Raw genomic sequence first — 56,717 nt, forward strand, 5'->3', positions numbered from 1 at the left:
CCGACGCCGAAACCATCATCACCGACCGCCTCGCCGGAATGTTGACAGCTGGAGCAGTCGCCCGGGTGTGATGCCCTTTCGGCAGGTGTTCTGCCGTGCCGCGAATACTCTGCAAAGGAGCAGATGTGACCCAGGACCTCGATGTGACTCCCACGTGGAGCGACCCCTTCGTCGTGACGCACAGCGGAGACGGTGGCCCCTTCAGCACGATGATCGGTGCAATGCGCGGAGCACAGGAAGCGGTCACCCGCAGTCGACCGAGTCCGGAGGCGGCCCAACGCGTCACCGCTCTGCTGGCAGAAGTGCAGTCGGTGCTCGGCGATGGCGTCGAGGAGGACGAGCAGCTCGCCGGCCGCCTGTGGGAGGAAGCCGGTCGGGCACAGGCGCTGGCTCCGGCCCTGCATCTGGACGAGATCTCCGCGGACAGCGCGCGCGGGCGGGTGACCTTCGGTCGATTCCATGCCGGTCACGCAGCCGCCCACGGCGGCGTCATCCCGCTCGTCTTCGACGAAATCATGGGACGGCTGGCTCGGTCCCATCAGCGGCCTGTCGCCCGCACCGCGTACCTGTACACGGACTATCGGGCGAAAGTCCCGCTGGAGACCGAGATTGAAGTCCGGGCCCGGCTCGATTCCGTGAAGGGCAGGAAGGTGTTCCTGCGTTCCGAATTGGTGCTCGAAGGAACCGTGCTCACCGAATGCAGAGGACTCTGGGTGCAGCTGCGGCCGGGTGACTACTGAGAGAGCGGCGGGCGTCCGGCATCCTGGCGCACCGCCTCGACCGGGCAGACCGACTCAACGGCAGAACCGAGTGAACGGCAGACCGACCCAACGGCTCTGCGAAGGAGACCCGATGCACGACACCCAGGAGAGCGCACTGCTCGCGGAGGTCCGCGAGCGCGGCGAGCGGCACCTGCGGTCCGTGGCCGCCAGCGATCAGCAGGCGCTGATGTCCGATCTTGCACCTGATCGCTGGAAGCAGATCGTGACCTCCCTGAGGCTGCCCGCTCCGGTGACGGCCACCGAGGTCGTCGACGTCAGGATCGGCGACAGCGGTCTGCCGGAGACCGTGCTGCGCTATACCGGCGAGGACGGCGAAGTGCGGGACGTGCGGTCCCGCTGGAAACGTCACGAGGACGGTTCCCTGCGCATCATCGCTGCGCGGAACCTTCCGGTGCAGAGGCCGCTGCCGGTCGAATTCGCCGCGGCGGACTCGCTCGCCGCCGAGCACTTCGCCGGAATGAACCGCGGGCAGCTCATGATCCAGCGGTGTGCGTCCTGTCGCCGCTGGATCTGGGGACCGCGTCGGCTGTGCCCGTCGTGCCGGAGCTTCGACCTCCACTACGAGCAGGTGCCCGCCGAGGGGCGGATCTACAGCTGGACGAGGACTACTCAGCCGTTCCACCCCGGCGTGGCGGGCAACGTCCCCAACGTGATCGTGCTCGCCGAACTGCCGCACGCCGGCAACGTGCGGGTGCTGGGCCTGCTGATCGACGACGAGAGCCGGGACCCGGTGATCGGCGAGCAGGTCATCGCGCGCTATGAGGAAGTGGCACCCGGGCATCAGATGCTGCGCTGGCAGCTGACAGGACAGTCCACGAAGGCAGAACACCCGACGAAGGCAGAGCGGACAGAGCAGGCTGAGCAGATTCAGGAGACTCAGCAGGCAGGATTGTCGCGGGTCGAAGGTGGTGCAGAATGACGACAGCGCGTGAAGCACGCTTCCGAGGTGCCGCGGCCGTGGTCGGCGTCGGGGAGACCCAGCTCTACAGACGAGGCGACAGTCCGCGCTCATCCATGCAGCTGGCCGCGGAGGCCGTCATCAACGCCTGCCGTGACGCGGGGGTCGACCCGCGGCAGGTGGACGGGTTCGCCTCCTACGGCCACGACTCGAACGAGGGGCTCCTGCTCGGCGCGCACCTCGGCGTCGACGAGGTCCGCTGGTCCTCGATGGTGTGGGGCGGCGGCGGGGGAGGAGTCGGAGCTGCCATCAATGCAGCGGCAGCCGCCGTCGCGAGCGGACAGGCCGACTGCGTTGTGGTCTTCCGGAGCATCACTCAGCAGGATGACGGGCGCGGCTCGTACTATCGGGATCACATGGGCCCGCTGCTCACCTCGAACGCGGTCTTCTCGCCGGCGCAGATCTGCGGGCTGCGCTCGCAGCGCATGTTCGAGGTCGATCAGGTGCCGGTCGAGGCGATGGAGGCGATCACCCTCGCGAGCTACCATCACGCGCAGCGGAATCCCAAGGCGGTGGCCTTCGGCAAGCCGCTCGGTGCCGAGGAGTACAGGGGCTCCCGCGAGGTTTCCTCGCCGTTCCGGATCTTCGATTGCTCCCGCGAGAACGACGGTGCTGCGGCGCTGCTCGTGGTGCCGAGCGAGCACGTCGACCGGTACCGGGGAGCACCGGCCTACGTCCTCGGTGGGGTTCAGGGCAGCGGCCCGGACTGGTCGGAGTCGATCGAGAACGAGGCTGCGTACTCCAGCGCAGGCTTCCATCCCGCTCTCGTCGAACGGCTCTGGCTGTCCGCCGGCGTGACGCCGGCCGACGTCGATGTGGTTCAGGTGTACGAGAACTTCACCGGACCGTCGGTCGCATCGATGATCGACTTCGGACTGTGCCGAGCCGGACCGAATGCCACTGACGTCCTCAACTTCGAGAACCTCATCGTCGAGGGCGGGAGCCTGCCGATCAACACGGCAGGCGGCAACATCGCCGAGGGCTTCGTCCACGGCATCAACCTGGCCGTCGAGGCGGTGCGCCAGATCCGCGGGGGCTCGCCGAATCCGGTTGCCGAGGCGTCGGCCTCGCTGCTCATCGGTGGACCGATGGCCCCGTTGGTGAGTGCGACCGTCTTCGGCTCCTCACCCGACGGCGCCGCGAACCGCGGGTGATCACAGGTCGACAACCTGCAGGACGAGGAGGACGCGGGCAGCGAACCCCGAGCGGCCTCCCAGCAGAAAGAGAGAGAAGCCATGGATCTGCAGTACTCGCCGGCCGACGAGGAGTTCCGGGACGAGGTGAGGACCTTCCTCGAGGAGAACCTCACCCCCGAGCTCCGGCGTGCCGGCCGCTTGGCGACGAGCGTCTACCACGACCACGAGGCCAGCATGAAATGGCAGGAGATCCTCCGCCGGCGCGGTTGGGCCGCTCCAGGCTGGCCGGTCGAACACGGCGGATGCGGATGGACGGCCTCCCAGCACTACATCTTCAGCCGGGAATCGACCATCGCCGGGGCACCCGCCCTGTCGCCGATGGGAATCAAGATGGTCGCCCACGCGATCATCAAGTTCGGGACCGAGGAGCAGAAGGAGTACTTCCTGCCGCGGATCCTCACCGGTGAAGTGTTTTTCTGCCAGGGCTATTCCGAGCCGGAGTCGGGCTCCGACCTCGCATCGCTGGCCATGCAGGCCGTTGACGACGGCGATGATCTGGTGTGCACCGGCAGCAAGATCTGGACCACGCATGCCGGTGAGGCCAACTGGATGTTCGCGCTCGTGCGGACGACCAGGGGCCCGAAGAAGCAGCAGGGGATCACCTTCGTCCTCGTCGACATGAAGTCTCCCGGCATCGAGGTGCAGCCGCTCGTCATGACCTCCGGCGAGCAGATCCAGAACCAGGTCTTCTTCGACCAGGTCCGCATCCCCAAGAAGAACGTCATCGGCCAGATCGACGATGGCTGGACGGTGGCGAAGTACCTGCTCGAGTTCGAACGGGGAGGCAGCCCCGCCTCGGCGAAGCTGCAGGTGCAGCTCGATGAGATCGCGCAGGCGGCCGCGAACCGCCCGGGACCGAACGGACCGCTGCTCGACGATCCCCTGTTCGCGGTGAAGCTGGCGGATCTTCGCATCCGGTGCGATGTGCTCGAGGTGCTCGAGTATCGCAACCTCGCCCGGCTGTCGGAGGGCAAGAACCCGGGGACGGCATCTTCTCTGCTCAAGATCATCAACACCGAGCTGAGCCAGGACATCACCGTGCTCGCGCTGGAAGCCGCAGGACCGCAGGGCCTTGCCTACCAGCCGCACGCGACGATGCCCGGCGGGCCGGTGCACGACCACTCACCGCCTCAGGACGGTTACGTCAGCGGTGAAGCCTGGCAGGCCGTCGCACCGCTGCACTACTTCAACGATCGCGCCGGCACGATCTACGCGGGCAGCAATGAGATTCAACGGAACATCCTGGCGAAGGCAGAATTGGGGCTGTAGATGGACTTCACACTCTCTGCGGAGCAGAGCGAACTGCGCTCGACCGTGTCGAGCTTTCTCCGCAAACGCTATGAACTCGAACCCAGCCGCAGCGCGGCGCGCTCGTCCATCGGATGGCAGCCGGAGATCTGGCAGGCCTTCGCCGAGGAGATCGGCATCCTCGCCGCCACGCTGCCGGAGGAGGTCGGCGGCGACGGCGGCGGCGCTGTGGAGACGATGGTGATCGCCGAGGAGCTCGGCCGCGCGCTCGTCGTCGAACCATTCGTCAGCACTGTTGTGCTGGGGGCGGGTCTGCTCCGGCGAGCGGGAGGCTCGAAGGCACGAGCAGTGCTGGAGGGAATCGCCAGCGGGCGCGAGCGAGTGGCCCTGGCGATCGACGAGCCCGATTCCTACCCATCCGGCTACGAGGTGGCGACTTCTGCGACCCGTGCAGGTGACGAGTGGGTGCTGACGGGGACGAAGACCATGGTTGGCGATGCTCCGCTGGCCACCCGCCTGCTGGTCGTCGCCCGCACGTCCGGGGAGCGGAGAGACCCCGCAGGTCTGTCCCTCTTCCTGCTCGACTTCGACGCCTCGGACCTGCCGGCCGACGTCAAGGTGCACAGCTATCGCACGATCGACGACCGCTGGGCTGCCGACATCGAATTCCGGGACGTCCGCCTGCCCGCCGAGGCGCTCCTCGGCGAAGCCGACCACGCCGGGTCGCTGCTCGACCCCGCGATGGACGAGGCAACCGCCGCGGTGTGCGCCGAGGCAGTCGGTCTGATGCGGAAGGTCTTCGCCGACACCGTCGCCTATGCGAAGGAACGACGGCAGTTCGGACAGCCGATCGGCTCCTTCCAGGCGCTGCAGCACCGAATGGTGGATATGCACATCGAGCTCGAGCGGTCGGTGTCAGCCGCCTACCTCGCCACGCTTCGGCTCGGAGACGCTCCCGATCAGCGAGCCCGCGCAGTGTCAGCGGCGAAGGTCACCCTGAGCAGGGCCGCGAAGTTCATCGGCGAGAACGCGGTGCAGCTGCACGGCGGGATGGGGATGACCCAGGAGCTGGCCGTCGGTCACTTCTTCAAGCGCCTGACAGCCATCCAGGCGGAGTACGGAGACGCCGACTTCCATCGGGTGCGCTACGCACGACTCAGCGATCACCGGAGTCGGGCAGCCACCGGCGAGGCGGGAGTGCGCAGCGGCGCAGTCGCCGTCGGTTAATAGAACCGGCCCGCGATGTGTACGTGCTGAAGCGGGCGGTCTCGACCAATTGAAGGCGCCTCAGCGGCAGTCCGATCTGCTGCTGAGGCGCCGGGCGGTCAGGACCCGGTCCACTCCGGCTTGGTCTTGTTCGCGAAGGCGGCCACCGCGTTCGAGAAGTCCCGGCTGCCGTACACCTTGCGCACGATGTCGCTGTCGTCGACGTCTGCAGGCCGAGCAGCCGCCCGCAGCCTGCGCACTGTCTCCTTCGTGGCCCACATGGTCAAGGGCGCCTGCTGCCCGATCTGCTCGGCCAGCTGCGTGACGGTTCCGGTCACGTCGTCGGTGACCACACTCACGAATCCGGAACGGGACGCCTCCTCGGCATCCATCATGCGGGCAGTCAGCAGCAGATCAACGGTTCGCGGCTGTCCGATCAGGTCGATGAGCGCGGCGACGGTGTCAGCTGAAAGGCAGTTGCCGAGGGTCTTCGCGATCGGAACACCGAACTTGGAGCCGGGGCTGGCGATCCGGAGATCCGCCATCGTCGCGATGCCGAGCCCGCCGCCCACACAGAAGCCCTCAATGGCGGCGATCACGGGGACATCGACCGCCGCAACCTTGCCCAGGATCTCGGAGATGCTGTGTTCGTACTCGACGCCGCGGTCGCCGTCGAACTCTGAGAACTGCCGGATGTCGGTTCCCGCCACGAACGCCTTGCCGCCCGCGCCGCGGAGCACCATGACGCGGATGCCATCATCCTCGTTGGCGCGCTCGCACGCGTTCGCCAGCCCCTCGTACATCTCCCAGGTCATGGCATTCCGCTGCTGAGGGCGGTTGAAGGTCACCGTCAGAGTGTGGCCTTCCTGCTCAATCAGAATCTCGTCACTCATTGCTGTCCCTCCGCTGCGGTCGTGCCCGTCAATCGATCGAGAGCCTCTCCTGTGTACCCAAGGCTCGAGAACACCTCTTCGTTGCTTCCGCCGAGGAGCGGACCTGCTGCGCGCTGGACCGCAGGAGTTCGGGAGAACCGCATGGGCGAGCCGATCTGCTCCACCGTGCCCATGACCGGGTGCTCGCTGTCCCAGAAGAACTGTCGCTCGCTGAGGTGCTCGTCGGTGAAGACCTCGCCGTAGTCGAGAATGGGCGCACAGGGAACGCCCGCCTCATTCAGGATGCTCACGATCTCATCCGTGGTCAGCTCGCCCGTGCGCTGTTCGATCCGAGCGATCAACGGCTCCCGATTCTTCATCCGGTCGTACGAGGTGGAGTACAGAGGATCCTCGAGGAGCACTTCCAGGTCGAGGGCCCGGCAGAAGGACTCCCAGTTCCGCGGGGTGTTCGCGCCGATGGTGACGTAGCCGTCCTTGCTGACGACCGCTTGATAGGGAGCCTGGTTCTGATGGGCAGAACCGTTCGGGCCGCCGACCGAGCCGTCGGCGAAATAGGCTCCTGCCTCCCACACTGCATATGACACGCCGCTTTCGAGAAGGGACACGTCGATGAATTGGCCCTTCCCCGAAGTGTGTCGTTCGTTGAGCGCCGCCGTGACCGCCAAGGCCACATAGAGGGCGGTGGTGAGATCGCAGATCGGGACCCCGACCTTTGCCGGTGGCATGTCCGGGTAGCCGGTGATGCTCATCAGGCCGCTCCGAGCTTGGGCCATGATGTCGAGTCCGGGAAGCTTGGCGAGCGGGCCGTCCTGTCCCCAGCCCGAGGCGGATGCGTAGATCAGACCCGGGTTGTCGGTTTTCACGTCGTCGTACCCGAAGCCGAGTCGCTTGAGGGTGCCCGGGCGCAGGTTCTCAACAAGCACATCCGCGGTCGATGCCAGTCGGGTGAAGGCTTCCTTGCCGGCTTCCGACTTGAGGTCGAGCGTCACCGATTCCTTGTTGCGGTTGAGCCGAGCGAAGGGCGAGCTCTCCCCGTTGATGAAGGGGCCGGTGGACCGCGTCTGCTCGCCGCCGTCGGGATTCTCGATCTTGATGACCCGAGCGCCCAGGTCCGCGAGCTGCATCGTCGCGAACGGGCCTGCCATGAACACTCCGACTTCGAGAACGGTGACCCCGTCGAGGGGGCCGGGTGTCGCGTTCATTTCGTCTCCTTCTGTGTCGTGCGTCGGCATTGACTGCACTGTTGCGGCTCGATGTGAGGTGCGCTACATTCTGGATACTGTATACGAAGCGGGCTGAAGCCGACCAGAGGGTCTGGCGCAAGGGGAAGGAGGGGCCGCGTGGCGCAGCAACTGCGAAAGGACTCGGAGAAGATCGTCGCCGGCCCCAGCCTCGCTCAGTTGGCGAAGCAGCGGATCGAGAGCGCGATTCTCGCGGGGGATTTCTTTCCTGGCCAGCGATTGATCGAGGACCGGCTGTGCGAGGAGCTCGGGGTCTCCCGTCCTCCGATCAGGGAGGCGCTCAAAGAGCTCGAGCTGGCAGGTCTTGTCAGGCATATCCCGCGGCGAGGATCAATCGTCGCTCCGATGACTCAGCACGATGTGTATGAGATCGTGACTCTCCGCCACGAGCTCGAGCAGATGGCGCTCCGTCTCGCCCTCCCTTCTCCTGACCCGGAACGACTTGCACGCTGTGAAGCCGCTCTCGGCGTGATGGAGGGGATCGCCTCCACAGGGGACGAGGCGGGAATGGCGCGAGCGGGCTTCGAGTTCCACATCGCCATTGCGGGTCTCGCGGGTCACCAGCGGCTGGAGAACACCTATCGTGCGATGGCCATGCAGCTGCAGCTGTGCATGGCCATGAACAACAAGGCCCGCCGCGAGCTGGAGGATCTGCACGGCAACCTCGCTCGGCACCAGGAGTTGTTCGACGTCGTGTCGAGAGGGGACTACGAGGAGGCGATGGCCGCCGTCGAAGGACACGGGCATTACACCTTCCTCGTCGCAGCCGTCGACCAGCTCGATGGCGCAAGTCCGGAGTCCCGACAATGGCTGGAGCACATTCGCAACAAGGCCGCAGACCCAACTGATTGATGAGCGGCACTGCTGCTCAGTTCACCGGTATCAAAGGAGATACACCATGGAAATCCAGAAGAAGGCGAGGGTCCTGACCGCCGCTGCGACTCTGATAGCCGCAGGTGTCGCGCTCTCCGGCTGTGGAAATGGCGGCGGGGAGTCCGGCGGGGGTGGCGAGTTCAACCCCCAGGGCAACGTCACGATGATCGTTCCCTTCGCCGCCGGAGGCGGCAGCGACATTGCAGGGCGGTCCACGGCCGCCGGTCTCGAAGAGGTGACCGGCAGGACGATTTCAGTCGAGAACATCGAGGGCGGCTCCGGCGCGGTCGGGTACTCGAACTTCATGGGCAGGCAGGGCGACCCGAACTACCTGCTCGCCACGGAGACCTCCCTCGTCACGCTGCCCCTCACGCAGGACGTCGAGTACACGTATGAGGATTTCACTCCGATCATGAAGCTCGGCGAGGACTACACGCTGATCGTCGCTCAGGCCGACTCGGAGCTCGAGACCTGCACCGATCTCACCGACCAAGGTTCCGAGGGAGGTGCAAAGGTCGCGATCGCAGGAGTGGGAGGCCTGGACGACATGACATTCTCCCTCATGGAGGAAGCGACAGGATCCACCCTGGATCGCGTGCCGTTCGAGTCCGGCGCCGAGCTCATCACGGCGCTGCTCGGTGGGGAGGTGGATGCGATCTCGCTGAATCCGGGTGAGGTTGCCGGGCAGCTGGAATCCGGCGATCTCAAGGCACTCTGTGCCGCTTCCGAGGAGCGCTACGAGTACGAGATGCTCGCCGACATCCCCACTGCCAAGGAGCAGGGCTTGGACGTCGCGCTGGCGCAGTTCCGCGGGTTCATCGCGCCGGGCGGAATCAGCGAGGAAGCACGAGATTACTGGATCGAGATGGGACAGCAGTACGCGGAGACGGAGGCGTACCAGACCTATATCGAGGACAACATGCTGCAGGCCAACACGGCGTTCGGCGACGACTTCGTGAGCTACCTGGCCGAGAACCAGAAGCTGGTGGAGCCCCTCCTCACCGAGTGATCTCCAGGAGGCGGCGCTGGCAGCAGCGCCGCCTCCCGCAACCCCCTGGGCAGGCCCAGGCTTCCCGCCAACCGATCGACAGAGGTCAGAGTATGTACGACGAGACACGTGCCGAGAACGGTTCGGAGGCCTCGAACGCCACCTCGAAGTCCCGCCCCGCCGTTGCTGATGTGGTCGGCACCAGCGTCCTGGGCCTGGTCGGGCTCTTTGCCGCAGTCATGGGTCTGCGCTATGGCGTGACCGCCGAGGGCGGGCAGGTGGGCCCCGGGTTCCTCCCGCTGGTGACAGGTGGGTTCGTGGTCCTTGCCTCCCTGGCGGAGCTCGTCCGGATGTTCTTCTTCGAGACGACCACCTATGAGGGCTCCTTCATGCAGGTCGTGGAGGAGGTCGAGGAAGAGGCGCGCGAAGCCGTTGCCGAGGCCGGCGAGCACAATCCGGAGCTCGACACCTTCGGACGCACATCCGGCGAGCGTCGAAGGGCCATCCTCCTCATCTTCGGGATTCTGTTCGCAGCAGTAGTGCTGATCCCCGTGATCGGTCTGCTGCTGGCGCTGACCTTGATGGTGATGTCGATCCTGATCTTCGTTGAGCGGAAATCGATCGTCGTCGCGCTTGTTGTCGCGGCTGCTGCCTTCGCCGTCATCTACGTGATCTTCGTACTGGGTCTCAGAGTTCCGGTCCCCACCGGGATGCTGGGGCTCGTCTAGCTGAGGAGTACCTTGTGATTGACAACCTGATCCTCGGCTTCGAGACGGCGGTGACGCCGGAGAACCTGCTGTGGTGCTTCATCGGAGTCGTGCTGGGAACGGTGATCGGGATGCTCCCGGGGCTGGGTTCTGCCACCGGTGTGGCGATTCTCCTGCCCGTGACGCTGACCCTGGAGCCGGTGTCTGCACTCATCATGCTGGCCGGCATCTACTACGGAAGCCAGTACGGCGCCTCGACCAGCTCTATCCTCATCTCAACACCTGGTGACTCCTCCAGTGTCGTCCTGACCCTCGACGGTTATCAGATGGCGAGGAAGGGCAGGGCAGGAGCGGCTCTGGCGATCGCCGCCCTGTCGTCCTTCTTGGCGGCGATCCTGTCCTTGATCGGATTGATGGCGCTTGCTCAGCCGATCGCAGATCTCGCGCTGAACTTCGGCCCGCCGGAGAACTTGGCGATCATACTCTTCGGCTTGGCAACGATCGTCTCCTTCGCCGGCGAGAACGTCCTCCGAGGCATCACCATGGCCGCCGTCGGTCTCCTGGTCTCGATGGTCGGCGTCGCGGCAGGGTTTACGACCGCCCGCTTCACCTTCGGAAGCGTGAACCTTCTGAGTGGTCTGGATTTCATCGCGATCATGATCGGGCTGTTCGCCATCGGTGAGGTCCTGCACCAGATCCACCGAGGCGGCGAGGCCCCGATCCGGGCAGGTTTCAAGGATCTGCTGGTCACCAGGACCGAACTTCGACGTTCAGTGGCCCCGGCGCTTCGCGGCACGGGACTCGGGTTCGGCATTGGGGTGCTGCCCGGTGCCGGAGCGACGCTTGCAAGCTTCATGTCCTACGGCCTGGAGAAGCAGGTCAGCAAGAACAAGGCAGAGATCGGCACGGGTGCTGTCGAGGGGGTTGCGGCTCCCGAGGCGGCCAACAATGCGGCGGCGAACGCCAGCTTTGTACCCACCCTTGCCCTCGGAATCCCCGGGAGCGGCACCACTGCAGTGCTGCTCGGTGCGTTCATCCTCTTCGGCCTGCAACCGGGCCCACTGCTGTTCGAGCAGCAACCCGACCTCGTCTGGGGACTGCTGGTGTCCTTCTTCTTCGGCAACCTGCTGCTTCTGATACTGAACCTGCCCCTGGCGCCGGTTTTCGCCCAGATTCTGCGTCTGCCGTACAGCTATCTCTACCCGCTCGTGCTGTTCCTGAGCTTGGTGGGTGCCTTCGCGCTGTCGAACAATACCTTCACCATCTGGGTGGTGCTGGTGTCCGGTCTGCTCGGGTACTTCATGAAACGGTTCGACTTCCCGGCGGCTCCGTTCGTGCTGGGGTTGGTGCTGGGCCCGCTTCTCGAGCGCAGTCTGGTCCAGACGTCTGCACTCGGCCAGGGAAATCTGTTCATTGTGTTCGAGCGCCCGTTGTCCGCCGTGCTCATGATCCTGGCACTGCTCGCTCTGGCCGCTCCAGTCATCTCGTGGGTGTTCCGGAAGCTTCGGGCACAGCGAAAGCACGGGCGTGCTGCATCGCCGGCAGTGAAGAATATGAGTTGAGCCCGACCCCCTGAGCAGCCGCCTACTCGACTGCAGCCGTAACCGGCGACTCGGTCTGCCTCGTGCCGCGGACGAAGAACGCTCCGACCACGGTGATCAGCGAGATCACCGCTCCGCACAGCAGCGCATTGTGCACGCCATTCATCTGACCGGTGACCGCGCTCGCCCTCCCGCCTGCACCAGCGTCCATGCTCGCCTGGATGGACACCGCCATCACCGTGATGAACAGCGCGGTGCCGGCCGCGGCCGCGACCTGCTGCAGGGTGGACAGCATGGCCGAACCGTGCGAGTACAGTCGCGGCGGAAGCGAACCCAGCGCTGACGTCATGAGGGGTGCGAACAGCATCGACAGGCCGATGCTCAGCGCGATGTGCCAGGCCATGAGCGTCACCAGCCCTGTCTGGGCGTCGAAGGTGGTCATGCCCCACAGCCCCGCCGAGGCGATGATGGCGCCGGGAATCACCAGCGGGCGCGCGCCCACCCGGTCGAACCTCCGCCCCACGAACCAGCCGAGGATTCCCATCACAAGTCCCCCGGGAAGCAGGGCGAGACCGGTCTCCAGCGTGGAATGGCCCAGCACCTGTTGCATGTAGATCGGCAGCAGGATGAGCGTGCCGAACAGGGCCATCATCGATATCAGCATCAGCACGAGGGCGACGGTGAAGGTCGGCACGGCGAACACGCGGACGTCCAGCAGCGCGAGGTCCCCCAGCCGCAGCTGCCGGAGGGTGAAGACCAGCAGCGCGGCGGCGCCGATGGTGATCGGGATCCAGGGCGCAACCAGTGCCGTGCCGGAGGCCGCCTCCCCGATGGACGACAGTCCGTAGATGGTTCCGGAGAAGCCGACCGCGGAGAGGACGACGGAGAGCACGTCCAGCGGAATCCGGCGCGGCTCGGTCGAGCTGCGGATCATCGTTGCCCCGACCACCAGGGCGAGCACCGCGATGGGCAGCACCAGCCAGAACATCCACCGCCACGTCAGGGCGTCGAGCACGACGCCGCCCACGGTGGGTCCGACCGCCGGGGCCACGGCGATCACGATCGAGATCACTCCCATGGTGCGACCCCGCCGATCGACCGGAACCACATTGAGCACCGTGGTGATCAGCAGCGGCATCATCATCGCGGTGCCGATCGCCTGGACGACCCGGCCGGCGATCAGCAGGGAGAATGCCGGTGCCAGCGACGCCGTCGCCGTTCCGACCGTGAAGGTCGACATGGCGATGATGAACACCGTGCGCAGCTCCACGGTGGCCAGCAGCCAGCCCGTGATCGGGATGACCACCGCCATGGTCAGCATGAACGCGGTCGTCAACCATTGCGCGGTGACCGCGCTGATGTCGAAGGCGACCATGAGCTCGGGCAGGGCGACCGACATGATGGTCTCATTGAGGATGACGACGAAGGCGGCCGCCACCAGCACGGCGATCAGTCGATAGGTTCCGGTCAGCGAGGACGAGTGAGAGCTGTTGTCGAGGTCAGCAGGGGATGACACGGAGGTCCTCTCGGAGGAGTGAAGGACGGTGAGTCCCGGTGTGAGCGAGCGCCACGGTTGTCAGCAGCGGCCACGCGGGACCGGAGAATCCTATGGCAGCATGACCGAGAATCGCAAAGCCCCTCCCCGCAGAACGCGGATCCGAGTCTCCCCGGCAGGACGGTTCAGGCGGTACATTCGGAAGCAGCACGATCTTCCGGACGACAACTTCAGACGGCCCGCAGCATCAGACGGAGGGAAGCCATGTCTCACCAATTCACCGTCGCGAAGAGCCCCTGGGGCCCCGATGACGAGATGGGGGCCCTGAACCTCATCACGCCGGAGTCGCGGGCGGCCATCATGTCCCGCGTCGACGGGTCGCGCACCTTCGACCTGTCGACAGAGTATTTCGTGGGCATGCCGACCTGGAGCGCGCTGGGCGATCCGTCGTACCAGATCTACAAGACCCACGATCCCGCAGGCGACGTGGTGTCCAACCCGGCAGGCCTCGACGACGAGGCGAACCGGCTGACCAGCTATACCGGCGATGCGATCTCGCTGTACACCCACAGCGGCACCCATATCGATGCGCTCAATCACTTCGGCTGCCACGGCGAGATCTTCAACGGCTACCACGCCGACGAGCATGTCGGTAACCGCACCTGGGACAAGTGCGGCGTCGACACGATCCCGCCGGTCATCGCCCGCGGCATCATGTTCGACATCGCGGCCCTCAAGGGAGTGGACCAGCTCCCTCCCTCCTACGGCGTTGGGCCGGAGGACCTGGAGGCAGCCGCCGAACGTCAAGGCGTGACCGTGCAGGAGGGCGACGTTGTCGTCGTCCGCACCGGCCGCTACCGCGAGTGGCCGGACGTCGAGGCGTTCCTCACCGATGAGCCGGGCCTCAACCTGGAGGGCGCCACGTGGCTGGCCGAGCGGGGCGCGATGATCGTCGGCGCCGACAACGTCGCGCTGGAGCAGCTGCCCTCCGAGAGCGACCAGACGTGGTGCCCGGTCCACCTGTACCTGTTCAATGAGCGAGGCATCCCGATCATCGAGGTGGTCAACTGCGAGGAGCTGTCGGCGGAGCAGGTCTACGAGTTCGCGTTCATTGGCCTGCACCTGAAGCTGCGCGGGGCCTCCGCCTCACCCATCCGCTGCATCGCGATGGCGCTGCGGGACTGATGAGCATGCTGGAGCCGAATCACGAACGCCTGCAGAACACCCTCACGGTGCTGTCCGATGCGGACGTGGGCGGCACGCCTGGTGGCGGCGTGTCCCGGCCCGCCGCCTCGGACGCTGACAAGTCCGTACGGGATTGCTTCGTGCGGATCACCCAGGGCCTCGGCCTTCAGGTGAGAGTGGACGACATCGGCAACATCTACGCCCGCCGTGCCGGCACTGACGACTCCGCCGAGCCGGTCGTCATCGGGTCCCATCTCGACACCGTGGTGCCCGGCGGTCGCTTCGACGGCATCCTCGGAGTCGCGGTGGCCCTGGAGACAGTGGCGCTGCTCAATGACTCCGGCATCGAGACCACCCGGCCGATCGAAGTCGTGAACTGGACCGGCGAGGAGGGCGCCCGCTTCCCACCCGCGATGCTCGGCTCCGGGGTGGTCACGGGCAAGTGGAGCGCCGAATACGCTCAGTCCCGCGTCGACGCCGAGGGCCTGCGCCTGGGCGACGAGCTGTCGCGCATCGGCTACCTGGGCGAGCAGTCCAATCGGCTGACCGCCTTTCACGCGTCGCTGGAAGCTCACATCGAGCAGGGCAAGCACCTGGAAGAGGCTGGGGCGGACATCGGGATCGTCTCCCTGATCGAGCCGGTCCGCTGGTGCACGATCACCGTGACCGGCCGGGGCGGCCACGCGGGAGGGTCGGGGCCGCGCCAGCGGGCCGAGGCGATCGTCGCCGCCGGCCGGATGGTCGCGACGGCTCGCGACCTGTCGCTGGACGCGGATGACTTCACGACCACGGTCGGGACGATGAAGGTGGAGCCGGGCTCCAACAACGTCATCCCGCACCGAGTCGAGTTCAACCTCGACATCCGCAGCTCAGATGACGACACGATCGCCCGGCGGCTGACCGAGGTGACGGACCGATTCGGGCAGATCGGCCGCGAGGAGGGCGTGGAGGTGCAGGTCGAGCCGTACTGGGAGATGACGGGGCCGGAGTTCGCCGGCGAGATCCGCGGCCTCCTGCGCCGGGTGGCCGACGAGCGTGCCGTCAAGTGGGAGGAGCTGCGCGGGGTCATCGGCCACGACAGCCTCCATCTGTCGTCGATGGGTCCAGCGGCAATGCTGTTCACGCAGACGACGAACGGGCTCTCGCACTGCGAGGAGGAGTCGGCCCCATGGGAGTCGGTGCTCGCCACGGCCGGCGTCTACGCGAATGCCGTCCTCGGGCTCGCGAACTCCTGACCCCCGCCCCCGCGCCGTAGACTGACCCCGACAGGTCCTCAGCGTCGAAAGGCCCCGCCCATGGAAACGTGGAACACCGAACTCACTCCGCTGTCCTTCCTGCGCCGCTCCGCGGACGTCTTCCCGGACACGCGCGCGGTCGTCTACGGCGACCAGGCGATGACGTACCGCGAGTTCGCGGAGGCGGTCGAGCAGCGGGCGCACGCCCTGCGCGCCGCGGGAATCCAGGCGGGAGACCGGGTCGCCTACCTCATGCCCAACCTGCCCGAGATGCTCATCGCCCAGTTCGCGGTTCCGCTGGCCGGCGCAGTGCTCGTGTCGATCAACACCCGGCTGGCGCCTGAGGAGGTGCGCCACATCTGCGACCACAGCCAGGCGAAGCTCCTGGTCGTGGACTCCGCCCTGTGGCCATCGGTGGCGCCCGTCGCCGAGGCGCTCGAGACTGTCGAGAGCATCGTCCCGGTCGCCGATCCCGTCATCGCGGGCCCGGACACCTCAGCTCCCGGAGCACCGGAACCGGTCGCGGCACCCGGAGCCGAGGCGCCCTCCGCTGGCGCTGCCGAGGCGCCCGCCCCGTCCTCCCCCGGTGCCGGTCCCGCCGTGGTGACTTTCGACGATTTCCTCGCGGGCGCCTCGGCGGATGCGGACGAGCTCGTGTGGGCGGTCGAGGACGAGAACGCGACGATCACCATCAACTACACCTCGGGCACCACGGGCCAGCCGAAGGGCGTGATGTACACGCATCGCGGCGCCTATCTCAACGCGCTCAGCGAGATCTTCCACTCCGGCTTCGGTCACGACAGCGTGTACCTGTGGACTCTGCCGATGTTCCACTGCAACGGCTGGTGCACCGGATGGGCGCTCGCGGCGGCCAGCGGCACCCAGGTGTGCCTGCGCGAGGTCCGGGCGGATGTCATCTGGGACCTTTTCGACCGTCACGGGGTGACCCACCTGAACGGCGCTCCGACCGTGATGACCACCCTGGTCAACGCCCCGGAGGCGCACAAGCTCGATCCCGTGGTCACCGCCACAGTCGCCGGCGCCCCGCCGAGTCCGACGATCATCTGGCAGCTGGAGGAGATGGGCTTCCGGATCGTCCATGTCTACGGACTCACGGAGAGCTATGGGCCCTATACCGTCTGCGAGTGGCAGCAGGAGTGGGACGGCTACGAGGAGAAGTCCCGCGCTCGCCTGCTCGCGCGGCAGGGCGTCGGCATGCTCACGGCCGATCCCGTGCGGGTGGTCAAGGTCGACTCCGAGGACGAGCTGGTCGACGTGCCCGCCGACGGGAAGACGATGGGCGAGGTCGTCATGCGCGGAAACAACGTGATGAAGGGCTACTTCCGTGACGAAGCGGCGACCGAGAAGGCGTTCCGGGGCGGCTGGTTCCACACCGGCGACCTCGGGGTGATGCACCCGGACGGCTACATCGAGCTGCGCGACCGGGCCAAGGACATCATCGTCTCCGGCGGCGAGAACATCTCCACCGTCGAGGTGGAGCAGGCGATCATCTCCCACCCGGCGGTGCTCGAGGTCGCCGTCATCGGCGTGCCGGACGAGAAGTGGGGCGAGCGGCCCAAGGCCTACACCGTGCTGCGCGAGGGGCAGGAGCTGACGAAGGACGAGCTCGTCGAGCACGTCCGGTCGCAGCTGGCGGGCTACAAGACGCCGCGCGACATCGAGTTCGTCGTCGAACTGCCCAAGACCTCGACCGGCAAGATCCAGAAGTTCGAGCTGCGCGAGCGGGAGTGGGGCGAGAAGCAGTCCCGCATCCAGGGGTGAGCCGATCGCCCGGATGCGGGCGTCGTCACCGTGGACTGCGCGAGTTCGCCGGCGGCGCGAAGCCGTCTTCGCGGTGAATGTGATCGTCCTCGGCCGCATGCGCAGCCGAGGACGATCAATGCCGCCCCGCTCCGCCGGAATCGCAGGGCTCCGGCGGAGCGTGAGAACGCGTCAGGCCAGGAGCCGGGCCTTCGACTCGCGATTGCCGAACAGCACCTGGTCGACCGACACCCGGCCCGGGCCGACGAGCGCCAGCGCCAGTGCCGCGGCGCCCAGAATCAGCACGAGCTCGATGCCGTTGTTGGCGACGAACACTCCCGCAGGCAGGTGCACGAGGAGCAGAGCGCCGAACATGGTCAGCGCCAGCAGCAGGGCGACCGGCCGCGTGAGGATTCCCAGGATCAGGGCAATGCCGCCGACGAGTTCCAGGACCGCGACCGCCGGAGCGGCAGCACCGGCCAGCGGGATCCCCATCTCGACGAAGGACGCCTGGGTCCCCGCGATGGTCCATTCGGTGAACTTCTGCCAGCCGTGGGCTACGAAGAGGAAGCCGAGCGCCATCCGGAGGATCGCGCGGGCTGCGGTGTTGAGTGAAGAGCTGTTCATAGTTGATTCCTTCCCGCCGTGCGGCGGTGAGCGATAGCGAGTCGTTGACAGTGTGTGGAAATCGAGACGTCACAACCGTAAACCCTAATAGTTGAAGCGTCAACTATGTCGGTCTGGCTGAGAGACCGGCGCGCTCTCGCCGGGTTGTGAGGACTCGTGGGCGGAGCGCCTTTTCGTCCGGATCATGGTCGTGGGTGGTCGGACGGCGGGCTGGTGGCTCACACTGGATCTGCCGAGTGAATGCTCGGCAGGCTTGAACAGCAATTCGGTGGAGAAGCAGCATGTCGATGGAGATGAGTATGAGCGTGACCCCTCAGGCAGCACCTGAGATCGTTGCCAGTGCCGCGGACGTTCCGGACGGTGCGATGCCGCCGCTGCTCGTCCTCGACGTCGTCACCGGCTTCCTCGATGAGCACGGGATCGGCACGGGCCGGATCGAGGCGCAGCGGATCGGCGACGGGCAGTCGAACATCACCTACCGCATCAGGCGGGAGGGGGCGGATGTGGTGCTCCGCCGGGGACCGCGCCCGCCGCTGCCGCGCTCCGCCCACAACATGGTGCGCGAGGCGCGGGTGCAGCAGGCCGTCGCCGCCCACGACGTTCCCGTGCCCGAGGTGCTCGCGATCTGCGAGGACGAGTCGCTGCTGGGCGTGCCCTTCTATGTGATGAACTTCCTGACCGGCGATGTCATCACGGATGAGGAGCCGGCCCGCCTGGCCAACCCGGCTTCGCGCCGGCAGCTCGGTGAGAACATGGTCGACGCGCTGCTGTCCCTGCACAGCATCGACGTCTCCTCCGGCCCGCTGTCCGAACTCGGCAGGCCCTCCGGCTACCTGGAGCGGCAGGTCCGGACCTTCAGCTCGCTGTGGGGCGTCAACAGCCGGCGGGAGATCCCCGAGGTCGGCGAGCTCGCCGAACGCCTCGGCGCCCGGGTGCCCACCACCCAGCGGCACTCGGTGGTCCACGGCGACTACCGCCTCGGCAACCTCATGATCGCCGCGAGCGGGACCCCCGAGGTCAGCGCGATCCTCGACTGGGAGATGGCCACCCTGGGCGACCCGCTGGCGGACCTGGGATACCTGGTCGCGACCTACTCGGACCGAGGCGCCCCCGACTCCGTCATGGATCTGTCGCCGGTCACCCGGCTGGAGGGGTACCCGACGGCCGACGAGCTCGCGGAGCGCTACGGCGCGACCTCGACCCTCGACCTCGGCGACCTGCCCTGGTACAAGGCGCTGGCACTGTGGAAGGCGGCCATCTTCTGCGAGGCCATGTACACCCGGTATCTCGCCGGCGAACGGCCCGGCGACACCTTCGCGCCGAAGCTCGAAACCGGCGTCCCCGAGCTGCTGCACCGAGCACTCGCCGCGCTCGACGAGGGGTGAGCCCGGACCGGGCACTCGCCGTGCTTGCCGCGCTCGAGAAGGGGTGAGCCCGGACCGAGCGATAGCCTGGTCCCACAGCCGTGCGCCGGCTCCGTGGTCCGCGTGACTGCGTACGCTGGACAGCTGCGGACCCCGACAGACATCGTCGTCCACTCGACCGCGAAGGAGCGGAGATGACAGCGTCAGAGAAGATACCGACCACTTACCCGTCCGGGACCGCCCACCCCGGTTCAGCCTCCCGGCAGGCCGTTCCGGACAGGGTGTGGGCGCAGCTGTACCCGGCCGGCATCACCAATCACCCGCCCGAGGTGCCCGGCAGCCTGGTCGAGGCGTGGCGGGCTCGGGTGACGGCCGGTCCGGACGCGCCGTGCATCCGCTACTTCGACACCACGCTGTCGGCGGCCGCGGTCGATGCTGCTTCCGATGCGCTCGCCTGCGGCCTGCAGGCACGCGGGGTGGGGAAGAGCGACGTGGTCGGCGTGTACCTGCAGAACATCCCGCAGTTCGCGCTGGCCATGCTCGCGCTGTGGAAGATCGGCGGGACGGTGCTCATCCTCAACCCGATGTACCGGAATGACGAGCTCCGCCGGCTGATCGACGACTCCGGCGCCGTCGGATTCATCTGCCTGGACCGGGAACTGGCCGAGGCGTCCCGAACTCTGCAGGGCAGCTCGGTGAGCTGGATCCTCACGACCAGCGATCTCGACTTCCAGACCGAGGACGACGAGCGGATCTTCGCCGGGGTGGACCGGGTGCCGGTGGGCGAGGGCGGTGAGCCGGCGGACGGCTCTGACCACGCGAGGAGCGGTGAGCCGGCGGGCGCCTCCGGTGCGGCGGACGTCGCCGACCTCCTGACCGTGATCGAGGACAACGAGGGGCGGACTCCCGCACCCGTCGAGGTCGGCCCGGAGGACGGTGCCCTGCTGACGTACACCTCGGGCACCACCGGCACCCCGAAGGGCGCGATCAACACCCACCGCAACGTGCTGTCCGTGGCCGTGAACTTCAACCGCTGGCAGGGGATCGGCGAGGAGGACGTGGTGCTGGCGGTGGCGCCGCTGTTCCACATCACCGGTGCGGTCGCCTCGGCGGCTGCCACCCTGATGTCCCCGGCGGCGCTGGTGTTCATCAACCGGGTGCAGCCGGAGGTGCTCCTCGACAGCTTCAACCGGCACCGGGTGACGGTGACCGTCGGTGCGATCACCGTATTCAACGCCCTGCTCGCCCTCGACCGGGGCGATGCGAAGGACCTGCGCACGGTGCGCTGGCTGTACTCCGGCGGGGCGCCCATCCCGCCGTCCACCGTGGAGCGGTTCGAGCAGCGGTTCGGTCACTATATCCACAACATCTACGGGATGACGGAGACCGCCTCGGCGGTGATCGCGGTCCCACCGGGTCTGCGCGCGCCCGTCGACGAGGCCAGTGGCACCCTGTCGATCGGGGTGCCCACGCCGGGCCTGGACGCCCGTGTGATCACGCCCGACGGGACCGAGGCGTCGGCCGGGCAGGAGGGCGAGCTGCAGATGCGCGGGCCCCAGATCATGCCCGAATACCTGGGCAAGCCGGAGGAGACCGCGCAGGTGCTGTCGGACGACGGCTGGCTCAGCAGCGGTGATGTCGCGATCATCGATGCGCAGGGCTGGGTGTACCTCGTCGATCGGCTCAAGGACCAGATCAACGCGTCCGGGTTCAAGGTGTGGCCCCGCGAGGTCGAGGACGTGCTCTATCAGCATCCCGATGTGCACGAGGTCGCCGTCGTCGGCGAGCCGGACGAGTACCGGGGGGAGACGGTGGCGGCCTACATCTCGCTGCGAGCAGGCGCCTCGGCGACGGCCGATGAGCTGCAGGCGTTCGCCAAGGATCGGCTGGCGGCGTACAAGTATCCGCGGCGCATCCGCCTCATCGACGACCTGCCCAAGACCCAGACCGGCAAGATCAAGCGGCGGGAGCTGCGCGACCGGCGTTGAGTCGGGTTGTGAGGGTGCTCGCTGGCGAGGCGCGGCGCTCGCTGGCGAGGCGCGCCGCCTCCTGGCGAGGTGCTATGTGCCGAGCCCGGGCGGCTCTGTGGCAGGCCCGGACTGCTCGGCGACCGGCCCGGACTGCTGGATAACCGCTGCTCCGGCGCCACTGTTCAGCCCGGCGATGATCCCGGCGGCGAGGTCGTGCATGCGCACTTTCCGCTTGCGCGCAGTCGTGATCAGTGCGTGGAATGCCTCGTCCTGCGTGCACGCGTTCTGCCCCATGATGATGCCGAGGGCCAGCGTGACCGCGGCGCGCGACTGCAGCGCCGCGGCCATATCCGGGTCGGTGCTGCTGCGGCCGGACAGGCGGGCGGCGATCCGCAGAGCAAAGGTGGCGGCCTGGATCCGCTCCGTCACTGCTTCGAGAAGAACCCAATCGTAGGAGTACGGCTGGGTGAAGTACACGTTGAGGCAGGCTTTGGTCTCGCCGGGCAGCTCGAAGGGCACGGCGAGAACGGACCCGACCTTCTGCGCCACGGCAGTGCGGTTGAAGGTGAGCCACCGCTCCTCGGACGCAAGATCGGGAAGGCCGACGACCACTTGATCACGAACCGCTTTCACGCACGGTCCCTCGCCGGTGAGGAACTGCGCCTCGTCGAGCGTGTGCGCCTGTTCGTGGCTGAACGCGACGGTGACCGGTCGTCGATCGCGCACCACGGCCAGGCTGCACCAGGCCCGGGCAGCACCTTCCGAGAGGTCGGTGCTCAGGAGGCGGGTGAAGCGCGTGGCCACCTCGGTGAGGTCGTCGGCATCGAGCAGCAGCTCGATGACCCAGGCATCGGGGCCGCCCAGGACTCCGGATTCCGAGTGCGGGTTTTCGTGCCCCTCGCAGTCAGCCGCATCATCGGCGGGTCGAGAGAATCGGGAGTCCATGGTCTGCCTCAGCTCTCGGTGTCCTCGGTGCGATCGCATCGGTACTCCGCCAGCGCCTCGGACGGGGAGTCCCGGTACGGTGCCCGAGGCGGAGGCGGCATCTCGTCGACGAGCTCATTCGCGGCGTGGGCCAGCATGTCCCGCTCGAGTCCTGGCAGCGAGATCGCTCCCCGGACATATGCTTCCACCTCGGTCTCACCCACTGTTCCCCCGATGCTGAAGTACCGCAGCCAGAGAGCGCCGATGCTGATCCGCGAGCGATCGATCGCCAGGGCGAGCCGACGTGCCTGCTCGTTCTCATCAAGCTCCTTCATCAGCGCCTTCCTCGGGCTTGAGAGCGCCGACGAGGTCACGCGCCACCTCTGCGACCGGACGCCGCTGCCGGCGGGAGGCCTCGAGCAGCCATGACTGCGCCTCCGCCGCGCTCATCCCGCGCGTGATGAGGACGCCTTTGGCCATGTTCGTCAGGTCGCGGATTCGCAGCACTTCTGCCAGCTGGTGATTGATGCGCAGCGGGGTCTCACTGGTCTGGATGTGCGCGAGCAGTGCCGAGGCGGCCGCTGCCAACCGATTCAGGAGGCGAGTCGTCTCACCGGCGAACGCGTTCGGCTCCACCGCATAGACCTTCATTGCTCCGATGGTGTCGCGGCCATTGACGAGCGGAACGCTGACACACGACAGGACCGGCACCTCGACTGCGGCGGCCGCCCAAAGCGGCCATCGGGTTTCCGTGCGGGCGTCGACGACGTTCACGACGGAGCTCGCGGCCCATGACGTCAAGCACGGCCCTTGACCGGTCTCGTATTGAATCGCGTCGACCATCCTGACGGTGCTGTTCGTCGATCCAGTGCTGGTCGGTCTGCCGTCCCTGATCAGGGTCACGCCTGCGCCGGCTGCCTGCGGAACCAGCTCCGCGGCGACCTCGGCGAGCAGCTGAACGGCGCTCTCAGCGGTTTCGGAAGTCAGCAGCTCGCCGCGGACTCTCCCAGTGGCCTCCGCCAGTGCATTCAGTTCGAAGTCAGGTGCCATGATTCCTACAGGTTCAGGTGGGCGGCCCTGGCGAGTGCTTTCGCGGTGCCGGACAGCTGGGTCGAGTAGTTCGCTTGTGTTGATCGAAGTCTAATCTCGCGCGTTGAGCGTTACTACAGGTCGGAGCTGACTCTTGAGTGAGTATTAACCGCCTGATCGGGGATTTGAAGCCGTGGAGCGGTATGGAAGCCGTGGAGCGGTAGGAATGGCGAGCGTGCTGGATGCCGATGGCGAGGGTGCTGGATGGTGGCGTCGGGCATGTTGGATTGTGACTTCGGGCGTGCTGGATGGTGGCGTCGGGCGTACCCGACGCCGATGTCGCTGCGGCACAGCGCTCCGGTACGCTGGAAGGCCTATGACCGGAACCTCCTACAGCCCGCAGAAGGTCGAGCTCCGCGGCACTGTCGAACGCGTTCGCACCGGGACCGCGCAGCTGCGGCAGTGGTCGGGGCGCACCATCATGACCGGCGCACACAAGACGCCGCACGATGGACCGGTTCAGGCCGGAACTTACGGGCTGGACGGCGATGAGCAGGGCAATACGAAGGTCCATGGCGGGCCGGACAAGGCCATCTGCTGCTACCCGGCGGAGCACTACCCGGCGTGGGAGGCCGATGGCATCGAGATCGGCGAGGACGGATTCTTCGAGAATCTCACTCTCTCGGGCCTCCTCGAGGAGGCGGTGCACCTCGGTGACGTCTTCGAGCTCGGCTCCGCGCTGGTGCAGGTCACTCAGCCCCGCCGCCCCTGCACCACGGTGTCGGCGCGCTGGAACGTCGCCGACCTCCCGCAGCTCATGCAGACCACCGGTCGTTGCGGCTTCTACCTGCGCGTTCTCGAGCCCGGCGCGATCGCGCCGGGTGACACCATGCGGTTGAAGAGCCGGCTCTCGAATTCGTCATCGGTGGCCGAGGTCAACCGGATCATGAACGTCGACAGGTACGACCGCGAGGGGATCGAGCGAGTGCTGGAATCGCCGGAACTCCCCGAGAAATGGCGGGTCAACCTCACCCGGCGACTGGTCAGGGGAACGGTCGAGGACGATTCGGCCCGCCTCGGTCAGTAGTCCGGGGTTGCGGCCCACCGCGGTCAGCAGTCCGGGCGTGTGTCGGTCAGGTCATAATCCGCCGGTCAGCGGTCCGAGTTCGCCCGCGGCCGTGACGGCCGCCTATCGACCCCGCGGGCAGCGTTCATCCACGCCGAGGGCCCGGATCAGCGTCTCTGCGTCAGCGGCGGTGTTGTAGAGGTGGAAGCCGACCCGCACACGTCCTGCCCTGACTGCCGCGCGGATGCCGGCCGCCTCCAGTCGAGCGGCGGCGTCGACGACATCCAGTGCGACGATCGCGGAATTGGACGGCACCATGCCGACGGCCTGCCTCACCTGGTTGGCCAGGCCGACGCAGTGCTCCTCCACCGCCGCCATGTCCAACGAGGCCAGCCACGGCATCGCGATTCCTGCACCGAGGACGGTGAACCACGCCGGCGAGGTGTCGAAGCGCCGCGCGTCCGGGGCGAGATTCGTCGGGAACGCGTAGGTGTTCGACCACGCGTCCGCCGAGGAGTACCAGTTCGCCGCGTGCGGGACGAGGTGGTCGGCCAGCGGGCTGCTCACCGCCATCCACGCCGTGCCTCGTGGTGACAGCATCCATTTGTAGACCGCGCCGACGACCGCGTCGGCCCAGTGCAGGTCGAGCTCCAGCCAGCCGGCGGCCTGGGTGACGTCGAGCAGCACGAAGGTGGACCGGCCCTCGACCGAGGTGCGCAGTGCATCCAGGTCGAGCATGCGCCCGTCAGCCGACTGCACGACGCTGACCGCGACGAGGTCGAAGTCGCCGGCGCGCGCCTCGAGCTCCCCGAGCGGTAGTTCGGTGACCATCACTCCGCGGTTCGCCTGCACTGCGAAGGGGCCGGTGACGCTGGCGAATTCGCCGGGCACGGTCGCCACTCGAGTGCCGTCAGGGATCGCAGCGGCGACGAGTCCGATGAGCGCCGAGGCGCTGCCTCCCATTGCGACCGATTCCGCGGGCATGTTCACGAGGCGGGCGAACGCCTCGCGTGCTTGGGCCACCGAGGCGTCGAATTCGGGTCCCCCCAGCTCGCCCAGCTCCCAGCGCCGGAGCGCGGCGTGCAGCGCCTCCGTCTGGCGCCGAGAGGGGAGGCCGTAGGTCGCCGTGTTGAGGAAGTTCTCAGCGCCGAGGAACTCCTCATCGAACACTTCGCGCATGCCCGCAGGCTACCAGGGCAGTTCGGCCTGCCCGCCGGAAATGGTCAGTGAGGATGCCAACGCGCATCCCGATCGTTAAGATGTCCTGATGAAACCCGGCGATCGGGTTTGCGGACGAGGGAGCAGTACCCGCCAAGCGACAAGACTGACTCGAAAGGGAATGTCGTGGCGTGGTTCGTACTCGTCGTCTCCGGAATGCTCGAGGCCGTGTGGGCCTCCGCACTGTCCGCCTCGCAGGGCTTCAAGAAGATCCGGCCCACCATCGTCTTCGTGGTCGCCATGGTGGTCAGCATGCTCGGGCTGTCCTGGGCGATGACCTCCATCCCCACCGGCACGGCCTACGCCGTGTGGGTCGGCATCGGCGCGACCCTGACGGTCGTCTGGGCGATGGTCACCCGGCAGGAGAGCGCCTCGGTGGCGAAGATCGTCCTGCTCGTCCTGCTCGTCGGCTCGGTCGTGGGCCTGAAGGCGGTGAGCTGAATGCCGTGGCTCGTCCTCGTCATCAGCGCCGTGTTCGAGGCGATCTGGGCCACTGCGCTCGGATACTCCGAGAACTTCACCCGGCTCCTCCCGACGATCGTCTTCCTCATCACGGTGACCATCAGCATGCTCGGATTGGGGTGGGCCGCCAAGCACATCCCGATCGGCACGGCCTACGCGGTCTGGACGGGAATCGGGGCTGCGCTGACCGTGGGGATCGCCGTGGTGACCGGGCAGGAAGCGCTCACGGCGTGGAAGGCTGTGTTCCTCGGCGGGATCATCGTGGCGGTGATCGGACTCAAGCTGGTGCCGTCCAAGCCGGCGCAGTCCGGTCAGCCCGGTCAGCCCGGTCAGTCCGGTCAGTCCGGTCAGTCCGGGCAGTCCGCGGCGGCGCAGCCGGGTGCCAGGTCGGAGACCGGCTCGTCGTAGCCGCCTGCAGAAGTCATCTCTTCGGCCACAGGTGCCGGCGCTTGATGTCGGGCGGCGTCAGCTCGCCACTGCGGACGGGATACCTTCGAGTAGGGTGCGAATATTCCCCGCACCACGACGTCTACCGGAAGAGATGAAGGATGTCCGAGCAGTCAGCGCCGAACCGCACCAAGACCATCGTGGCCATCGGGGGAAGCACCCGGTCCGGCTCGTCGTCGGAGGTGCTCATGCTTGCCGTCGCAGAGGCGGTGGCTGAACGGACCGGAGCGCGACTGCGGACGTTCGCAGCCGAGTTCATCAGCGCGCTGCCGTTCGCGGGCACCAACTGGGGCAGCGAGACGCCGGAGCAGACGGCCTTCCTCCAGGCTGCCGGCGCCGCTGACGCCATCGTGCTCGGCACCCCTGCCTACCACGGAGGAGTCTCCGGATTGGTCAAGAACGCCCTCGATCACCTGGGCGACTTCGAGGGTTCGGGCGGCGGCCGGATCGCGCCGGTGGGTGTGGTCGTGACCGGCACGGACCCGCTGTCCGTCTTCAACACGGTGCGCGCGGCTCGGGATATCAGCGCTCGGATGCGCGGGGTGCCCACGCCGAGTGCAGTAGCCGTGCTGTCGAAGTCGGGCTACCAGGACGAGAGGGGGCGATTGCTGCCCGAGGTGCGGCAGCAGGTTGACACCGTGGTACAGGAGATCGTCGCGCTGCTGAAATAGTGCCGCACCCCGGCTCTGCGACCGCGACCCACCCGGTCGCCCGGGCATGACGTTCGGCAGCTGCTCACGCCTCTGCTCGATCAGCCCGCCGCAGCCCGCCTCCCGTGTGCTCCCAGCCTGGCCGCCAGCCAGCCGAATGCCGCGGTCAGCACCAGGGTCCCGAGAATCGTCCACCCGTAGGCGATCTGCATCGGCGCGATCTGCGCCAGCCCGGCGAACAGGGTGGACAGCACGGCAATCCCCAGGCCCAGCCCCGTCTGCTGGCCGGTGGCGACCAGTCCGCCGGTGAGGCCGGCGACATCGTCGGGCACGACGTTCATGATCACGGACACCAGCGGCCCGAGCATGAGCCCCTGTCCGCCGCCGATCAGCACCGCGGTGAATTGGAACCAGAGCACGAAGGGCGTGAGCTCGGCCAGCGCTACGACCCCCAGCCCCACCAGGCCCACTCCCTGGATCACCGAGGCGATGACGAGCACGCGGGGACCGCCGATCGCCGGTCCGCCCAAGCGCGCCACGTACCGCGGGGCGAATGCGGAGGTGATGACGAAGGCCACCGCCAGCAGCGCCGCCGCCAGCCCGGACTCGAGCGGCGTGTACCCGAATCCCAGCTGACTGAGCACCGACCAGTTGAACATGAATCCGCCGATCATCACGAACAGCAGGCAGGCCAGCGTCACCCCGATCCGCACGCCCGGCTCCCGGATGACGTGCAGCGGGAGGATCGACGGTCGCCGCGAGCGCTCGCGCGCGCGGGAGTGCACTCCCAGCAGCACGAACCCCACCGCCGAGGCGCCCAGCAGCACCGCTGTCATCACCAGCGGGTCCGCCGGGGACAGCGGCGACATGACATTGATGCTCGCCGCGTTGGTCAGCCCCGCGATGAGCAGCAGCAAGGAGGCGGCGAGGGTGATCGAGCCGCGCAGGTCGAGTCCCAGCGGTGCAGCCGAGCGCGATTCGGTGAGATACCTGGCGCCGACCCACGCGAAGAACGCAGCCACGCCCACGCTGGCGAAAGCCGCCCGCCAGCCGAACTCCTCGCCGAAGGCCGTATTGATGACCCCGCCGAGCACCTGACCGCCCACGGTGCCGGTGCCCGCGAAGACGCTGTAGAGCCCCACCGCTCGCAACCGCGATTCCCCGGTGAGGATCGCCTGGATGCTGGCCAGCACCTGCGGTGTCGTGACCGCGGCCGCGCAGCCCTGCAGCAGCCGGGCCACCACGAGGAGCTCGAGGGTCGGCGCACAGGCGGTCAGCAGCGCGGTGACGGCCAGCGCGGCCGTGCCGATCCGGAACATCCGGCGTCTGCCCCACCGGTCGCCCAGCCGACCGGAGACGATGAGCCCGGCGGCGAAGGTCGCCGAGTATGCGCCGACGACGAGTGAGGTCCGGGATTCGGGAATGGCGAGCGAGAGCTGGATGCCGGGCGCGGAGATGCTGGCCACCGCGACCGTGTAGGTCGACAGGAAGGTGACGACGTACAGCGGCCAGACGGTCGAGCTCGGGGAGGATCCTCGGAACACCTCGATCACCGACGAATTCTGCAGGGCCGAGTGCAGCTTGCGGCGCGCGGCTGCTGCTGCAGCCCCAGCCCTGTGAGGGAGGACGAATCGGTGGTCATGCCAAGCTCCTTCGCTTGCGACCGAGGGGTGTGCTCGGTGCCGGATTCAACACTCGACCGATCGAGCGTTCAGCATCTCTCCAACATAACCACACCATGGTCTGCGACGCACCGCCCACCCTCGATAACCACACCGCTGACCCGCGGCACGTTCACCTGACACGGGCCGAGTTCACCAAGCGCCGAATCAGCGGCCGGGCAGCTCCGCGCTGTCGACCGCCACGATCGAGTGCGCCAGCGCTGTCACCCCCGCGGTCACCTCGGCGTGGTCGGTCCACTCCTCGGGGCAGTGGCTGCGGCCGCCCTGCGAGGGGACGAACAGCATGACCGCGGGAACCTGCGTGGCGATGATCGCCGCGTCGTGCTCGGCCCCGCTGAACAGCGTGGTGCGGGACAGTCCCAGGCCGTCGACCGACTCGGCGCACAGGCCCATGAGGGCGCTGTCCATCGTCACCGGCTGCTGGGTGGGCAGGAACTCGAAGTCGACGTCCACTCCGCGTGAGCTCGCCTCGGTTCCGGCGGCGGCCAGGATCTCCGAGCGGGCGTAGTCGAGCCACTCGCCCTGCGGGCTGCGGAACTCGCCGGACATCTCCGCCTGCTCGGTCACCACGTTGACCGCGGTGGGCGTGAATGTCAGCGTGCCGGCGGTGCCGCGCGAACTCTCCTCCTGCGAGGCGATGCGCTCGACGGCGAGCACCGTGCCGGCCGCGGCACAGCCGGCATCCCGCCGACGGTTCATGGGCGTGGTGCCGCCGTGGTCGCGCTGCCCGCGGAACAGCGCCTTGAACCGGGACAGGCCCGTGATGCGCTCGACGAGCCCGATCTGGCTGCCGTGCTCCTCCAGGTAGGGGCCCTGCTCGATGTGGAGTTCGATGAACGCGTCGACGCGGCTGAAGTCCATTCGGGCGCCGGTGATCCGGGCGGCGTCGATCCCCGCCGCCGCCAGAGCGTCCCCGAACCGCCCGCCCTCGGCGTCGGTGAGCGCGAGCGTGTCCGCGGTGATCTGACCGACGAGGGCGCGCGAGCCCACGCAGCTGAGGCCGAACCGGTTGGGCTCCTCGCTGAAGAAGTCGACGACGAGCAGGTCGTGGTTGAGCACCGTCCCCGATTCGCGCAGGCACCGGACCACCTCGATCGCGGCGACAACGCCGACCATGCCGTCGAAGCGCCCGCCGCCCGGGACGGTGTCGGTGTGGGAGCCGACCATGATCGTGCGGCCGCCCGACCTCGGACTGGTCAGCCGACCGAGGACATTGCCGGCTGCGTCGATCGTGGTCTCCAGGCCGGCCTGGTCCATGAGCCGCTTGGCGTGGTGCCGTCCCGCGATGTCGACCTCGGTGAGAGCGACCCGGGACCAACCGGGCAGGTCCGGGTCGACGAGGGCGGCGAGGTCCTCGAGGTCGGTGCGGATTCGGTCCGAAGCGGGAGTGAGGGTGGTCATCGTGGACTCCAATCGAGATCACCGCTGCCCAGCTCCTGTGCCATATCGAGCAGGAATCGGATCACCACTTCGCGCTCGTCGGCACTCAACCGGGCGGCGGAGTGGAACCGGCGCGCGTGCTGGGCGCCCACCGTTTCCATCGCAGACTTGCGGGTCTCCTGGGTGATCCGCAGCACCTGCGCCCTGCGGTCGGTGGGGTGGGGGCTGCGCGTGAGGTGACCGCCGCGCTCCAGCCGGTCGACGAGTTTGGTCGTCGAGGCCGAAGAGATCCCCAGGTGCACCGCCAGCGCCGAGGCGGTCGCCACCTGACCCGAGTTCTCCGCGACGATGAGGAAGTGGATGGCCCGCATGTCGGTCTGGCCGAGTTTCATGTACTCCAGGGAGGCGTCCCGCAGCCGGTTCTCCGCCTCCCGCAGCTCGCCGAGCGCCTGCATCACGGCGCTGATCTGCGCGATCTCCTCCTTGGAGAAGTGCGCGCGGTCGATGAGCCGGCCGTCCGGGTCGTTCGAATCGACGTCGTAGACAGCGGGTCCGGTCGGGGGAGCAGCGTCCTGCGGTGCGGAATGGGACCCACCGGAAGAGCCGGCGGTGTCCACGGGGTCACCGACAGGATGAGCGAAGGTCATCTGCAGATTGTACCGCGGAGAAAGGATGCTAGGCTGATTGCTAGCTAAGCTAGGTATTTATCCGAAAGGTCCCTGTCATGTTCACTCGCGTGCCGCGCTGGCTGCGCATCCTGCTTCCGGCACTCCTCATCCTCGGGTGGCTGGCGGGCGCCTCGGTCGGAGGGCCACTCTTCGGACGGGTCGACGAGGTGTCCTCCAACGATCAGACCCTGTATCTGCCGGAATCGGCCGACGCCTCGGGGGTCCAGCAGAAGCTCGATGAGTTCACCGACAGCGACGCCCTGCCGGCGGTGGTGGTCTTCGTCAGCGACGAGGAGCTCACCGACAGCCAGCTGGAGGTGATCGGCGAGCGGGTCGCCGCTGCCGCGGACCTGCCCGTGGTCGTCGACGACGTCTCCCCGCCCATCCCCTCGGAGGACGGGCTGGCGGCGCAGTCGTTCGTCCCGCTCGACGCGGACGTAGACACCGGCGAGGCGGTCGAGACCCTGAGTGCCGAGCTGCGGGACGGCCTGCCCGGGGACATCACCGTCTACGTCACCGGACCGGCCGGCTTCTCCGCCGACCTGGCTGCCGGGTTCGCCGGCATCGACGGGCTGCTGCTCGCAGTGGCGCTCGCGGCGGTGTTCATCATCCTCATCATCGTCTACCGGTCCTTCCTGCTGCCGCTGGCGGTGCTGAGCACCAGCGTGTTCGCCCTGTGCGTGGCCCTGCTGACCGTGTGGTCGCTGGCCAAGGCCGGGGTCCTGCTGCTGAGCGGACAGACCCAGGGGATCCTGTTCATCCTCGTGATCGGCGCCGCCACCGACTACTCCCTCCTCTACGTCGCCAGATACCGCGAGGAACTGCGGCACACCCCGAACAAGTGGGACGCGACGGGGAAGGCGATCCGCGGATCGTTCGAGCCGATCCTTGCCTCTGGCGGCACCGTGATCGCCGGCCTGCTGTGCCTGCTGCTCAGCGACCTAAAGTCGAACTCCACCCTGGGCCCCATCGCCTCGATCGGTATCGTGTTCGCGATGCTGTCGGCGCTGACCTTCCTGCCGGCGCTGCTGTATGCGCTCGGCCGTGCGGCATTCTGGCCGCGCCGCCCGCTCTACGACCCCGAGGCGGGTGACGCCGCCGCTCCGACCCGCGGGCTGTGGGCCGGGGTGGCGCGGTTCGTGCGGCGCGCTCCTCGTGCGATCTGGATCGTGACGACGATCGTGCTGCTGGGCGGTGCCCTCGCCGCCACCCAGCTCCAGGCCAGCGGCGTTCCGCAGTCCGAGCTGGTGCTCGGCGAGTCCGAGGCGCGGGACGGCCAGGAGGCCCTCGGCGAGCACTTCCCCGGCGGGGCCGGGTCTCCGGTGTACGTCCTCGTCGATGAGGACCAGTTGCCGGATGCCGCGCAGGTCCTGTGGGACACCGGCGAGATCGAGTCCGTGACCGTCAGTGCCGAGGACTCACCGTCCGGCACCCTGCCGGTGAGCGAGGACGGCGACATCGAGCAGCCGGGATTCCCGGGTGGTGCGAGCGGGGTTGATCCGCAGGGCGCCGCTGGACCGGACGGCGCGGCTGCGCCTGAGGTGCCCGAGATCGCCCCGACCGTCGTCGACGGTCAGGTGCTGCTCCAGGGAACCCTCGCCTCGACGGCGGATTCGCTGGAGGCCGAGGAGACGGTGCGCGACCTGCGGGCCGCACTCGCAGACGTCCCCGGCGAGGCGCTGGTCGGCGGCGTGACCGCGACCGCCGTGGACACGAACGACTCCGCCATCCACGACCGGAACCTCATCATCCCGATCGTGCTCGTGGTGATCCTGCTGATCCTCATGGTGCTCCTGCGAGCGATCGTCGCGCCGGTGCTGCTGATCCTCACCACCGTGCTGTCCTTCGGCACGGCGATGGGTGTCGCGGCACTCGTGTTCAACTACATCCTCGACTTCCCGGGCGCCGATCCCGCGGTGCCGCTGTACGGGTTCGTGTTCCTCGTGGCGCTCGGCATCGACTACAACATCTTCCTCATGACGCGGGTCCGGGAGGAGTCGCTCGGCTGGGGCACTCGCGCCGGAGTGCTGCGCGGCCTGGCGATCACCGGCGGGGTGATCACCTCGGCGGGCGTGGTGCTGGCGGCGACCTTCGCGGCGCTGTCGGTCATCCCGATCCTGTTCCTCGTGCAGCTGGCATTCATCGTGGCCTTCGGCGTGCTGCTCGACACCTTCATCGTGCGTTCGCTGCTGGTGCCGGCGCTCGTGTACGACATCGGACCGAAGGTGTGGTGGCCATCGAAGCTCGGCCGCTCCGCCCGGCCGGGTGATGCGCGAGGCGCCGGCCTGACGACGGGTGTCGATCTGGCGACGGGTGGTGATGACGGCAGTGGCGCGCAGGAAGGGCCCGTGCGCCTCCTCGCACGCCGCCGCTGACCGAAGCGGCAGCGCACTCCATCCCTTGCCCACACTGAAGGCGGGACATAACTGCGGTTACTGATCGTCGACGACAGCAGAATTTTCGACGATCGGTAACCGCAGTATGACGTCCGCCCCCGTCTGCGCGCACGCGGGTGGGCGCCTGCGGCCGTCTATGCACGCGCGCGAGTTGGTGGCAGGGTTCCTGGGAGAAGCACCAGCGCGCGCTGGGGACGTCGACACACAGCTGAAAGGTGATCGCGATGCGCAACGGCGAGATCTCCCACTGGATGGCCGAGGCGCCGCGCTCGTCGGTCCGCCCCATACCCGGGGCAGGCGGCGCGGACGGAGGCGCGGACGAGGCCGTGTCCGGACTCGGACCCCCGGGCGGTGCCTCGGAGGCAGGCGCGGACGCGGCGGCATCCCGAACCGGCGCCTCGGTCTTCGACCGCAGCGCTCCTGCGCCCCTTCCCCAAGAGGCGCAGGACCTCGTGATCGTCGGCGGCGGGCTCACCGGGCTGTGGCTGGCCTACTATGCAGCGCTGGAGCACCCCGACTGGGCGATCACGATCCTCGAGGCAAAGGAGGTCGGCTATGGCGCCAGCGGCCGCAACGGGGGATGGCTCTCGACCCTGATCCCCGGCAACCGAGCCGTCTACGCCCGGGCTGCGGAGAAGGCCGGGGAAGACGGCATCGCCGCGGTCAGCGCGTTCCAGCTCGCGTTGTTCACCACCATCGAGGACACGCTCGCGGTGCTGCGGCGCGAGGGCATCGACGCCCGTCACGCCCAGGGCGGGAACCTCACCGTCGCCCAGACGCGGGCGGGCCTGGAACGGCTCCGCGCGGCCTATGACGCCGATCTCAAGTACGGCTACTCGCCGGAGGACGTGCGGCTCCTCTCCGCCGAGGAAACCCGTGCGCGGGTCAACGTCAGCGGGGCGCTCGGCGGTCTCTTCCACGAGCACACGACCGCGATCGATCCCGCCCGCCTCACTCGCGGCCTGGCCCGGGCGGTGGCGGCGCGTGGCGTCCGGATCTGCGAGGTCACTCGGGTGAGCCGGATCGACCCCGGGATGGCGCTGACCCAGCGCGGCCCGGTCCAGGGCCGGGCGATCATCTCCTGCGCCGAGGCGTATTCGGGTCGCATCGCCGGTCCCGTTCCCGGTCTGGGTCCTCGCAGCCTCATTCCCGTGAACTCGGCGATGATCATCACCGAGCCGCTGCCCGACAGCACCTGGGAGCAGATCGGCTGGACCGAGCGGGAATGCCTCAACGATGCTGCCCACGGCTTCATCTACGCCCAGCGCACCGCCGACGGCCGGATTGCGATCGGCGGACGCGGCGCGCCCTATGCTTTCGGGTCCGGCACCCCGGGCGACGGGGCGGTCGATCCTGCGACGATCACCAGGCTCCGGCAGAAGCTGCAGTCCCTGTTCCCCGGGCACGACTTCCCGATCGCCCACTCGTGGCGCGGAGTCATCGGCGTCACCCGCGACTGGTGCACGGGAGTCCACTTCGATTCCCGGACGCGGCTGGGCGCGGTGCGGGGCTACGCCGGTCACGGTGTCGCCGCGACCCAGCTGGCCGCTCGCACTCTGCTCGACCGGATCGACGGAAAGTCGACCGTGCGCACCTCGCTGCCCTGGAACGACCATGACTCCGGCACCTGGGAACCGGAACCGGTGCGCTGGCTCGGGGTGCACGGGATGTACCGGCTGTTCGGGCTGGCGGACCGTTGGGAGGAATCCCGCGGGGCCGAGCAGACATCGCTCCTCGCACGCTTCGGATCCCGGCTGGCGGGAATGCACGAGTAGAGCGGCTGGATCCGGCACGGGCGAGGTGTGCCGCGGCGGGAGTAGGGCGACGGTTCTGCACGGGTGACGGTTCTGCACGGGTGACGGGATGGGCGAGGCGAGGAGAAGCATGGACAGCGAGGCGCTCACGGATTTCGATCGGGAGATGCTCGATCTGGAGAGGTCGGAGCCGACCTCTGCGCAGCGCCGAGAGTTCTGCACCGGGCACGGTATCGCGATTGAACGGTACCCCGCCATGCTCGACGGGCTCGCCGATACCTCGGGGGCGATGACATTCGCGCCCCAGGTTGTCGCCCGCGTACGGGCCGCGCGCACGGAGGCCTTCCGGTACCAGCGCTATCGCCGGGCGCGGAGCGGCGGCGGCAGCAGCGTCGACTCGGCCGACCTGCGCTGGGTCGGCCTCTTCTGAACTGCGCGTTCCGCTGACGATTGCCGTGCCGCTCTCGTGCGCCTGCGGCACGGCTCACTTGAGAACGGGCTCCGGGTGAGACGCGCGTCGGGTGAGGACGGGCGAAACGGTTCTTCCATTTCCGGCGGAATTCCGATGTCGGCCGATAGAGTGCACGGAGAGCGACGGCTCAACCCGATTGACGCCTTCAAGCAGCGAGAATCCGCGGTGCCGAAGCTCAGATGTACAGCACTCGATGAGGAGGAGCTATGAAGTCTATTAATTCCCGGAAGCTGGTGTCCGTCATCGCGATCGTTGCGGCCGCTGGCTTGGTGACCAGCGCGTGCGCCGGAAGTGCCGGCAGCGCCGGAGGAGGCGGCGAGGGCGGTGAGGGATTCGAGTTCGGAGCATCGCAGGAAGAGGTCGACGCTGTTCTGCAGGAGCTCGATCCAGTGGAGATCACGTACCAGGCCGGTGCGCAGTCACCGAACTCGATCTCTGCGCTGAGCGCCGAGTCCTTCAAGAACTACGTGGAAGAGCGATCCGGCGGCAAGATCACGGTCGATGTCGTCTGGGGTCAGGCGATCGCGGGGTACGCGGAAATCGACGATGCACTCGCGGATGGCCGGGTTGATGTCTCTTATGCGCTCCCGATCTACAAGCCGACCGAGTACCCGGCTTTCGACGCACTGGCGACAGCGACGGCAGGAATGCCCAATTCGCCGGTGCTCGGCGAGATGGTCGGAAACGCTGCGGTCGTCGACATGGCATGGAACTCGGAAGAGCTGCTTTCCCAGTACGAGGAGAAGGGAATCAGCCCGCTGACGCCGATGATCAGCACCGGAACCTATCTGTCGGTCTGTACCGATGCGGGTACTTCCCTTGAGGATTGGAAAGGGCGTCAGGTCCGCGTTGCGAGCGTCGCGCACGAGCAGCAGGCGGTGAACCTGGGAGCGTCACCGGTGTCGATGGAGTATGTCGAGGTCTTCGAAGCGCTCCAGCGCGGGACTGTCGACTGCACGCTGGCGCAGCTTCTGCCATCGGAAGAAGCGGGTCTGCTCGAAGTCGCGAAGAATGTTGCGTACACCTCCGAGGAGAACAGCCTGTCCGGCCGTTCTGCTGGAGCGAACCTGGCGGGTGTCGGCTATCAGCAGCTGCCGCTTGCGTACCAGCAAATCATCTTCGATTCCGGTCTGGACGGCTTTGCGGCGAGCAACGAGGTCATCACCCGGGGCAATGCCGCAGGAGTGAAGCAGCTCAAGGAGGCGGGCGGAGAGATCGGTCCGATGGCCGACGACTCCGATCAGCAGATCGGCGACACCAATGAGGAGCTGCTGTCGGCGATCGAGGAATCCGGCGTGATCGGCAGTGATGTTGCGCAGAGATCAGCTGAAAGTGTGGAGAAGTGGAAGCAGGTTGCGGAAGAGCTCGGGTACACGGAGGAGGGCGGCTTCGAGGACTTGGACGAGTGGTTCGATCCGGACGAGTACGACTTCCAGCCGTTTGCCGAGCGCCTGTTCGATGAAGTGGTTCTTCCGCACAGACCGAACTGACGCAGGTCAAACAGCTGGCCCACCCTGCTCGGCCAGCTGTTCGACCTGCCGCTGGAGGATCGGCGGCTTGGCGGCAAGGTGATCTGAAGCGACGCCGGCCCCGCTGATTCCCCGTCCGGGCGCGTCAGATCATGTCCCTGCCCTCGCGCTTCGCCTCGCGGGCCTCCTTGGAAAAGGCCCGGATGATGCCGAACAGCACGCCGGCGACGATCACCGGCCAGATGAGCACGTAGACGGTGAGCATTTCAGGTGAGAACTCCATGATGTCCTTTCAGAAGTGATGGTTGGGCCCAAGCCGGCGGTTCCGGCTCGGCCGGCGCTCCCGAACCAGAGGTTCCGAACCAGAGGTTCCGAACCAGAGCCTCCGGCCCAGTCAGCGCTTCCGGCCGAGGTCCGCGGGGCCTTCGACGCCCAAGGCGGCTGCTTCCGCCTCGGCGACGATGGCGACCTCCTCCTCGCGCTCATCGAAGTCACCGGTCCGCCTCGCGATGAGCGAGAAGTCGAAGTCGACGTTGCTGCGCACCGACAGGATGGTGCAGACGAGTGCGCTGACTGCGTAGGCCACGAGAGAGGCCGAGAGCACGTTGTAGTCGTGCAGGAAGCCGATCACGAACGGCGCCGAGACCACAGCGGCGACACCGCCCACGACCACCGCTGCCCGCAGGCCGAAGAACCCGAAGGCCATGAGGCCCAGCACCACGCCGATGCCCACCACGGACAGCAGGTCGACGACGAACCCGACCGGTCCCGTCATCGGGATCAGCTCGAAGCGCACTGGCAGGAAGCACGCCATCGCTGCCAGGACCGAGGCGGTGAACGCGAGGTTGCTGACCTTCTTCCAGTAGAAGCTCGCGATCACCGGGAACACCAGGGTGCCCCACAGCGCGCCGACGAACACGAGCATGTCGAGGATGTTCATCTGCCCGCTCGCGAAGTAGAGGGCGATGGCAGTCGCGACGATCATGGTGATGCGGCCGATCCACACCATCTTCCGCGGGTCGGCCTTCGCCTTGCCGGCAACGTTCTGTCCGTAGACGTCGGCCATCATGATCGCCGACAGCGCCGTCAGGTCGGAGTCCGCGGTCGAGGACATCGAACCGATGATCATGATGAAGAAGACGGCGACCAGCGCGCCCGGCAGGTAGGTCGCTGCCATCTGCGGGATGAGATTGTTGACGTCACCGCCCATCGGCTCGATCCCGGCGTAGAGTGCCACCACTCCGAGCATGCCGATCCCGATGATCGTTGCGCCGTAGCCGATCGTGGCGGTGATGAAGGTCTTCTTGATGAGATCCTCGCGCACGGCGAACAGGCGCTGGGCGATAGTCTGGTTGCCGATCGCGTAGGCGAGCACTGCCGCGATGTAGGGCGCCCCCTGGTGGAGGAACGCCTCGGAGGAGAAGAAGTTCGCCTGCTCAGGGGTGACGTTCGCGGCGCCGGTGACGAACACCTGCGGCCCCCCGGCGGCGAAGAACACGACGGGCACGATCACGACGACCGCGCCGAGCATCGCGCACACCTGGGCGAAGTCGGTCATCACCGAGGCGCGGAAGCCGGACCACAGCGTGTACAGCAGCACGCCTGCGGCGATCGTGACGATTCCCTGTGTGAAGGTGAAGGGGGAGAGCATTGCGACGAGCGCTCCGCCGGCGATGAGATTCGAGGTCAGGCTGATGACGCTGCCGAGCACATTGGAGCCGGCGAGCATCAGCTGGCTGGACCGGCCATGGCGGGCGTACATCACCTCGGCGATGGTGTGGGCCCGAGGCGCCACCGCTCGGATCCGGCGCCCGAAAGGGTAGATCAGCAGGATCATGAGGGCGCCCCAGAGTCCGTAGTGGATGGGGCCGGAGATGCCGTAGGTGTAGCCCGAGGTCGCCGAGGCGTACATCGAGGAGGCCCAGATCCAGGTGGCGGTCATGGAGGCGGCGGCGATGCCGAACCCGATGCGCCCACCGCCGGTCATGTAGCCGTCGGCGTTCTCCTCCTTGCGGCTGATCCTGCTGGAGATATACAGGCTGCCGCCGAAGAAGATCACGATGAGCGCGACCGTCACCGGCGCGGAGAGCTGATGGAGTTCTTCCATATCTGGTTTCGCCTCTTCTCGTCTGGTTTCGAATGTTCGTTTACGTGGTGCGCTCGGGCTCCCGCCGGTGCTGGTGTTCGCAGCGGTGCCGAGCTCGCGGCATGGCGCGCGAGGGTTTTCGGGCACGGGTCAGCGCTTCCGGATTGCTCCGGAGCTGCTGCATGCGGCTCCCCGGCCGGACTTCGTGCGCGGATTGCATCAGCAGAGTCGAATGCACCCGTGGTCAGCACAGAAGCGGCCGCCCCGGCGCTGTGCAGCGGGACTGTGCACTCGTCCCAGCGGCCGGAAGGCGGCGACCTCATGAACATACCAAGACTCGGCGATCTCACCAGTTGGGAGGACGTGTTTCACATGCTGCGAAGGTGCGCAGCGGGCGCCGCTCGGCCAGGAGTGGCCTAGGCGACAGTGAAGTTACCGAACTGTTACTTCTGGCGCCCGGTCCTGTTCCCCTGCACCGGGTAATGGAGGCTGTTCCCGGCTTTCGGCTGATCCGATAGCCAGCCCGATGGCCTGCGCTTCTGTCTTCTCGGAGCCCTGCGGGGCATGATCGCTGTCATTTTGAGACCCCGATCACGCGCTTCGCGGGTATCGTCTAAGTAAGACGCCCCAGTGAGGAGGGTCCCGTGGACACGAACATCAGCCGCACTTCCGCACGTGATGCACAGAGCCCAGTCTTCGAGTTCCCCGATATCGTCGTCGTCGGGTCGATCAACGCCGACCTCGTCACGCGAGTGCCCAAGCATCCGGAGCCCGGGGAGACGGTGATCGCGACCGGCAGCCTGTACGCCGGCGGTGGCAAGGGCGCGAACCAGGCGGTCGCGGCGTCCCTGCTGGGCGCCCGGGTCAGCTTCGTCGGTGCGGTCGGCCGAGACGCGAGGGCAGACGTCGCCCTCGTGGGCCTGCGGGAAGCCGGAGTCGACATCTCGCGGGTGACTGTCGTCGAAGGCGAGACCGGGCTGGCCGTGGTCGCGGTCGACGCGACCGGCGAGAACGAGATCATCGTCATTCCCGGAGCGAATGCCCGGGTGACCCCGGCGGACGTCGCCGCCGCGAAGGAGCGGGTCGAGTACACCCCGATCGTGCTCACCCAGGGTGAGCTCTCCGTCGAGGTGATCGATCAGGTTGCGCGCCTGACCGAGGGCCGGTTCGTCTTCAACGCCGCACCGGCGCTGGACGTGTCCGAGGAGACGCTCGCCAAGGCGGATCCGCTGGTGGTCAACGAGCGCGAGGCGCGGGTGCTGGCCAGCCGCCTGCTCGGCTCGGACATGTCGCACAAGTCGGCGCATGCCCTCACCGGATATCTGGCGCCCGACTACGTGCGCAGCGTCGTCATCACCGAGGGCGCTCGCGGCTGCACCTTCAAGGTCGGCGACGAGGACCCGTCGACCCTCGGGCAGGACTACCGGGTCATCGAGGAGAACGTCGTCGACACGACGGGAGCCGGGGATATGTTCGTCGCCGCCCTGTGCGTGGCACTGGGCCGGAGCTCGGAGATGGGGGAGGCCTGCGACTTCGCGAACTCCGCGGCCGCCCAGACCGTGGTGCACGCCGGGGCTCAGTCCTCGTACTTCCTGGCCAAGCGAGTCAATGAGGCGTCCGGAACGTCCACCGGACGCGAGGCCGAGCACCCGGCGTGACAGAGCACCCGGCGTGACGAGCACCCGACGTGACCGAGCAGCCCCTGCAGTACTGAGTCGAGGAGAACACAGTGAACGGCACAGCGCGACCTTCGGCAAAACTCATCGTCGGCGGACTGGCCCTGGCGGCCGTCGCCGGCCCACTTCTGATGGCGATCGCATGGCTCATCATGCTCGCTTCCCTGGCCAATGCCGCCGCTGCCGGATTCATGGGCGGCATGGGCGGCGGCTACGGCCCGGACGGCGGGGGCGGTGCGGGGGGAGCGACCTTCGCGATCGTGCTGTCGGTCCTCGGACTCCTCGTCATGCTGGGCGGCGCTGTGATGCTGATCCTCGGCACGTACAACTTCCTGTCCACCTTCGACGCCGTCGGCGCCAGGATCCTCGGCCCCGGTCCTACCCTCGGTTCGGGCATGGACCTGACGCATTCCTCACATGCGGAGGACCAGCACCGGCCGTACACCGAACAGCCCGCCCCGCCCGAGCAGCCCGGCCGGCCGTATGCGCAGGGCACCTCGGGCTATCCGGGACAGACGTACTCCGGGCCCGCCGGTACCGCGTACCCGCCGCAGTCGTCCGCCTCGGACGGCTCGACGCAGGCGTACGATCCCTCGCCTCCCAGGGACGACCGCAATCCGCAGTGAGGGCCCGCTGCTGTCTCAGAGAGTGATGACGAGGGAACCGGAGGCTCTCCCGCTGCGCAGGTCAGCCAGCGCGGCAGCGGCCTGCTCGAACCCATAGGTGGTGGTCTCCGCGGCCAGGTCGAGGCGCTCGGCCAGCCGGAGGAACTCGATGCCGTCGGCGCGGGTGTTGGCGGTCACCGTGCGCAGGTCGCGCTCGTAGAACAGGTGCTCTTCGTAGGTCATGGCGGGCACGTCGGTCATGTGAATGCCGGCGAGTGCGACGGTTCCGCCCCGGGTGGTCGCCCTGAGCGCCGCCGGCACGATCTCCCCGGCGGGTGCGAAGACGATCGCGGAGTCCAGTGGCTCAGGGGGCATGTCATAGGCGTCCCCGACGAAGGCGGCGCCAAGATCCCGTGCCAGCTGCCGGTTGCCCTCGCCCCGTGTCATCACATGGATCTCCGCCCCGGCGGACGCGGCCAGCTGGGCAGTGATGTGCCCGCTGGAGCCGAAGCCGTAGATGCCCAGCCGCCCGCCCGGCGGCAGTGCAGCCCGCGTGAGCGCCCGATAGCCGATGATCCCGGCACACAGCATGGGAGCCGTCCGCACGGCATCGGCGGCCGCGGACAGCCGGTAGGCGAACGCCTCGGGAACGGTGATGTACTCGGCGTAGCCGCCGTCGGCGTCCCAGCCGGTGAACGCCGAGGCGGGGCACAGGTTCTCCCGGCCCGTCCGGCACCATGGGCAGACTCCGCAGGTGCGGCGCAGCCAGGCGATGCCCACCCGGTCCCCGGGCCGCAGCCGGAGCACCGCAGGGCCGACAGCCTCCACGGTGCCGACCACCTGATGGCCCGGGATCACGCCCGGGCGGTGCACCGGCAGCTCCTGGTCGATGACATGCAGGTCGGTGCGGCAGACTCCGCAGACTTCGACTCCGACCAGGACTTCGTCGGGGGCCGGCTCGGGGACGGGCGCATCTGTCAGCTCAAGCTGTCCGGGTGCGGCACCGGTCTTCCACGCTCTCATGGTTCCACTATCGCCTCGGCCGCTCGGCGTCGACAAGGCCTGCTGGGAGCGGGAGATCTCACGGGTTGCCCACGACGATCTTCGGCGAATCTTCACGCCGACCGGCTGACTTCCCGGCAGGGAGAAGGGAAGATGGACGGAAGAACCGAAGGGGGAGAACCATGTCATACACGCACGCCGTCACCGTCGCCCTGTCTTATCCGGATGCCGTCGAACGCACGCGCCAAGCATTGGCGGAGCAGGGGTTCGGCGTTCTCACGGAGATCGACATCAAGGCCACTTTTGAGAAGAAGCTCGGTGCCGAGGCCGCCGAGGCGGTCGGCGACTATGTGATCCTCGGCGCCTGCAACCCGGGACTCGCCAGCAGGGCGTTGGCCGCGGAGCCCGAGCTGGGCGCGCTGCTGCCGTGCAATGTGGTAGTTCGCCGGGGCGCCGAAGACACCGAGACCACCGTGGAGGCGATCGATCCGCAGACGATGGTCAAGCTCGGCGACAGCCCATAGGTGGGTGAGGTCGCCGACGACGCCGACGTCAGACTGCAGGCGGCCCTGAAGGCGATCGGCAGCTCCGGCGACACGTGACGGTCGTTTCGTCCTCCGACAACTCGCGGCAGGAGCAGTCGAAACATGCTATAACTCACAGGGTTGGCAGTCCCTACCGAACATTTGTTCTGTTTCAAAGGAGAAGCATGTCCCCGAGGAGATTCCGGCCCTTCGCTGCTGCCGGCGCCGTCACCGCCGTTCTTGCTCTCGTCACCGGCTGTGCCGGGTCCGCCGGCTCCGGGGGCGGTGACGGCTCCTCAGCGGAAGGCTTCGATTACGGCGCCGACCAGGAAGCGGTGGATGCCGCGCTCGCCGAGCTCGAGCCAGTCACCCTGACCATTCAGCCCTACGCCGCCTCGCCGGACGCAGCAGCCGCTGTCGCCGAGAAGGCCTTCATGGAAGCCGTCGAAGAGCGGTCCGGGGGCAAGATCAATTTCGAGGTCGCGTGGGGTCAGTCGATCGCCGCCTACCCGGAGGTCGACGACGCGTTGGCCGACGGCCGCCTGGACATCGCCTACTCCGTCCCCGTGTACTTCCCCGCCGAGTACCCCCTCACCGACGCGTACAACAAGCTCAGCCACTACACGAGTGCCGCGCCGCTGACCGGTGAAGCCGCGATCCAGGCGCAGATGAACGAGGCCGGCTGGAACCATCCGGAGGTCCTCGAGCAGTACACGGAGAAGGGGCTGACCCCGCTCAACCCGCTTGTCACCTCGGGCAACTACTGGGCCGCGTGCAACGCGGAGGGCACCTCGGCCGACGACTGGAAGGGACGGCAGGTCCGGATCGGCGGCTCCGTGCAGACGACGATCTCCGAGAACATCGGCGCGTCCCCCGTGTCCATGGAGTACGGCGAGGCCTTCGAGGCGCTGCAGCGCAGCACCGTCGACTGCACCTTCATCCAGGGCATGGTCGCCGGCTCAACCGGCCTGCTGGAAGCGGCGCCGCATGTGTCGACCTTCGGCGAGGAGCGGATGACGGGCGCGGTGACCGCAGGCCACGTGGCCGGCTCGAGCTTCGAGCAGCTGCCGCTGCCGTACCAGCAGATCATCTTCGACGCGGCCAACATCGACTGGTTCCACGGCCAGATCGCCGCCATCGTGGGCTCCTCTGCAGACGCTGTGGCAGACGTGCGCGACGCCGGCGGCACCTTCGCCGAATTCGATCAGGACGTGGAGGAGAACATCCTGGCCACCCAGGAAGAGGTCGTCGACGGTCTCATCGCCGAGGGTGTCATCGACGCCGAGGTCCGCGAGCAGCTCAAGGAGAGCGCGGGCAAGTGGGCCGGCATCGTCGAGGAGCTCGGCTACAGCGACGGCGGAGAGCTCTCCGAGCTCGACCAGTGGTACGACGCGGAGAACACCGATTTCCGTCCGCTGGGCGAACGGGCCTACGAGGCTGGTGGACTCGAGCATCGCCCCGCCTGATCAGGACCAGGGCGGCGCCCCACCAGACCAGGGCGGGGCGGCGGCCCACCCCTCACACGCACATGTCTTCCCGACTGCTGAAGGAGCATCATGACAGCCGGCGCCATCGACACTGAAGCCCTCGGATCCATCACCGTCACCATGACGATCGACGGCGCCGCCGTGGCGGGTGCCGCGACCATCCCGGTCATCAACCCGGCGACCGAGGAGGTGGTGGCGCAGGCGCCTCGGGCATCCCGCGAGCAGCTGGACGCGGCGATCGCTGCAGCCCGACGCGCGTTCCCCGCCTGGCGGGCCACTCCGCTCGACAAGCGCCGGGCCGCGGTCCGGGCGATCGCCGAGGTGCTGCGCGCCAATGCGGACGAGCTCGCCGCCCTGCTCACCACGGAGCAGGGCAAGCCTCTCGCGGTCGCCCGCGGGGAAGTCGATCGTGCCGCCATGTGGGCCGAGGGCATCGCGGGCATCGAGTGGGACGAGCGGGTGGCGGAGGACACCGACCAGCACCGCGTCGTCGTCCGACGGATGCCGCTGGGCGTGGTCGGCGCGATCGTGCCCTGGAACTTCCCGGTCACCCTGGCCGTCTGGAAGATCGCCCCGGCACTGCTCACCGGCAACACCCTGGTCCTCAAGCCGTCCCCCAACACTCCGCTGACGGCCCTGCGCATCGGCGAGCTGCTGCGGAACGCCCTGCCCGCCGGAGTGCTCAACGTGATCAGCGGCGGCGACGAGCTGGGGCCGTGGATGACCAGCCACCCCAGCTTCGACAAGATCGCCTTCACCGGATCCTCCGCCACCGGCAAGAAGGTCATGGCCTCCGCTGCCGAGCACCTCACCCGAGTGACGCTGGAGCTGGGCGGCAACGATGCGGCGGTCGTGCTCCCGGACGTCGACATCGCCGAGGTCGCGCCCAAGCTCTACTGGGCCTGCTTCTCCAACAGCGCCCAGTACTGCCTGGCCACCAAGCGGCTCTACGTCCACGCCGACATCTACGACGAACTCGCCGAGGCGCTCGCCGAGTACGGCCGGTCCGTCACCGTGGGCAACGGGATGGAGGAGGGCGTCCAGCTCGGGCCCATCCAGAACCGCGCACAGTACGAGAAGGTCCGGGGCTTCGTCGAGGAGTCCCGCGCCGCCGGGCATCGGTTCGTCCTCGAGACCCCGGTCGACCAGGAGCGCGGCTACTTCATCGGACCGATGATCGTCGACAACCCGCCGGAGGATTCGCGGATCGTGACCGAGGAGCCCTTCGGGCCGGTCGTGCCCATGCTGTCGTTCACCGACGCCGACGATGTGATCGAGCGGGTCAACGCGAGCCCCTACGGGCTCGGCGGCTCCGTCTGGGGCACCGACGTCGAGGCGGCGGTCGCCGTCGCCGAGCGCATCGAGTCCGGAGTCGTCTGGGTCAACGAGGTGCAGGCCCTGTCGCCGCACATCCCGATGGGTGGGCACAGGGAATCGGGCATCGGGCGGGAGAACGGCGTCGAGGGCGTGCTGGAGTACACCGCGACCCAGTCCCTGGCCGTGCGCAAGTAGACCACCGTGCGCAAGTAGACCACCGTGCGCAAGTAGAACATCGTCGCGTTCAGGCGGACCATCGCCGAGCACGTGAACATCTGCCGAAAGGACAGCTCGTGAAGACCTTTGCAGTACCGGCCCAGAATGCCTCCGTCGTCGAGCGGGAGGTCGAATCGCCCGCACCTGAAGGCGGTCAGGTGCTCCTGCGCGTCCTGCACGCCGGGGTGTGCCACACCGACACGCATGTGCAGGAAGGCGGCTACGACCTGGGAGGCCGCGGCTTCCTTGAGATGACCACCCGCGGTCTGGAGTACCCGGCCGTTATGGGCCACGAGACCGTGGGCGAAGTGATCGCCGTCGGTGACCAGGTGACGGGCGTGGCACCCGGTGATGTGCGCCTGATCTACCCGTGGATCGGCTGCGGGGAGTGCGTCCGCTGCCAGCAGGGCGAGGAGAACTACTGCGCCGCCAGCCGGGCGCTGGGGATCTTCACCCCCGGCGGCTTCGCCGAGGAGATCCTGGTCCCGCACGAGCGATACCTCGTCGACATCGACGGACTCGACCCCGCATGGGCGGCGACGCTGGCGTGCTCGGGACTGACGGCGTACTCCTCGGCGCGGAAGGCGCTGGCCCACGTGTCCGCGGACGAGACCGTCGCTGTGATCGGTGCCGGAGGTGTCGGGCTGATGGCGATCGCCGTGCTCGGCGCTCTCGGCCACCGCTCGATCGCCGCCGTCGACGTGCGGGACGAGAACCTCACGGTCGCCCGGGAGCTCGGGGCGACGATCACGGTGAACTCCTCGAACGGCAATGGCGTCGAAGCGCTCACGAGCGCTGCCGGTGGGCCGATCGCCTCCGTCATCGACTTCGTCAACACCGGGGCGACGGTCGGTTTGGGCTTCGACGCGCTCGCCAAGGGCGGCACCTTCGTCCACGTCGGACTGTTCGGCGGCGAGTTCGCGCTGCCGACCGCGCTGATGGCCATCAAGGCCTTGGTGCTGCAGGGGAACTACGTCGGTTCGCTGCAGGAGCTCAGGGAAGTCGTCGACATCGCCAAGCAGGGCCGGCTGCCGAAGATCCCGATCCTCTCCGGGCCGCTGAGCGCTGACGGTGTCAACGCGGGACTGACGGGCCTGCGGGACGGCACGGTCGCCGGCCGGACGGTGCTGTCGCGGGTGTGACCGTCCCTGCTCGCGGGGAAGGATCGGGACCGTCGTTCCATCATCCACGGCATCTGGCGGACTCGTCCCGCAATCGCCCTGCTCCTGTTCAGAAAACTGAGTCTTTCCGCTGACATCGGAATGTACATATAATCTGAACATGACAGTTGATCGAACGCCCCCGCCGCCTCAGAGCGAGAGCGACCTCGTTGATCGCGTCGCTGAAATGCTGCGCGCTCGATTGCCAGAAGACTGGGAGTTGAAGCAGTTCCTCAACTTAGACCTGAATGGTAGAAGCACATTCGACGCTGCATTCGCGGTAAGTGCGCCCGACGGTCGAGAGATCGAGCTGGTGATAGAAGCCAGACGCTTGTTGGCTGTGCGCGATGTCCCTCGAATCGCTGAACAGCTGAGGGTCACCGGAGCAGGCCGCGTGGGCTTGGTGGCTGCACGATATCTTGCCGCCTCAGTGCGCAAGGAGTTGTCAGACGCGGGCCTGTCCTTTGCTGATGCCACCGGAAACATGTTGGTGCGTGCATCTTCGCCGGCCCTCTTCATCTCTGACAGGGGTGCTGACAATGACCCGTGGCGCGGTCCCGGGCGTCCTCGGGGGACATTGAAGGGCGAACCTGCAGCCAAGGTGGTCCGTGCGCTCGTGGATTTCCCGGGTCCCTGGAAAGTGCGAAACCTGATCGAGAAGTCCAAGGCGTCGACGGGCTCGGTCTATCGAGTCCTGGACTTTCTCGAAGAGGAGGCGTTGTTGCAGAGGGACCGTGAGGGCCTCATCCAAGTCAGTGATTGGGCCAAGTTGCTCAGACGATGGAGCAACGACTATCAGTTCCTGAACTCGAACGCGGTTTCGCGGTGGATAGCGCCACGAGGATTCGATGCACTTGCTGAGCGGATTGCAGCAGCCAGCTTGCCCGAGTTCGCGATCACCGGCTCTATGGCGGCTGCCACCTGGGCTGAATACGCCCCCCTAAGAGCAGTCGCGATCTACACTGCAGATCGTGCGAGCGCTGCGAAAGAGTGGGGACTTCGAGCCACCGACACCGGCGCAAACGTGCTTCTTGCTGAACCGGCTTACTCGGTGGTCTTCGAGCGCACGACGGTGCGGGAGGACGGACTGAGAGTTGCAGCGCCTGCTCAGGTAGCGGTCGACTTGATGACCGGACCAGGGCGTGCACCTGCAGAAGCCGACCATCTCCTCGAATGGATGCAAGAGAATGAAGACACCTGGCGGTAGGAACCAAAACCTTCTGGTCCGTGCGAGATCAGTACTCATTGACGCTCTAGAAGCACTTCACGATCATCGAGACGCAGTCATCGTAGTCGGCGCACAGGCCGTCTACCTTCGGACTGACCGCATCAGGATCGCCCTCGCAGAGGCAACTAAGGACAGCGATGTCGTTCTCGACCCTGGTCTACTTAGCGACGACCCTCTCCTTGAAGAGGCGATGAAAGGCGCGGGATTTCTTCCATCGAGTCAACCCGGTTCTTGGTTGACCGTTGAAGGCATTCCTGTCGATCTCATGGTTCCCGACAGTCTTGCTGGCCGTGGCCGAAGAAGTGCACAGATTCCTCCGCACGATAAAGAATTCAGCTCGACGAGCACGTGGCTTAGAAGGATGCCTAGTCGACTTTGATGAGATGACCGTTTCAGCTCTCGACCCAAACGACAATCGATCTTTGACGGTCAAAGTTGCGGGACCGGCGGCATTGTTGGTCGCTAAGCTCCACAAGATTGCGGAGAGAGCTGACGATGCTCCTCACCGGCTGAACGACAAGGACGCTCACGACGCGTACAGAATTCTGTTGACTTACGAATCAGCTGTCCTCGTTCAGGGTTTCAGGCTTATGGCGAGCACTGACACCAGTCGCGAGGTAACTGTTGAAGCAGCAGGCTATCTTGCTCGCCTCTTTTCAGATGGACCTCACTCAATAGGGGCGATCATGGCCGGACGCGCGGAGGAAGGGGTTGGAGAACCCGAGCAGGTTTCAGCCGCGGTTTCGTTTCTCGCAGCCGACCTTCTCGATGAACTCAACTGGGCCGTATGAAATGTTCGAGCCTGCCGGAGCGGTGGATAAGTGACCGGCACCGGCGGCAGTTGTGGAGATTTTCAAGGGTTCAGCCCGTACTCTCCCGCTGGTGCTGCACCGTCTCCGCGAAGTACTCGGCCAGCGCCCGTCCCGAGGACAGGATGTTGGCGCTCGCCGCCTCCCGTGCCGCCTCCACGTCCCGTGCCTCGATCGCCGCCAGCAGCCTTTCCTGCCCGGTCCGGGTGATCTCGGGCCAGCCCTCGATGTCCGAGTAGAGGGCCTGCGGGACGTACTTGAGGAACAGCGAGGTCAGCCACCACAGCTTCGGAGCAGGAGCGGCGCGGTTGATCTGGCGGTGGAAGGCACGGCTCTTCTCGGGCAGCAGATGCCGGTGGCTGCGCTCGAGCACCGCGACCGTCTCGTGATGGATCGCGCGGAGCTCGCGGATGTCCGCGTCGGTCAGGAGCGGGGTGGCCCGTGCTGCCAGCTCCCCGGCGACGAAGGCGTGGGTCAGGAACACGTCCTCGATGTCCTGCGGGGTGAGCGGGTGCACCGTGAAGCCCGATCCCGCGCTGCGGTCCAGGAAGCCCTCGACGACCAGCGTCTGCAGTGCCTCGCGGACAGGGGTTGTCGACACGGCGAAATGCGCCGCGACGGTGTCCACGCGCAGCTGTTCGTCCGGCAGGAGATGCCCGGAGACGATGAATTCCCGCAGGTGGGCGGCGACGTAGGTGCTGCGCGACCCGTAGGCGGGCACGACGTCCCCGCGGTCGAACTGGATCAGGGGCATGCGGGTCCTCGAGTTCGGGGTCAGAGACGGGGGAGCAGGGTCAGAGCCGGAGAGCTGGGCATCAGAGCCGGATGATCACGGTCTTCGTCGCGGTGTAGGCGTCGAGCGACTCGTAGCCCTTCTCGCGGCCGTAGCCGGACTTCCGGAAGCCTCCGAAAGGATACTCGACCCCGCCGCCGGCGCCGTACGCGTTGACGTAGACCTGCCCGGCCCGGACCCTCCGCGCGAGTCGGTGCACCCGGGAGACGTCCGTGGTCCAGATCGCGGCCATGAGCGCGTAGTCGGTCCCGTTGGCCAGCCCCACCGCCTCGTCCTCGTCCGAGAACTCCATCGACGCCAGTACCGGACCGAAGACCTCCTGCTGGGCGATCTCGGACTGCGGATCGACACCTGTGATGATCGTCGGCGCGAAGTAGGCGCCCTCGTCCAGACCCTCGGGCACGCTGCCGCCGGTGAGCAATGTGCCGTCGGCGCCCTCGACCATGCCCTGGACCCGCGACTGCTGCTTGGCCGACACCAGCGGCCCCAGGTCGAGGTCCTCACGCCCCGGCCCGATCGTCACATTCTCGAACTCCGCCTTGAGCCGGGCGTGGAGGTCCCCGGCGACGTCCGAGTGGACGAGCAGCCGGGATCCGGCCGAGCAGGTCTGGCCCGCGTTCTGCAGGATCCCCTTGGTCACGAACGGCACCACCTGGTCGAGGTCCGCGTCGGGGAAGACAATGTGCGGGGACTTGCCGCCGAGCTCGAGCACCGCCGGGGTGACATTGGTCGCCGCGCTCTGGGCGATCGACACCCCCACCTGGGTCGACCCGACGAACCCGACGTGATCGATGCCGGGGTGAGCCGCCAGGGCCGCTCCCGCCTCGGCCCCGATGCCGGGCACCACGTTGATGACACCGCTGGGGAAGCCCGCCTCGACGGCCAGCTGAGCCAGGCGGACCGCGGTCCGAGGGGTCTCGTCCGCGGGTTTGACGACGATGGTGTTGCCGGTGACGACCGCCGGTGCGACAGCGCGTCCGAAAAGCTGCATGGGGTAGTTCCAGGCGATGACGCTGCCGCACACTCCGAGGGGTTCGCGCCGCGTGTAGGTGTGGAACGCCTCGTCGACCGGCAGCTGGAGGCCGTAGTACGACTCGATCGCCCGCCCGTAGAAGGTGAAGTACCGTGCGAGGACGACGGCATCCGCGCGCGCCTGCGACAGCGGCTTGCCGGTGTCCTCGGATTCCAGCTGGGTCAGCTCCTCGGTGTGCGCGAGGATCACGGCGGCGTAGGCCTCCATGATGTCCGCGCGTACTTCCGGCTTGGTCGCCGCCCACCCCTCCTGCGCAGCGCGCGCCGATGTCACCGCGCTGTCGATGAGCTCGGCATCACCTCGGGTGACGGAGCCGAGCACGGACCCGTCGGCGGGGTCGATGTTGTCGTAAGCGGCGCCGTTCTCGACGCTCTCGCCGCCGATGAAGGCTGGGACGTGCTTCACGGTGCTCCCCTCATGGTGTGCGGTTGATTGCGCGCAGTCTTGTGGCTCGTCTGCGAGGCCGGTCGCGCAGACGAGGTCTCACGACTCGCCGTCGTTGATGACGATGCCCGCCCGGGTGACCTCTTTCGCCTCGGCGGCGGCGACCGCCTCGGGGACCTGGTCGACGGTGAAGTCCCGGTCGACGAGGGACTCCCAGGGCAGGTGGGCGGTGTCGGCCATGAAGGTCAGGGCACGGCCCAGCACCTCGACCGGGTAGCGGATGGCGGCGCGGATCTGAACGCCTGTGCGGGTGAACAGGCCGGGATCGAACTCGGTGTACTTGTTCGGGGAGATGTTGCCGATCTCCACCATGATCCCGCCGCTGCGCGTCGAGCGCACCGATTCCGAGAACGCCGACGGGACACCGGTGAGGTCGATGACGACGTCGGCGCCGCCGCCGGTCGCCTCGCGGAGCAGCTCCACCCGGCCGTCGCCGTCGTCGGCCTGTGTCAGGTCGATGGCGTGATGGGCGCCGAACTCCTGGGCCTTCGCCAGCCGGCCGGGCACCATCTCGGCGACGAACACCTCGGCCCCCATCGCCGAGGCGACCGCCGAGGCGCACACCCCGAGCCCGCCGGCCCCGAGGACGACGACCTTGTCCCCGTAGGACACCTCGCCCAGCCGGCACCCGAAGTAGACCTGGGACAGGGCGCAGTTGGCGGCCGCCGCGGCCTTGCTCGACACCGCCTCCGGCACCTTGTACACGCCCTGCTGCGCGCCGACCGCGTAATGCGTGCCGAACGTGCCGTAGAAGTGCTGGCCCTCCTCTGCGGGGGTGGACCAGCCGGTGTAGGCGTTGCGGCAGATGTTCGGGTGGCCATTGTTGCACTCCGGGCAGCGGTGGCAGGCCTGGAAGTAGGTCGCGACGATCCGGTCGCCCTCCGCCAGCGGCTGACCCGCCCAGTCGGTGCTCACGCTGGCAGAGAGCCGCGCGACCCGCCCGATCCCCTCGTGCCCCATCACCCGGCCCGGCCGCACGAGCGGGTGGTGGCCGTGCAGGATGTGGACGTCCGAGCCGCAGACGTTGGCCCGGATCATCTCCATGATCAGGCCGCCCTCGACGGGTTCGGGCACGGGGTACTCGCGTACCTCCAAGGAGTCGACATCGGCGAGGACCGTGAGGGATCCGGTGGCGCTCATGTGGTGCGTCCTTTCGTGCTCGTCGTGCGCTGCTGGGAGGTGTTGGAGGCGTCCGAGGTGCGCGGCGCCTCGGCGGCTGTCGTCGCGGGCTCGCGCCCAGCCCGCCCGCCGGCCGCAGCCGAGCTGTTCAGCGCATCCTTGACGGAGGCGCCGATGTCGTCGCCGGCGCGCAGCGGGCGGTCACGGAAGATCCCCTCATGGGCGAGCACCGGCCGGCGGTCCCCGCCGAGCTCGGGGTATCTGTCCTCGAGCTTCTCGCGCTTCTCGATGGCCGAACGCCAGTGGCGCACGGCGTCCGGGTGTCCGCCCCCGATGCTCTTCCAGCTGCGCGGCATCTGCTCCCTGCTGGGACCCGCCGAGGCGGTGCCGCCGACTTGCACGCTGGTGAGTGCGCGAGAGGTGGCGGCACCGCAGGCAGGGCAGTCCGGATTCGGCGACGTCATCGAGGCGACGCCCGCCTCGAAGCGGTGGCCGGCGGCGCACTTGTAGTCGTAGAGGATCATGAGTAGAAGTCCTCCGGCGCCCACTTGAGACCTTTGGCCTGCTCCTCGTCGTGGCCGAAGATCATCTCTGCTCCGGTCTCCTGCTGGATCCTGCGGAGCTTCTCCACGGATTCGAGCCATGCGAGGTTGTTCCAGACGATGGCGGCTCCGACGGCCGGCGGACCGTAGGAGTCCTCGAGGTAGACCGCGTCCGAGGTGAAGATCTTGGTGCCGTCATTGGGCAGGTCGAGGCGCAGCGACATCGTGCCCCACGTGTGCCCGGGCGTCTGGATCACGCTGACACCTGGCACGATCTCGTCGTCCCCGGTGATCGCGGCGATGTCGAGTCCCTTGAAGTCGTCCGGGATGTGCGCGCCCTGGCTGTAGCCGGTGATGGTCGCAACCCCGTCGAGCTCGGCCTGGCTGGTCATGATGCGGGTCTTGCCGTTGTCGAACATCTTCGCATTCGCCGCGTGGTCGAAGTGCAGGTGCGAGAGCACGAGGATGTCGATGTCGTCGGGGGTGAGCTCCATCTGCTTGAGGCTCGCGTCGAGGAATCCCGAATCGCCCTCCGGGTCATCCAGCACGGGGAAGAACTCGTCGAAGCCGGTGGGCGCCCAGTGCTGCTGCCAGTTCCGCGGGACTCCGGTGTCCCACAGGATCTTCCCGTCGGGGTGGTCGATGAGGACGGCGTGGGTGGGAACCTTGCCCCAGGCACGAGGGGCGTCCTTGTCCGCGCGGGTCTTGATCACTCGTCCGGGCTTGAGGAGCAGCCAGGTGAGGTCCGCTTCCATGGTGCCTGATTCGAGCAGGTGAACTTTCATCTCCGGGGCCATGAGATCTCCTTCGATTCTTTCGCCTCCGAGTGGATCACCCCGACGCACAATCATGCCGTGGTGATCTTTCAAATATATTTCACTTCTGCGGAAGGTCAACCCCTGCCGGTGCGCGCGGGGTCCGCCGTGTTGCTGCGAGCAGAACCGCCTGTCGATCCGGACAGAGAGTGCAGATTTCCCTTGTCATGCGAATTCTCATCTGCCTACGATTCAGGGAACGTGCCCAGCGCGGTGCTCGTCGGTCGGCGAGCCGCAAATATTTTCTGTTGCCCAGCCACTTCCTATCCGCTTTCCCACCTGCTTTCCCAACCGCTCCGGTCACGCGCACCATCCGTCTTCCCTCCCACCGTCGATCGGCAAAGGAGCCACCATGAAGATCACCGGCGCAGTCCTGGACGAGATCGGAGCCTCCCGTCCCTACGCACAGACGGAGCCGCTGAAGATCCGCGAGCTCGAACTCGACGATCCGGGTCCGGACGAGGTGCTGATCCGCGTCCGGGCGGCGGGCCTGTGCCACTCCGACCTGTCCGTGGTGGATGGGAACCGTCCACGGCCCACCCCCATGCTCCTCGGACATGAGGCGTCCGGCCTGGTCGAGAAGGTCGGAGAGAACGTCACCGATCTGGAGCCCGGCCAGCAGGTCAGCACGGTCTTCCTGCCCAGGTGCGGGGAATGCGCCCACTGCAGGACCGACGGGAAGCTGCCATGCATCCCCGGCACCAAGGTCAACAACGAGGGAGTGCTGGTCGGCGAGCACATCCGGCTCCACGACGGCGAGAACGACGTATTCCACCACGTCGGTGTCTCCGGGTTCGCCACGCACGCGGTGCTGCACCGGTCGTCGGTGGTCCCGGTGGGCAGCGACGTCCCGCCGGAGATCGCGGCGGTGCTCGGCTGCGCGGTGCTCACCGGCGGGGGAGCGGTGATCAACGCGGGTGACCCGCAGGACGGCGACGACGTCATGATCGTCGGTCTGGGCGGAGTCGGCATGGCCGCCCTGCTCACCGCGGTGTCGCTGGGCAAGGGCAAGGTGATCGGCGTCGACGCGAACCCCGACAAGCTGACCCGCGCCCGCGAGCTCGGAGCGCACGAGGTCTACAGCCCGGCCGAGGCGGAGGAGCAGGGCATCAAGGCTCCCGTGGTGATCGAGGCTGCCGGGCACCCCAAGGCCTTCGAGACAGCAGTGGCAGTCACCGGAGTGGGAGGCACGACGGTGACGGTCGGACTGCCGTCGCCGGATGCCCGGTCGACGATCCCGCCGCTGACCCTGACCGCAGAGGCGCGCACGATCCGCGGCTCCTATCTGGGCTCGGCAGTGCCCTCCCGCGACATCCCGGTGTACGAGAAGCTGTGGCGCGACGGGAAGCTGCCGGTGCAGGAGCTGATCTCCGGGCGGATCAAGCTGTCCGAGATCAATGAGTCGCTCGACCTGCTCGCCGACGGCAAGGCGGTCCGCCAGGTGATCCTGTTCGACGACTGATCAGAAGAGACGACTGATCAGCGGACTCAAGACCGGTCCCCGCGCAAGAATGTCGACCGGCCCCACACCGCACCCGAGGCGCCCGCTCAGCTGACTGTTCACGGGCGCCTCGTGCGGCTGGTCCAGGCCCCGGGACGGGCGGGTGTTCTAGGCTGAGGCGAGAGTCACTGGTCGGGCCGGCTGCCGCCGGGCCGCACCTCCGCGCGAGCAAAGGAACGATGATGTCCCAGTCCGCCCCCGGCCCCTCCGGCTCCTCCGCCGGCCCCGGCTCCTCCGCCGGAACCTCTACCACCGACACCGCACCTGTTCGGATGTCCGACACCGTCGCCCTCCACTTCGACGGGACCACCGCGGTCATCACCCTCGACAATCCACCGGTCAACGGGCTCGGCGACACGATCCGGCAGGGACTCAGCGCCGCCCTGGACGCGATCGTCGACCGCCCGGAGACCACGGCCGTCGTCCTGACCGGAGCCGGTCGCGCGTTCTCCGGAGGCGCCGATGTGCGCCAGCTCGGCACCCCCGCCTTCACCGCGGGCCCGCCGATGAGCGAGCTGCTCGCCCGGATGCTCGAACTGAAGATCCCGGTCATCGCCGCCATCCACGGCTTCGCCCTGGGCGGCGGACTCGAGCTCAGCATGGGCTGCCACTACCGCATCGCCGAACGCACCGCCAAGCTCGGCCTGCCCGAGGTCAACCTCGGCCTCATCCCCGGCGGCGGCGGAACCCAGCGCCTGCCCCGACTCATCGGCGCGGGTCCCGCGCTCGACCTCATCATCAGCGCCGAGCACATCGACGCCGAACGCGCGCTCGAGCTCGGAATCGTCGACGCGCTGTTCGAGGGCGACCCGGTGCAGGCCGCCATCCATTTCGTCGACGGCTGCGCCGACGACGGCACTGCGCACCGTGTCATCGACGGCATCGAGCGCGCCGAACCCGCCGGCGCAGACTTCGATGCCGCTCGCGCCGCAGCCCGGCGCAACCGTCGCAACTCGCGCGCCCAGCTGGCCGCGATCACCGCCGTCGAGGCGTCCGTCACCTCGGACATCAGCACCGGGCTCGGCGTCGAGCGGGCCGAGTTCGAGCAGCTCGTCGGCAGTCCGGAGGCCACGGCGCTGAGCTACCTCTTCTTCGCCGAGCGCACCGCCGCCCGCATCGATTCGATTCCCAAGGACACCCCGCTGCGCGACATCCGCTCGGCCGCAGTGATCGGCTCCGGGACGATGGGTGTGGGCATCGCGATGTCCTTCGCGGACGCCGGAATCCCGGTCGGCCTGGTCGACCGGAGCCAGGAGGCGCTGGAGCGCGCCCGGTCCACCGTCGCCCGCACTTATGAGCGCTCCGTGGTCAAGGGCCGGATCACCGCGGCCGAGGCGGATCAGCGCCGTGGCCTCATCACCCCGGCCACCTCCTATGACGCCGCAGCGCAGGTCGACATCATCGTCGAGGCGGTGTTCGAGGACCTCGAGGTGAAGAAGGAGGTCTTCGCGGAACTGGACCGGATCCGCCGGC

General features: G+C 67.6%; 50 protein-coding genes, 1 pseudogene and 1 riboswitch (1 of these 52 running past the window's edge). Of the genes and pseudogenes, 32 read left to right on the forward strand and 19 right to left on the reverse strand.

Annotated elements, in window-relative coordinates:
• Positions 1-125 precede the first annotated feature (125 nt).
• The 5 genes from LXN01_RS11020 to LXN01_RS11040 all read left to right on the forward strand — a co-directional run bounded on the left by LXN01_RS11020 (position 126) and on the right by LXN01_RS11040 (position 5,411).
• Positions 126-740 carry a hotdog domain-containing protein gene (locus LXN01_RS11020; protein WP_236865080.1) on the forward strand — a complete coding sequence of 205 codons (615 nt, stop codon included), beginning with the start codon at positions 126-128 and terminating at the stop codon, positions 738-740.
• Between the two features lie 112 nt (positions 741-852).
• Complete coding sequence (locus tag LXN01_RS11025) at positions 853-1,701, forward strand: Zn-ribbon domain-containing OB-fold protein (RefSeq protein ID WP_236865082.1); 849 nt, start codon at positions 853-855, stop codon at positions 1,699-1,701.
• Positions 1,698-2,894: a thiolase C-terminal domain-containing protein gene (locus LXN01_RS11030; RefSeq protein WP_236865084.1), complete on the forward strand. Its 1,197-nt coding sequence runs from the start codon at positions 1,698-1,700 to the stop codon at positions 2,892-2,894. The genes LXN01_RS11025 and LXN01_RS11030 overlap by 4 nt, the downstream gene beginning before the upstream one ends.
• A gap of 81 nt (positions 2,895-2,975) precedes the next feature.
• Entirely contained in the window at positions 2,976-4,205 is a 1,230-nt protein-coding gene (locus LXN01_RS11035; protein WP_236865086.1) for an acyl-CoA dehydrogenase family protein, read from the forward strand.
• A complete protein-coding gene (locus tag LXN01_RS11040) occupies positions 4,206-5,411 on the forward strand; it encodes an acyl-CoA dehydrogenase family protein (RefSeq protein ID WP_236865088.1) in 1,206 nt (401 codons plus the stop codon).
• Between the two features lie 98 nt (positions 5,412-5,509).
• On the opposite strand, the gene LXN01_RS11045 is transcribed toward LXN01_RS11040, so the two are convergent.
• Complete coding sequence (locus LXN01_RS11045) at positions 5,510-6,283, reverse strand: enoyl-CoA hydratase (protein ID WP_236865090.1); 774 nt, start codon at positions 6,281-6,283, stop codon at positions 5,510-5,512.
• Positions 6,280-7,485, reverse strand: coding sequence for a CaiB/BaiF CoA transferase family protein (locus LXN01_RS11050; RefSeq protein ID WP_236865099.1), 1,206 nt, complete (start codon positions 7,483-7,485; stop codon positions 6,280-6,282). Before LXN01_RS11050 ends, LXN01_RS11045 begins: the two co-directional genes overlap by 4 nt.
• A 138-nt stretch (positions 7,486-7,623) precedes the next feature.
• On the opposite strand from LXN01_RS11050, the gene LXN01_RS11055 reads away from it, so the two are divergent.
• From LXN01_RS11055 to LXN01_RS11070, 4 genes are all read left to right on the forward strand, one after another.
• Positions 7,624-8,376 (forward strand): GntR family transcriptional regulator, encoded by a 753-nt coding sequence (locus tag LXN01_RS11055; protein WP_236865101.1) that lies wholly within the window; start codon positions 7,624-7,626, stop codon positions 8,374-8,376.
• 46 nt (positions 8,377-8,422) lie between these two features.
• Complete coding sequence (locus LXN01_RS11060; RefSeq protein ID WP_236865102.1) at positions 8,423-9,406, forward strand: tripartite tricarboxylate transporter substrate binding protein; 984 nt, start codon at positions 8,423-8,425, stop codon at positions 9,404-9,406.
• Between the two features lie 92 nt (positions 9,407-9,498).
• Positions 9,499-10,113 (forward strand): tripartite tricarboxylate transporter TctB family protein, encoded by a 615-nt coding sequence (locus LXN01_RS11065; RefSeq protein WP_236865104.1) that lies wholly within the window; start codon positions 9,499-9,501, stop codon positions 10,111-10,113.
• Between the two features lie 14 nt (positions 10,114-10,127).
• Complete coding sequence (locus LXN01_RS11070; RefSeq protein ID WP_236865106.1) at positions 10,128-11,654, forward strand: tripartite tricarboxylate transporter permease; 1,527 nt, start codon at positions 10,128-10,130, stop codon at positions 11,652-11,654.
• Between the two features lie 22 nt (positions 11,655-11,676).
• Here LXN01_RS11070 and LXN01_RS11075 read toward each other — a convergent pair whose 3' ends face one another.
• Positions 11,677-13,149 carry an MDR family MFS transporter gene (locus tag LXN01_RS11075; RefSeq protein WP_236865108.1) on the reverse strand — a complete coding sequence of 491 codons (1,473 nt, stop codon included), beginning with the start codon at positions 13,147-13,149 and terminating at the stop codon, positions 11,677-11,679.
• Between the two features lie 243 nt (positions 13,150-13,392).
• On the opposite strand from LXN01_RS11075, the gene LXN01_RS11080 reads away from it, so the two are divergent.
• Genes LXN01_RS11080 through LXN01_RS11090 form a run of 3 tightly spaced genes read left to right on the forward strand, consistent with a single transcriptional unit; the run spans position 13,393 to position 17,330 of the window.
• Positions 13,393-14,313: a cyclase family protein gene (locus LXN01_RS11080; protein ID WP_236865110.1), complete on the forward strand. Its 921-nt coding sequence runs from the start codon at positions 13,393-13,395 to the stop codon at positions 14,311-14,313.
• Positions 14,313-15,548 carry a Zn-dependent hydrolase gene (locus LXN01_RS11085; protein ID WP_236865112.1) on the forward strand — a complete coding sequence of 412 codons (1,236 nt, stop codon included), beginning with the start codon at positions 14,313-14,315 and terminating at the stop codon, positions 15,546-15,548. The genes LXN01_RS11080 and LXN01_RS11085 overlap by 1 nt, the downstream gene beginning before the upstream one ends.
• A 60-nt stretch (positions 15,549-15,608) precedes the next feature.
• Positions 15,609-17,330, forward strand: coding sequence for a long-chain-fatty-acid--CoA ligase (locus LXN01_RS11090; RefSeq protein ID WP_236865114.1), 1,722 nt, complete (start codon positions 15,609-15,611; stop codon positions 17,328-17,330).
• Positions 17,331-17,501: 171 nt separating this feature from the next.
• Here the strand turns inward: LXN01_RS11090 and LXN01_RS11095 are convergent, their stop codons facing one another.
• Positions 17,502-17,936, reverse strand: coding sequence for a DoxX family protein (locus LXN01_RS11095; protein ID WP_236865120.1), 435 nt, complete (start codon positions 17,934-17,936; stop codon positions 17,502-17,504).
• A 299-nt stretch (positions 17,937-18,235) separates the two neighbouring features.
• Between LXN01_RS11095 and LXN01_RS11100 the strand changes: the two genes are divergently transcribed.
• The gene (locus LXN01_RS11100; RefSeq protein WP_236865121.1) at positions 18,236-19,321 is read left to right on the forward strand and encodes a phosphotransferase family protein; all 1,086 of its coding nucleotides are present in this window, start codon (positions 18,236-18,238) and stop codon (positions 19,319-19,321) included.
• Positions 19,322-19,494: 173 nt separating this feature from the next.
• Positions 19,495-21,288 carry a class I adenylate-forming enzyme family protein gene (locus tag LXN01_RS11105; protein WP_236865122.1) on the forward strand — a complete coding sequence of 598 codons (1,794 nt, stop codon included), beginning with the start codon at positions 19,495-19,497 and terminating at the stop codon, positions 21,286-21,288.
• A 72-nt stretch (positions 21,289-21,360) separates the two neighbouring features.
• Here the strand turns inward: LXN01_RS11105 and LXN01_RS11110 are convergent, their stop codons facing one another.
• Genes LXN01_RS11110 through LXN01_RS11120 form a run of 3 tightly spaced genes read right to left on the reverse strand, consistent with a single transcriptional unit; the run spans position 21,361 to position 23,244 of the window.
• Positions 21,361-22,215: a GAF and ANTAR domain-containing protein gene (locus LXN01_RS11110; protein WP_236865123.1), complete on the reverse strand. Its 855-nt coding sequence runs from the start codon at positions 22,213-22,215 to the stop codon at positions 21,361-21,363.
• Between the two features lie 8 nt (positions 22,216-22,223).
• A complete protein-coding gene (locus tag LXN01_RS11115; RefSeq protein ID WP_236865124.1) occupies positions 22,224-22,529 on the reverse strand; it encodes a hypothetical protein in 306 nt (101 codons plus the stop codon).
• Positions 22,516-23,244 carry a GAF and ANTAR domain-containing protein gene (locus tag LXN01_RS11120; protein ID WP_236865126.1) on the reverse strand — a complete coding sequence of 243 codons (729 nt, stop codon included), beginning with the start codon at positions 23,242-23,244 and terminating at the stop codon, positions 22,516-22,518. Before LXN01_RS11120 ends, LXN01_RS11115 begins: the two co-directional genes overlap by 14 nt.
• A gap of 355 nt (positions 23,245-23,599) precedes the next feature.
• On the opposite strand from LXN01_RS11120, the gene LXN01_RS11125 reads away from it, so the two are divergent.
• A complete protein-coding gene (locus tag LXN01_RS11125; protein ID WP_236865129.1) occupies positions 23,600-24,310 on the forward strand; it encodes an MOSC domain-containing protein in 711 nt (236 codons plus the stop codon).
• 102 nt (positions 24,311-24,412) lie between these two features.
• Here the strand turns inward: LXN01_RS11125 and LXN01_RS11130 are convergent, their stop codons facing one another.
• Entirely contained in the window at positions 24,413-25,468 is a 1,056-nt protein-coding gene (locus LXN01_RS11130; protein WP_236865131.1) for an aminotransferase class V-fold PLP-dependent enzyme, read from the reverse strand.
• An 88-nt stretch (positions 25,469-25,556) separates the two neighbouring features.
• Positions 25,557-25,623, forward strand: a riboswitch (guanidine-III (ykkC-III) riboswitch).
• A gap of 10 nt (positions 25,624-25,633) precedes the next feature.
• On the opposite strand from LXN01_RS11130, the gene LXN01_RS11135 reads away from it, so the two are divergent.
• From LXN01_RS11135 to LXN01_RS11145, 3 genes are all read left to right on the forward strand, one after another.
• A complete protein-coding gene (locus LXN01_RS11135; protein ID WP_236865136.1) occupies positions 25,634-25,948 on the forward strand; it encodes a DMT family transporter in 315 nt (104 codons plus the stop codon).
• A complete protein-coding gene (locus LXN01_RS11140) occupies positions 25,949-26,377 on the forward strand; it encodes a DMT family transporter (RefSeq protein WP_236865138.1) in 429 nt (142 codons plus the stop codon).
• Positions 26,378-26,517: 140 nt separating this feature from the next.
• A complete protein-coding gene (locus LXN01_RS11145; protein ID WP_236865140.1) occupies positions 26,518-27,087 on the forward strand; it encodes an NADPH-dependent FMN reductase in 570 nt (189 codons plus the stop codon).
• An 80-nt stretch (positions 27,088-27,167) separates the two neighbouring features.
• On the opposite strand, the gene LXN01_RS11150 is transcribed toward LXN01_RS11145, so the two are convergent.
• From LXN01_RS11150 to LXN01_RS11160, 3 genes are all read right to left on the reverse strand, one after another.
• Positions 27,168-28,619: an MFS transporter gene (locus LXN01_RS11150; RefSeq protein ID WP_236865142.1), complete on the reverse strand. Its 1,452-nt coding sequence runs from the start codon at positions 28,617-28,619 to the stop codon at positions 27,168-27,170.
• A gap of 276 nt (positions 28,620-28,895) precedes the next feature.
• Positions 28,896-30,149, reverse strand: coding sequence for a M20 family metallo-hydrolase (locus tag LXN01_RS11155; protein ID WP_236865144.1), 1,254 nt, complete (start codon positions 30,147-30,149; stop codon positions 28,896-28,898).
• Entirely contained in the window at positions 30,146-30,775 is a 630-nt protein-coding gene (locus LXN01_RS11160) for a MarR family winged helix-turn-helix transcriptional regulator (RefSeq protein ID WP_236865146.1), read from the reverse strand. The genes LXN01_RS11155 and LXN01_RS11160 overlap by 4 nt, the downstream gene beginning before the upstream one ends.
• A 77-nt stretch (positions 30,776-30,852) precedes the next feature.
• On the opposite strand from LXN01_RS11160, the gene LXN01_RS11165 reads away from it, so the two are divergent.
• The 4 genes from LXN01_RS11165 to LXN01_RS11180 all read left to right on the forward strand — a co-directional run bounded on the left by LXN01_RS11165 (position 30,853) and on the right by LXN01_RS11180 (position 36,908).
• Positions 30,853-33,171, forward strand: coding sequence for an MMPL family transporter (locus LXN01_RS11165; RefSeq protein ID WP_236865148.1), 2,319 nt, complete (start codon positions 30,853-30,855; stop codon positions 33,169-33,171).
• 245 nt (positions 33,172-33,416) lie between these two features.
• Positions 33,417-34,967, forward strand: a complete 1,551-nt coding sequence (locus tag LXN01_RS11170; RefSeq protein ID WP_236865157.1) for an NAD(P)/FAD-dependent oxidoreductase — start codon at positions 33,417-33,419, stop codon at positions 34,965-34,967.
• 109 nt (positions 34,968-35,076) lie between these two features.
• Positions 35,077-35,376 carry a DUF3263 domain-containing protein gene (locus LXN01_RS11175; protein ID WP_236865159.1) on the forward strand — a complete coding sequence of 100 codons (300 nt, stop codon included), beginning with the start codon at positions 35,077-35,079 and terminating at the stop codon, positions 35,374-35,376.
• 248 nt (positions 35,377-35,624) lie between these two features.
• On the forward strand, positions 35,625-36,908 hold the full coding sequence (locus LXN01_RS11180) for a type 2 periplasmic-binding domain-containing protein (RefSeq protein ID WP_236865160.1): 1,284 nt from the start codon (positions 35,625-35,627) through the stop codon (positions 36,906-36,908).
• A 124-nt stretch (positions 36,909-37,032) separates the two neighbouring features.
• Here the strand turns inward: LXN01_RS11180 and LXN01_RS11185 are convergent, their stop codons facing one another.
• Entirely contained in the window at positions 37,033-37,170 is a 138-nt protein-coding gene (locus LXN01_RS11185) for a putative transporter small subunit (RefSeq protein WP_236865163.1), read from the reverse strand.
• A gap of 111 nt (positions 37,171-37,281) precedes the next feature.
• A complete protein-coding gene (locus tag LXN01_RS11190; protein ID WP_236865165.1) occupies positions 37,282-38,994 on the reverse strand; it encodes a sodium:solute symporter family protein in 1,713 nt (570 codons plus the stop codon).
• 623 nt (positions 38,995-39,617) lie between these two features.
• On the opposite strand from LXN01_RS11190, the gene LXN01_RS11195 reads away from it, so the two are divergent.
• Both LXN01_RS11195 and LXN01_RS11200 read left to right on the forward strand, forming a co-directional pair.
• Positions 39,618-40,631, forward strand: coding sequence for a ribokinase (locus LXN01_RS11195; RefSeq protein ID WP_236865167.1), 1,014 nt, complete (start codon positions 39,618-39,620; stop codon positions 40,629-40,631).
• Positions 40,632-40,702: 71 nt separating this feature from the next.
• The gene (locus LXN01_RS11200; protein ID WP_236865168.1) at positions 40,703-41,275 is read left to right on the forward strand and encodes a hypothetical protein; all 573 of its coding nucleotides are present in this window, start codon (positions 40,703-40,705) and stop codon (positions 41,273-41,275) included.
• Positions 41,276-41,290: 15 nt separating this feature from the next.
• Here LXN01_RS11200 and LXN01_RS11205 read toward each other — a convergent pair whose 3' ends face one another.
• Positions 41,291-42,277 carry a zinc-dependent alcohol dehydrogenase family protein gene (locus tag LXN01_RS11205; protein ID WP_236865170.1) on the reverse strand — a complete coding sequence of 329 codons (987 nt, stop codon included), beginning with the start codon at positions 42,275-42,277 and terminating at the stop codon, positions 41,291-41,293.
• Positions 42,278-42,438: 161 nt separating this feature from the next.
• Between LXN01_RS11205 and LXN01_RS11210 the strand changes: the two are divergent.
• The 6 genes and pseudogenes from LXN01_RS11210 to LXN01_RS11235 all read left to right on the forward strand — a co-directional run bounded on the left by LXN01_RS11210 (position 42,439) and on the right by LXN01_RS11235 (position 48,979).
• Positions 42,439-42,858, forward strand: a pseudogene (locus LXN01_RS11210) (DUF302 domain-containing protein).
• Positions 42,859-42,965: 107 nt separating this feature from the next.
• On the forward strand, positions 42,966-44,246 hold the full coding sequence (locus LXN01_RS11215) for a type 2 periplasmic-binding domain-containing protein (RefSeq protein WP_236865172.1): 1,281 nt from the start codon (positions 42,966-42,968) through the stop codon (positions 44,244-44,246).
• A 90-nt stretch (positions 44,247-44,336) separates the two neighbouring features.
• On the forward strand, positions 44,337-45,779 hold the full coding sequence (locus LXN01_RS11220) for an aldehyde dehydrogenase family protein (RefSeq protein WP_236865174.1): 1,443 nt from the start codon (positions 44,337-44,339) through the stop codon (positions 45,777-45,779).
• A 98-nt stretch (positions 45,780-45,877) separates the two neighbouring features.
• Positions 45,878-46,942 (forward strand): alcohol dehydrogenase, encoded by a 1,065-nt coding sequence (locus LXN01_RS11225; protein ID WP_236865176.1) that lies wholly within the window; start codon positions 45,878-45,880, stop codon positions 46,940-46,942.
• A gap of 139 nt (positions 46,943-47,081) precedes the next feature.
• Positions 47,082-48,167, forward strand: a complete 1,086-nt coding sequence (locus LXN01_RS11230; protein WP_236865178.1) for a hypothetical protein — start codon at positions 47,082-47,084, stop codon at positions 48,165-48,167.
• Between the two features lie 263 nt (positions 48,168-48,430).
• Positions 48,431-48,979: a hypothetical protein gene (locus LXN01_RS11235; protein WP_236865180.1), complete on the forward strand. Its 549-nt coding sequence runs from the start codon at positions 48,431-48,433 to the stop codon at positions 48,977-48,979.
• Between the two features lie 70 nt (positions 48,980-49,049).
• Here LXN01_RS11235 and LXN01_RS11240 read toward each other — a convergent pair whose 3' ends face one another.
• The 5 genes from LXN01_RS11240 to LXN01_RS11260 all read right to left on the reverse strand — a co-directional run bounded on the left by LXN01_RS11240 (position 49,050) and on the right by LXN01_RS11260 (position 53,725).
• Complete coding sequence (locus tag LXN01_RS11240) at positions 49,050-49,751, reverse strand: GntR family transcriptional regulator (RefSeq protein WP_236865182.1); 702 nt, start codon at positions 49,749-49,751, stop codon at positions 49,050-49,052.
• Between the two features lie 61 nt (positions 49,752-49,812).
• On the reverse strand, positions 49,813-51,228 hold the full coding sequence (locus tag LXN01_RS11245) for an aldehyde dehydrogenase family protein (RefSeq protein WP_236865184.1): 1,416 nt from the start codon (positions 51,226-51,228) through the stop codon (positions 49,813-49,815).
• 78 nt (positions 51,229-51,306) lie between these two features.
• Positions 51,307-52,407, reverse strand: coding sequence for a zinc-binding dehydrogenase (locus tag LXN01_RS11250; RefSeq protein WP_236865186.1), 1,101 nt, complete (start codon positions 52,405-52,407; stop codon positions 51,307-51,309).
• Positions 52,404-52,910 (reverse strand): FmdB family zinc ribbon protein, encoded by a 507-nt coding sequence (locus LXN01_RS11255; RefSeq protein ID WP_236865188.1) that lies wholly within the window; start codon positions 52,908-52,910, stop codon positions 52,404-52,406. Before LXN01_RS11255 ends, LXN01_RS11250 begins: the two co-directional genes overlap by 4 nt.
• On the reverse strand, positions 52,907-53,725 hold the full coding sequence (locus tag LXN01_RS11260; RefSeq protein WP_236865196.1) for an N-acyl homoserine lactonase family protein: 819 nt from the start codon (positions 53,723-53,725) through the stop codon (positions 52,907-52,909). The genes LXN01_RS11255 and LXN01_RS11260 overlap by 4 nt, the downstream gene beginning before the upstream one ends.
• A gap of 370 nt (positions 53,726-54,095) precedes the next feature.
• Here LXN01_RS11260 and LXN01_RS11265 point away from each other — a divergent pair, with 370 nt between their 5' ends.
• Together LXN01_RS11265 and LXN01_RS11270 are read left to right on the forward strand one after the other, a co-directional pair.
• Positions 54,096-55,205 (forward strand): alcohol dehydrogenase catalytic domain-containing protein, encoded by a 1,110-nt coding sequence (locus tag LXN01_RS11265; RefSeq protein WP_236865198.1) that lies wholly within the window; start codon positions 54,096-54,098, stop codon positions 55,203-55,205.
• A 218-nt stretch (positions 55,206-55,423) separates the two neighbouring features.
• Positions 55,424-56,717: the 5' portion of a 3-hydroxyacyl-CoA dehydrogenase NAD-binding domain-containing protein gene (locus LXN01_RS11270; protein WP_236865200.1), read on the forward strand. It continues 908 nt past the right edge of the window; 1,294 of the gene's 2,202 nt are visible here — the first part of the coding sequence; its start codon is at positions 55,424-55,426; its stop codon lies off the right edge, out of view.

The organism is Brevibacterium daeguense (genome assembly GCF_021729135.1).
Lineage (GTDB): Bacteria > Actinomycetota > Actinomycetes > Actinomycetales > Brevibacteriaceae > Brevibacterium > Brevibacterium daeguense.

What these genes read in the sequence shown, in the direction of transcription:
- LXN01_RS11130 (WP_236865131.1), bottom strand. Translation starts at nt 25,468, where the DNA reads ATGCGCGAAGTGTTCGATGAGGAGTTCCTCGGCGCTGAGAACTTCCTC.
- LXN01_RS11175 (WP_236865159.1), top strand. Translation starts at nt 35,077, where the DNA reads ATGGACAGCGAGGCGCTCACGGATTTCGATCGGGAGATGCTCGATCTG.
- LXN01_RS11035 (WP_236865086.1), top strand. Translation starts at nt 2,976, where the DNA reads ATGGATCTGCAGTACTCGCCGGCCGACGAGGAGTTCCGGGACGAGGTG.
- LXN01_RS11080 (WP_236865110.1), top strand. Translation starts at nt 13,393, where the DNA reads ATGTCTCACCAATTCACCGTCGCGAAGAGCCCCTGGGGCCCCGATGAC.
- LXN01_RS11160 (WP_236865146.1), bottom strand. Translation starts at nt 30,775, where the DNA reads ATGACCTTCGCTCATCCTGTCGGTGACCCCGTGGACACCGCCGGCTCT.
- LXN01_RS11095 (WP_236865120.1), bottom strand. Translation starts at nt 17,936, where the DNA reads ATGAACAGCTCTTCACTCAACACCGCAGCCCGCGCGATCCTCCGGATG.
- LXN01_RS11205 (WP_236865170.1), bottom strand. Translation starts at nt 42,277, where the DNA reads ATGAGAGCGTGGAAGACCGGTGCCGCACCCGGACAGCTTGAGCTGACA.
- LXN01_RS11255 (WP_236865188.1), bottom strand. Translation starts at nt 52,910, where the DNA reads ATGATCCTCTACGACTACAAGTGCGCCGCCGGCCACCGCTTCGAGGCG.
- LXN01_RS11060 (WP_236865102.1), top strand. Translation starts at nt 8,423, where the DNA reads ATGGAAATCCAGAAGAAGGCGAGGGTCCTGACCGCCGCTGCGACTCTG.
- LXN01_RS11265 (WP_236865198.1), top strand. Translation starts at nt 54,096, where the DNA reads ATGAAGATCACCGGCGCAGTCCTGGACGAGATCGGAGCCTCCCGTCCC.
- LXN01_RS11125 (WP_236865129.1), top strand. Translation starts at nt 23,600, where the DNA reads ATGACCGGAACCTCCTACAGCCCGCAGAAGGTCGAGCTCCGCGGCACT.
- LXN01_RS11220 (WP_236865174.1), top strand. Translation starts at nt 44,337, where the DNA reads ATGACAGCCGGCGCCATCGACACTGAAGCCCTCGGATCCATCACCGTC.
- LXN01_RS11155 (WP_236865144.1), bottom strand. Translation starts at nt 30,149, where the DNA reads ATGACCACCCTCACTCCCGCTTCGGACCGAATCCGCACCGACCTCGAG.
- LXN01_RS11105 (WP_236865122.1), top strand. Translation starts at nt 19,495, where the DNA reads ATGACAGCGTCAGAGAAGATACCGACCACTTACCCGTCCGGGACCGCC.
- LXN01_RS11065 (WP_236865104.1), top strand. Translation starts at nt 9,499, where the DNA reads ATGTACGACGAGACACGTGCCGAGAACGGTTCGGAGGCCTCGAACGCC.
- LXN01_RS11045 (WP_236865090.1), bottom strand. Translation starts at nt 6,283, where the DNA reads ATGAGTGACGAGATTCTGATTGAGCAGGAAGGCCACACTCTGACGGTG.
- LXN01_RS11260 (WP_236865196.1), bottom strand. Translation starts at nt 53,725, where the DNA reads ATGGCCCCGGAGATGAAAGTTCACCTGCTCGAATCAGGCACCATGGAA.
- LXN01_RS11145 (WP_236865140.1), top strand. Translation starts at nt 26,518, where the DNA reads ATGTCCGAGCAGTCAGCGCCGAACCGCACCAAGACCATCGTGGCCATC.
- LXN01_RS11190 (WP_236865165.1), bottom strand. Translation starts at nt 38,994, where the DNA reads ATGGAAGAACTCCATCAGCTCTCCGCGCCGGTGACGGTCGCGCTCATC.
- LXN01_RS11090 (WP_236865114.1), top strand. Translation starts at nt 15,609, where the DNA reads ATGGAAACGTGGAACACCGAACTCACTCCGCTGTCCTTCCTGCGCCGC.
- LXN01_RS11180 (WP_236865160.1), top strand. Translation starts at nt 35,625, where the DNA reads ATGAAGTCTATTAATTCCCGGAAGCTGGTGTCCGTCATCGCGATCGTT.
- LXN01_RS11185 (WP_236865163.1), bottom strand. Translation starts at nt 37,170, where the DNA reads ATGGAGTTCTCACCTGAAATGCTCACCGTCTACGTGCTCATCTGGCCG.
- LXN01_RS11250 (WP_236865186.1), bottom strand. Translation starts at nt 52,407, where the DNA reads ATGAGCGCCACCGGATCCCTCACGGTCCTCGCCGATGTCGACTCCTTG.
- LXN01_RS11230 (WP_236865178.1), top strand. Translation starts at nt 47,082, where the DNA reads ATGACAGTTGATCGAACGCCCCCGCCGCCTCAGAGCGAGAGCGACCTC.
- LXN01_RS11120 (WP_236865126.1), bottom strand. Translation starts at nt 23,244, where the DNA reads ATGGCACCTGACTTCGAACTGAATGCACTGGCGGAGGCCACTGGGAGA.
- LXN01_RS11140 (WP_236865138.1), top strand. Translation starts at nt 25,949, where the DNA reads ATGCCGTGGCTCGTCCTCGTCATCAGCGCCGTGTTCGAGGCGATCTGG.
- LXN01_RS11085 (WP_236865112.1), top strand. Translation starts at nt 14,313, where the DNA reads ATGAGCATGCTGGAGCCGAATCACGAACGCCTGCAGAACACCCTCACG.
- LXN01_RS11115 (WP_236865124.1), bottom strand. Translation starts at nt 22,529, where the DNA reads ATGAAGGAGCTTGATGAGAACGAGCAGGCACGTCGGCTCGCCCTGGCG.
- LXN01_RS11240 (WP_236865182.1), bottom strand. Translation starts at nt 49,751, where the DNA reads ATGCCCCTGATCCAGTTCGACCGCGGGGACGTCGTGCCCGCCTACGGG.
- LXN01_RS11215 (WP_236865172.1), top strand. Translation starts at nt 42,966, where the DNA reads ATGTCCCCGAGGAGATTCCGGCCCTTCGCTGCTGCCGGCGCCGTCACC.
- LXN01_RS11110 (WP_236865123.1), bottom strand. Translation starts at nt 22,215, where the DNA reads ATGGACTCCCGATTCTCTCGACCCGCCGATGATGCGGCTGACTGCGAG.
- LXN01_RS11030 (WP_236865084.1), top strand. Translation starts at nt 1,698, where the DNA reads ATGACGACAGCGCGTGAAGCACGCTTCCGAGGTGCCGCGGCCGTGGTC.
- LXN01_RS11100 (WP_236865121.1), top strand. Translation starts at nt 18,236, where the DNA reads ATGAGCGTGACCCCTCAGGCAGCACCTGAGATCGTTGCCAGTGCCGCG.
- LXN01_RS11165 (WP_236865148.1), top strand. Translation starts at nt 30,853, where the DNA reads ATGTTCACTCGCGTGCCGCGCTGGCTGCGCATCCTGCTTCCGGCACTC.
- LXN01_RS11025 (WP_236865082.1), top strand. Translation starts at nt 853, where the DNA reads ATGCACGACACCCAGGAGAGCGCACTGCTCGCGGAGGTCCGCGAGCGC.
- LXN01_RS11040 (WP_236865088.1), top strand. Translation starts at nt 4,206, where the DNA reads ATGGACTTCACACTCTCTGCGGAGCAGAGCGAACTGCGCTCGACCGTG.
- LXN01_RS11170 (WP_236865157.1), top strand. Translation starts at nt 33,417, where the DNA reads ATGCGCAACGGCGAGATCTCCCACTGGATGGCCGAGGCGCCGCGCTCG.
- LXN01_RS11050 (WP_236865099.1), bottom strand. Translation starts at nt 7,485, where the DNA reads ATGAACGCGACACCCGGCCCCCTCGACGGGGTCACCGTTCTCGAAGTC.